The sequence below is a fragment of the Curtobacterium sp. UNCCL20 genome, from assembly GCF_900101675.1.
In the GTDB taxonomy this organism is placed as follows: Bacteria; Actinomycetota; Actinomycetes; order Actinomycetales; family Microbacteriaceae; genus Curtobacterium.
Genome location: NZ_FNKG01000002.1, coordinates 187,692 through 243,423, shown reverse-complemented (window position 1 = coordinate 243,423; position 55,732 = coordinate 187,692). Strand labels below are relative to the sequence as shown.

The window sequence follows — 55,732 nt, the reverse complement described above, 5'->3', positions numbered from 1 at the left end:
GGCGCCGCCAAGGTCTACGCGACCGCCCGCACCCCGCGCACCTGGGACGACGAGCGCATCGTGCCGCTCGTCCTCGACGTCACGAACCAGCAGAGCGTCGACGCCGCTGCCCGCGCCGCATCCGACGTCACCATCGTCGTGAACAACGCCGGCGTCGGCGGGTCCGCGCCGCTCCTCGAGGCCTCCGTCGAAGAGGTCGAGCGTGTCTTCGCGACGAACGTCTTCGGGGCGCTGCGCGTCGCGAAGTCCTTCGCCGGGTCCCTCCGCGGCGGCGCCCTCGTCGACGTGCACTCCGTACTGAGCTGGATCGCCATCGGCGCCGGCTACTCCGCATCGAAGGCCGCGTTCTGGTCCCTCACGAACTCGCTCCGCCTCGAGCTCGCACCCCAGGGCACCCAGGTCGTCGGCGCCCACCTCGGCTACACGGACACCGGCATGACCTCCGGGCTCGACGTCGAGAAGGCCGACCCGGCCGACATCGTCGCCGCGATCTGGGACGCCGTCGAGGCCGGTGAGCACGAGGTCCTCGCCGACCAGATCAGCCGCGACGTGCGGGCCGGGCTGAGCGCCCCGCTCGAGGCGCTGTACCCGGGGCTCGCTGCGGCGGTCTGACGCCCGTCGGCGGCGCCGTCGGCGGGGCGTGCGAGGATCGGTCAGTGCAACACACTCCTCCGATCGCGGTCGTCATCGCCGCCATGAGCGAAGAGGTCTCCGCGTTCGCGGGGCTCCTCGGCGGCGTCCCGATCCTCGACGGTCCGGTCGGCGGCCACGACGAGCACCACCTGCTCGACGTCGGCGGCGCGACGGTCGCGGTCCGCCGCAGCGGCATCGGCTTCACGAACGCGACCGCCGCCGTGGCCCACGCGTTCCACGACTTCGGGTCCGGCATCCCGGTGATCAGCGTCGGCACAGCTGGTGGCCTGATGCACGGCGTGGCGATCGGCGACGTCGTCGTCGGCGATCAGTACGTGAACCTCAACGCCGACGCCACGGCGTTCGGCTACGCGCTCGGCCAGGTCCCGGGGATGCCGGCGGGCTACACGGCCGACGCGCGGCTCGCGGAACTGGCGCTCGCCTCGGACGCCGGCTACCCCATCCGGGCGGCGACGATCGGTTCGAGCGAGGTGTTCGTCACCGAGGGACGGGCGCGGACGCTCCGAGCAGCGTTCCCCTCGGTCGCGGCGGTCGACATGGAGTCGGCGGCGGTCGCGCAGTTCGCCCACGTCCACGACATGCCGTTCGTCTCGGTGCGGTGCATCAGCGATCTGTGCGCGCCCGACGGCGACGAGTTCAAGGAGCACCTCGACGATGCGGCAGCCCGTGCCGCGCGCGTGGTGCACGACATCGTCACCGGGCTGGCCGAGGGGGCCTGACCGTCGTCCTGGCGGAGGGTGTGGGATTCGAACCCACGAGACATCTCTGCCCACCTGTTTTCAAGACAGGCTCCATCGGCCGCTCGGACAACCCTCCAGTGACGCGACCACGTGGCGAGACGTGATCGCGTCCCGGGAAGTCTAACGGGCCTCCAGGCCGGCGACGGTGAGCGGGGCGATTCCGCACCGTGCGGGGTTGCCGACGTGGTGCGGCGCTACAGTCCCGCACCGCGCGATCAACCCCGCACCAAGCCGGGTACCGCGCCCGCGCGGCGCGCGTCAGCGCGGCAGCGAGTCGAGCGCCGCGGCCAACCCGTCGTCGTCGACGCCACCGGTGAGCTCGTTGCCCGCGTCGATGACGTCCTCGGGCGCCTGCCCCATCACGATGCCGCGCCCCGAGGTGGACGCCCACCGCAGCATGTCGATGTCGTTCCGCCCGTCACCCGCGGCGAAGACCCGGGAGCGCGGGATGTCGAGCCACTCGCGGACCCGTTCCATCGCGGTGGCCTTCGTCACGCCTTCGGGAGCGATGTCGAGCCACGCGGTCCAACCGACCGTGTACGAGACCTTGTGGAGGCCCATGTCCTCGACGATCTGCAGGAACTCCTCGAGTCCGTGCTCCGGCGAGATGACGACGACGCGGGTGGCCTCGACGTCGAGCAGTCGGTCGAAGGCCACGTGCTCGCCGGCGGTGGTCATGGCGTCGTCGGGGAAGTTTGCGGAGAGCAGGAAGTGTCCGGTCTCGTCCTCGACGCCGAACGCGGCCTGCGCGAGGGCGCCGTGCACGGTCTGCAGCACCTCGGACGGGTTGAACGTCTCGACGTGCACGCGCTCGTACGACCCGTCCCCGCGGCGGGCGAGGGTGAGGGCGCCGTTCGCGCAGACGAGGTACTTCGGCCGGATCCCGAGCCTGGCGAGGAGCGGGACGGTCATCCCCTCGCTCCGACCGGTGGAGAGCATGACCTCGTGCCCGGCGGCCTCGGCGTCGCGCAGGGCTGCGATCACGGTCTCGGTGACGACGCCGTCCTCGCGCATCGTGGTGCCGTCGATGTCCAGGGCCACGAGCCAGCGCTTCGTGCGGACCGGGCCGCCGGCGCCACCCGTCGGTCCGTCGACGAACCGCTCCTTGGTGCTCATCGGGGCTCGATCACCTCGACGCCGCCGAGGTACGGGCGGAGGACCTCGGGCACGACGACGGAGCCGTCGGCCTGCTGGTGGGTCTCGAGGATCGCGACGATCCAGCGGGTGGTCGCGAGCGTGCCGTTGAGCGTGGCGACCGGGGCCGTCTTGCCGCTGTCGGTGCGGTAGCGGATGTCGAGGCGACGGGCCTGGAACGTGGTGCAGTTCGACGTCGACGTGAGCTCGCGGAAGGTGCCCTGCGTGGGGACCCAGGCCTCGATGTCGTACTTCCGTGCGGCACTCGTGCCGAGGTCACCGCCGGCGACGTCGATGACCCGGTAGTGCAGCCCGAGGTCCTGCAGCATCTGCTCCTGGTAGCCGACGAGCTTGGCGTGCTCCGCTTCGGCCTGGTCCGGGTGCACGTACGCGAACATCTCGAGCTTGTTGAACTGGTGCACGCGCAGGATGCCGCGGTTGTCCTTGCCCGCCGACCCGGCCTCGCGCCGGTAGCAGGTCGACCAGCCGGCGTAGCGGAACCCGTCCGACGACTCGTCGAGGGACAGGATCTCGTCGGCGTGGAACCCGGCGAGGGCGACCTCGCTGGTGCCGGTCAGGTAGAGGTCGTCGGCCTCGAGCCGGTACACCTCGGCCGCGTGCTCGCCGAGGAAGCCGGTGCCGGCCATCGTCTCGGGGCGCACGAGCGTCGGCGTGATGAGCGGCTCGAACCCGGCGGCGATCGCACGGTCGAGACCGAGGGACATCAGCGCGATCTCGAGCCGGGCGCCGAGGCCGCGGAGGAAGTAGAACCGCGAGCCGGAGACCTTCACGCCGCGCGGGATGTCGATGATGCCGAGGTGCTCACCGAGGTCGGCGTGGTCCTTCGGTTCGAAGTCGAACTCGGGCTTGGTGCCGACGGTGCGGAGCGTGACGAAGTCGTCCTCGCCGCCCTTGGGCACGTCCGGCAGCACCACGTTCGGGATCGCGCGGACGACGGAGTTGAACGTCTCTTCGGCGGCGGTGACCTCGGCCTGGGCCTCCTTCACCTTCGCGGCGAGGGCCTGGGCCTGCTGCACGAGCGCGGCCTTCTCGTCCTTCGGCGCCTTGGCGACGGTCTTGCCGAAGGCGTTCTGCTCCGCCCGGAGGGACTCGAAGGCGGTGATCGCGCCGCGCCGTGCCGCGTCGGCGGCGACGGCCTCGTCGACGACGGCGACGGAGGCGCCGCGCGCCTCCTGCGAGGCCTTGATGACGTCCGGGTTGTCACGCAGCAGCTGGGGATCGATCACCGCATCATCCTAACCAGCGCCGGTTGCGGGCCGGGTCCGAGACGGCCTGGAGGCGCGTGGCCACGCCGACACGCGCCTCCAGGCCGATCGCTGGTCACGTCGGCCACCCTTCGCAGCGTCGGATCGGTAGCGTTGTGGGCATGTCGACCCCCTCGGAGAACGCCCCTGCGCAGCAGGACGCCCTCCAGACCGAGCAACGGACGGCCGCGGTGGTCTACAACCCGGTCAAGGTCCACCTGCCGACCCTCAAGCGCACCGTGGCCAAGCACCAGCAGGACGCCGGCTGGGCCGAGACCCTGTGGTTCGAGACGACGGAGGAGGACCCGGGCGGCGGCATGGCCCGCGCGGCACTCGAAGCCGGAGCCGACGTCGTCGCCGCAGCCGGCGGGGACGGCACCGTCCGTGCCGTCGCCGAGGTGGTGCACGGTTCCGGCGCGTCACTCGCGCTGCTGCCGAGCGGCACCGGCAACCTGCTGGCGCGCAACATCCCGGCGCCCATCGACGACCTCGGCGCGAGCGCGCACACGATCTTCCACGGCGACGACCGCCCGATCGACTTCGGCATGCTCGAGATCGAGCGTCCGGACGGCGACCGCGAACGGTTCGGGTTCCTGGTGATGGCCGGTCTCGGGTTGGACGCCCGGATGCTCGCGAACACGAAGCCCGAGTTGAAGAAGAAGGTCGGCTGGCTCGCCTACGTCGACTCGCTGTTCCGCTCGGTGCGCGACGCCGATGCGTTCGAGTTCCGGTACCGACTCGACGACGACGGCACCCACTCGTTGCGCGCGCACTCGCTGATCGTGGGCAACTGCGGGATGCTGCAGGCCGGCGCGACCCTGCTGCCCGACGCCGAGATCGACGACGGAGTGTTCGACATCGTCGTGATGCGCCCGCGCGGCTTCTTCGGGTGGATGCGCATCGGCGCGCGGGTCTTCTGGGAGAACGCCATCCTCCGCTCGTTCCGCCGCTCCGCACTCGGGCGCACGGGGGTGGGCAAGCGCATCGTCACGAAGGTCCGCGAGGAACGCCCGCTGCGGTACCTACGCGGCGAGGAGTTCGTCACGCGGCTCGAGAAGCCCGACGAGTTCGAGGTCGACGGCGACCCGGTGGGCGAGGTCGTCGCGTTCCGGGCCAAGATCGACGCGGGCGGACTCACGGTGCGCGTCGCCGGCCCCGAGGACCAGACACGGGCGGCCCGTCGGCACGGCAGGTGACGAGACGGCCCCCGGCCGAGCGCGCCGCGCCGGCGTGCGCGGTCGGCAGGGTCAGTCCGGGTCGGGTTCGCCGGACACGATCGCGCGGAGCCAGTCACGCGCCTCGACGAACGCTGCGTCCGAGTACCGTGTGGGCACCTCGGGGCGGACGCCGTCGGCCCGCGGGTACGACCCGAGGAACGTCACGCGCGGGCTGAACCGACGCAGGCCGAGCAGCGCGTCGGCCACGCGCTCGTCCCGCACGTGCCCGTCAAGGTCGATGACGAACCGGTACCGGCCGAGCTCGTCGCCGATCGGGCGCGAGGACAGCAGCCCCATGTTGATGCCCCGCGTCGCGAACTGCTCGAGCATGTCGACCAGGGCGCCGGGGTGGTCGGCGGGGAGCTCGACGATGACGCTCGTCTTGTCGGCGCCGGTCGGCTCCGGGAGCGCCAGGGTCTTCGACACCAGGACGAACCGGGTGACGGCCGAGGCGTTGTCCCCGATCGCACTGGCGAGCACGGTGAGGTCGTAGTGGTCGGTGATCCCCGGGGGTGCGACGGCGGCGTCGGCGGTGGGGTGTTCGTCGAGCAGGGCGGCCGCGGCGGCGACGTTGGAGGACGCCGGGATGTGTCCGTGCCCGCGGACGTTCGCCTCGAGCCAGTTGTGCGTCTGCGCGTACGCGACCGGGTGGGCGTTCACGGTGCGGACGTCGGCCAAGGTGGTGCCGGGCCGGGCGACGAGCACGAACTCGACGGGGACGAGGTACTCCCCCACGATCCGCACGCCCGGGATCCGGGCGAGGGCGTCCTGCGTCGCACTCACACCGCCGTCGACGCTGTTCTCGATCGCGATGACGGCGCCGACCGAGCGGCCGGTGACGACGTCGTCGAGGGCTTCACCGACGTTGTTCACGCTCCGCCAGGGCTTGCCGGCCGCGGCGTCGACCAGCTTGAGGGCCGCCTCGGTGAACGTGCCGGCGGGTCCGAGGTAGGAGTACGTGTCGGACGGCGCGGCGGGGTCGGTCATGCGGCGAGCCTATTGCAGGGACGCGGACGGCCCCGCGCGTGTGACGGGGCGCCGGGACCACGAGCCGACGGGTGCCGGCGCTGCGGGCTGACGGGCGCCGGCGCCGCGGGCTGACGGGCGCCGGCGCCGCGGGCTGACGGGCGCCGGCGCCGCGGGCTGACGGGCGCCGGCGCCGCGGGCTGACGGGCGCCGGCGCCGCGGGCCGGGTCGGCTCAGTCGGTCGCGGTGCCGGTGAGCCGGGCTTCGCAGATCGCGGTGTCGTCGTCGTCCCGCGGGTAGGTCAGCGCGGCGAACCGGCCGTCCGGGTCGAGGCGGGTGAGGAGCGCCGCGGCGATGCCGTCGAGCTGCCCCACCTGCTCGTCGCTCAGGGCGTCGATGACCACGCGGCGGGCGGTGCGGACGTGGTCGGGCGCCGCCTCGACGATGGTGGCGTACCCGGCGTCGGTCAGTCGGACGTCGGTCGCGCGGCGGTCGTCGATCGACGGGCAGCGGGAGACGAGACCGCGCTTCTCGAGCCGGGACACCACGTGCGACAGCCGGGGCAGTGACGCGTTCGTGGCCGACGCCAGCGCGGACATCCGGAGCGTGCGGGAGTCGGTCTCGGACAGCATGGCGATGACCATGTAGTCGAAGTGGGTCAGGTCGGCGTCCCGCTGGAGCTGCTGGTCGAGCGCCGCGGGCAGGAGTTCCATGACGGCGACGAGCTTCATCCAGGCACGCAGCTGCTCGCGCGTCAGCCAGGGGGTCTCGTCGGTCATGGACACATCCTACCGATTGGTTGTCGGTTCAACCAGTGTCGATCCGACCGGCATCCGGCGAGCGCAGACCGCCGCGATGGCGAGCACCGCGACGACGACGAGCAGCAGGACGCCCTCGACGACGAGCAGCCGTGCGCCGTAGTCGAACGGCAGCACGGTGGGGTTCTTCTGCCCGTGGTGCTTCGCCGCGATCTCCGGCAGGACCACCAGGGCGAGCACGCTGCCGAGCACGATCGCAGCCTGCACGACGACGAGCGCCCAGGCCCGCAGCGACCGTCCGGTCCGGCGGAGCAGCAGCCCGACCCCGACGACGAACGGCGACAGGATCGCGTCGTGCAGGATCACTGCGCCGAGGAGCCACGTCGCGAGCCCCCAGATCCGGTTCGGTCGCACCGTCGTCACGAGGACGTACGCCCCGAACGCGATGACCAGCACGCCGATCACGACGAGCACGATGCGTGCGGCCCTCATGCGATCACCTCGATCTTCTCGATCCACTTCGTCTGCAGCACCCCGGGGCGACCGGGGGCGATGATGCGCGCCGGGAACCCGTGGTCGAGGTCGAGCTTCTCGCCGTTGAGCTCGAGCGCCAGCAGGGTCGTCGGGTCCTCGGCGTACTCGGGCCCCATGTCCATGACGCGGTAGCCGCCGTGCCGCTCGAGGCTCGTCACCCGGACGTGCGAGCCCGGTACAGCGCGCACCGACCCGAGGAGGTCGCGCATCCGCACGCCCTTCCAGGTCGCCACCTGGCTCCAACCCTCGACGCACGAGATCGGCAGCTCGGCCTCGGTCGTGCCGAGCGCGACGAGTTCGGCGCGCGAGAAGGTGCGGGTCACGTCGGGGCCGACCACCGTGAGGACCCAGTCGGCTGCGGTCGCTGTCGCGAGTACGCCGGCGGCGCGGGCGGTGCGGTTCACCGGGAGGTCGTTCGGGCCGCGGTGCCGCTGCCGTGCGCCGAACACGTTGAACGGTTCGGCGAGCTTGCTGGACTGCCCGGCGGTGAGGACGACGACGCCGACGGTCGCCGCCGTGACGCCGGCGAGGAAGCCGCGTCGGGCGACCCGCTCACGTCGTCCTGCGGTCGCCTCGGGTGTCGGCCTGGAGGCGCGGCTCGGCTCCGGCGCGTCGGTGTCCGGTGCGGTGGACCGGGAGTCGGATGCGGGCGCGCCGTCGACCCAGCGGAGGACGCGGCCGGTGACGCCGCGGGGGTAGGAGGTGACCGTCTGCGCGACCGCAGCGTCCGGAGCGGAGTCACTGCCCTCGCTCGCCAGGGCCGGTGGCAGCAGCTCGCTGCCCACCGCAGCGTCCGCGATGAACCGGCCGTGCTCGTCGTAGGAGTCCCGCGCACGCCAGTAGCGGCCGATCACCCGGAGCTTCACGCCGATGTGGAGGATCAGCGACCCGATGATCACGTAGGCCAGGGCGTTGTGGACCTGCTTGAAGGGGAACGGCCACGGGTACCACTGGTACGTGTTCAGCAGCCCGGTGACCACCTGCACGATCGCCGACGCGACCAGGACCGCGATCGAGAGCCGCTCGAGCAGGTGCAGCACGCCGCGCACGGGCGGGGTCTGCACGAGTGCCGGCATGACCGCGTTGAGCTTGGCCAGGAGCAGCGGGATGATCGCGATGCCCGCGGTGATGTGCACGCCCTGCGTGAACTGGTAGAGCTGTGCCGGCTGGGTGGGGAACCGCATGCCGGGCAACGGCTGCTGCAGGAAGTAGCTGTACAGCCCGGTGCCGAAGCAGATCACGAACGCGACGCCGAGCAGCCGCCCGAAGACGACCGCCGAGCGCGCGTTCCGGTTCGGCGAGGCCATCGCGGATCGTGCATCCAGGAGCAGCGTCCGGACCGCCGGTAGCCTCAGCGGACCATGAGCGAACGACTTCGACCCGGCCGACTGCTGCCGACCGTGCTGGCCGTCGTCGGCGTACTGGCCCTGGCGGGCGTCATCGCCTTCGGCGTCACGCATCTGGGGTTCCTCCGGTCCGGTCATCGTTCCCCATTCGTTGCGTGGACCCTGATCGCTTGGACAGTGTTCGCCGCGGCCGTGCTGGCCCTGCGGTTCGTACCGGCGAAGTGGGTGACCGGGATCGTGCTCGGTGGTGCCGTGGTGGTCGGCGTCGCAGCCCTGTTCGGGCCGCCGAACACCAGCACCGACTCTGCTCGCTACGCCTGGGACGGGATCGTGCAGCGCTCCGGGGTGTCCCCGTACGCGCACACGCCGCAGTCGAACGCGCTGGCCGGTCTCCGCCCGGACTGGCTGTTCCCGGACAAGGTCGACGGGACGTGCAAGAACCTCCTGCCCCGGTACCGCGGCCTCGGGGACGGCGCCGAGGGGCACTGCACCGCGATCAACCGTCCGGACGTCGTGACGATCTACCCGCCGATGGCCCAGCTCTGGTTCGCCGGGGTACGCCTGTTCGTGCCGGCCTCGGCGCAGTACATGCCGTTCCAGGTCGCGGGGCTGCTCGTCTCGCTCGGCGTGACGATCGGGCTCGTCCTGGTGCTCCGCCGCGTCGGGCGACCGACGTGGTGGGCGGCGCTGTGGGCGTGGTCGCCGCTCGTCGCCTCCGAGGCGGTGACGAACTCGCACGTCGACGTCGTCGGGGCCGCCCTCGCCACGGCGGGTGTCGTGCTCGTCGCGTTCGGGCGGCCGATCTGGGGCGGGATCGCACTCGGCGCCGCGACCGCCACGAAGCTCATCCCCGCGATCGTGTACCCACCGCTGCTCGGACGGTGGCGGAACTGGTGGGCGATCCCGGTCGGCATCGCGGTGTTCGGGCTGCTCTACGTGCCGTACGTGCTGACCACCGGGCTCGACGTCCTCGGCTACCTGCCCGGGTACCTCTCCGAGGAGGGCTACGAGGACGGCTCCCGGTTCGCCCTGGTGTCGCTGCTCGTCAAGGGTGACGCCGGCACGATCGTCGTGGGGCTCGCGGTGCTCCTCGCCGCGTTCGTGGCCTGGCGCCTGTCCGACCCGTCCCGACCCTGGTCCGGCGAGGTCCTGGTGATCGGCGTGACCTTCCTCGCCGTGAGCCCGCGCTACCCCTGGTACGCACTGCTGCTCATCCCGTTCGTGGTGCTCTCCGGACGGTGGGAATGGCTGTCGATCGGACTCGCCATCGCGCTGCGCGGCGTGTGGCCGTCGGTCGACGCCTACCGGTGGTGGCTGGCGGCGGCGGTGCTCGTCATCGTGGTCGTCACGCTGCTGCGCACCCGCCGGTCGCAGTGGGTCCGCTGGGGGCGGCTGCTGTCATCCCGTCGGCTGGACCCCGTACGCTGACGCCCATGGCACCCGCGACCCTGCTCGGCTCGACCGGCGGCACCGGACCCGACGACGCTCGGGCGGACGGCGCCGGGCTCGTCGACCGGTTCGGGCGTCGCGCGGTCGACCTGCGGGTGTCCCTGACCGAGCGCTGCAACCTCCGCTGCACCTACTGCATGCCGGCCGCCGGGCTGCCCTTCGCCCCGGACGACGCCCTGATGACCGCGTCCGAGATCGAGCGGCTCGTCCGGATCGGGTCGGAGCGGTACGGCGTCCGCAAGGTGCGCTTCACCGGCGGCGAACCGATGCTCCGCCACGACCTCGTCGACGTGATCGCCCGCTGCGCGGCACTGCCCGACGCCCCGGAGCTCTCCCTCACCACGAACGCGATCGGCCTGGCACACCGTGCGCAGGCACTGTTCGACGCCGGACTCCGACGGGTGAACGTGTCGCTCGACACCGTCGACCCGGACGTCTTCACCACCGTCACCCGGCGGCCGTTCCTCGACAAGGTCATCGCGGGACTGCAGGCGGCCGCCGACGCCGGACTCGCGATCAAGGTGAACGCCGTGCTGCTCCGCGGGGTGAACGACACCCTCGCACCCGACCTGATGCGCTGGTGCCTCGACCGCGGCTACGAGCTCCGCTTCATCGAGCAGATGCCGCTCGACCCCGACCACGCCTGGGACCGCACCTCGATGATCACCGCCGCCGAGACGCGCGCGATGCTCTCGGAGTCCTTCGCCCTCGCGCCGGACGAGGCCCCGCGCGACGGTGCCCCCGCCGAGCGGTTCCGGGTGCTCGCACGCACGACCGACGGCGGTGTCGGCGCCGAGCTCGGCACGATCGGGATCATCGCGAGCATCACCGAGTCCTTCTGCGCCGACTGCACCCGCACCCGGCTCACCGCCGACGGCCACGTCCGGAGCTGCCTGTTCTCGGACGACGAGACGGACGTGCTCGGCCCGATGCGCGCCGGCGCCGACGACGACCAGGTCGCCGAGCTCTGGCGGCGGGCGATGTGGGCGAAGCCGCGCGACCACGGCGACGACACCGACGACCTCGTGCACCCGACGCGGGGCATGAGCGCGATCGGCGGGTGAATCGGCGGTGACGGTCCTGCGGTTCTTCGCTGCGGCGCGCGCGGCGGTCGGTGTGGACGAGGTGACGGTGGACGGCACGGACGCCCCGTCGCTCGATGCGGCGCTGCGCTCGGTCGACGCTGCCGATCCGGCACGGTGGACGGCGCTGCAGGAGCGGTGCTCGTACCTGGTCGACGGGGTGACCACCCGCGACCGCTCGACGTCGCTCGACGGGGTCGCCGTCGTCGACGTCATGCCGCCCTTCGCCGGCGGCTGAGCGGCCTCCGTCGCCCGCGCCGCCGAGGCTGGTCCTACCGGGCGTACCGTGCGGAAACGTCCGACCAGGGACGCCCGATTCGACCAGGGACGCCCGGTTCGACCGGCTCGCCCCGATGACCGGCGTGGACAGGGATGCGGGTCACCCGCCGGTCCTCGCGTCGGCGGGCTGGTAGACCGTCACCTCGGACGCGGGCACGGCGATCCGCACGGCCTCTCCGATCTCGAGGCCGAGCCCCGCCGCGACCGCGACGGTGACGTCGGCGACGAGGTCGCCGGTACGCACCCGGACGAGGCCGTCGCGCGGTTCGAGTGCGGTCACGGAGCGCTCCGGTCCGGCGCCCGCACGGGTGACGACGGCGGCCGTCGGGTGGTAGGCGGCGAGGCTCCGCCGGCCGGGAGGGACGGTGCCGGTCACGGACGCCAGCTCGCCCCCGCCGTCGAGTGCGATCCCACCCTGCACGGCGGTTCCGCGGACGAGCGTCAGTCCGGAAAAGGACGCGGCGAACGTGCTCGTCGGACGGCCGAGGACCTGGGAGGTGGTCCCCACCTCGACGACCCGGCCCGCCTCGAGGACGACGATGCGGTCGGCGAGGGAGACGGCCTCGAGCGGGTTGTGCGTGACGAGGAGGGTGGGGCGACCGGTGCGTGCGGTCGCGAGGGCCGCGCGGACCTCGGCGCGGGCGTCGACGTCGAGCGCCGAGGTGGGCTCGTCGAGGAGCAGCAGCGCGGGGTCGGTGGCGAGGGCCCGGGCGATCGCGACGCGCTGCGCCTGCCCGCCCGACAGGGTCCCCGGTGCCCGGTCGGCCAGACCGGCCACCCCGACGGCGGCGAGGGCCGCGTCGGACCGGTGTCGCGCCTCCCGGCTGCCCGATCCGGAGGCCCGCGGACCGTAGGCGACGTTGCGGGCGACCGAGAGGTGCGGGAACAGGTCGGCGCGCTGCGCGACCAGGCCGACCCCGCGGCGGTGCGCCGGGACGGACGCACCCGGTCCGTCGAGGACGCGTCCGTCGAGCACGACCTCGCCGCCGTGCACCCGGGTGAGCCCGGCGAGCGCCTCGACGACCGTGGACTTGCCGGCGCCGTTCGGCCCGACCAGCGCGACGCACTCGTCCGCCCCGATCTCGAGCAGGACGTCGACGTCCCGCGCCGGGACGACGACGTGCGCGCGGAGGCCGCCGGTCACGTGGCGACCGTCCGGGTACGGACGGCCGACGCACCGATGACCACCAGGGCGACGACCACGAGCACCAGTGCGAGCGCGACCGCGGTGTCCGGGTCGATCTCGCGCTGGAGGTAGATCTCCAGGGGCAGCGTCCGCGTGACGCCCTGCAGGCTGCCGGCGAAGGTGAGCGTGGCACCGAACTCGCCGAGTGCGCGGGCGAAGCAGAGCACCAGGCCGGACAGGATCCCGGGCAGCGCGCGCGGGGTGGTCACCGTCAGGAACGTCCGGGTCGGGCCGGCACCGAGGGTCGCCGCGACCCGCTCGAACCGGTCACCGCCCACCCGCAGGGCCCCCTCGATGGAGGACACCAGGAACGGCATCGCGACGAAGGTCTGCGCGATCACGACGGCGGTCGTGGTGAACGCGATGCGCAGGCCGTGGTCGTCGAGGAACGCTCCCACGACACCGAGCCGGCCGAACGCGGCGAGGAGGGCCAGGCCGCCGACGACGGGCGGGAGCACGAGGGGCAGCAGGACGAGGGCTCGTGCGACTCCCACCCACCGCGAGGCCGACCGCGAGAACAGGACGGCCAGCGGGTAGCCGAGGACGAACGCGACGCCGGTCGCGGCGGCCGCGGTGCCGAGGCTGAGCCCCAGGGCGCTGAGCGAGGCGGGCGAGGTGACGAGGGCGCCGAACGACGACCAGTCGACGCGGCCGACCATCGCCAGGACGGGGACCACGACGAACAGCCCACCGAGGACCGCTGGAACCGGGAGCCACCACGGCACCGGGGTGCGGGCGGCTCGGGCCGCTTGGCCCGCTCGGCCGGGTAGCGTCTCGCGGTCTCGTGGAGGCATGGGGTCAGGGTGCCCCGAAGCCGGCGTCCGCAAGCACCTTCTCGCCCGCGTCCGACCGCACGTACGCGGTGAAGGCCGTCGCCAGGGCCGGGTTCGCCGCGTCCCGCAGCACACCGATCGGGTAGGTGTTGACGGCCTTGGCGGACGCCGCGAAGGGCACACCGTCGACCTTGCCGTCCGCGCCCTCCACGTCGGTGACGTAGACCAGCCCGGCGTCCGCCTGGCCGGATTCGACCTTGCCGAGGACGTCCGTGACGGACTGCTCCTCGCTGACCGGGTGCAGGTCGGTGCCGGTCGCCTGCTCGACCTTCGCGGTCGCGGCACCGCACGGCACCGGCGCCGCGCACGTCACGACCTGCACGCCCGACGACGTCAGGTCGTCGAGGTCCCTGATGCCCTTCGGGTTCCCCGGGGCGACGGCGATCTCGAGGACGTTCGTGGCGAAGTCCCGCGGCGACCCCGCGGCGAGGTCGGTCGCCCCGAGCTTGGCCATGTTCGCCTCGTCGGCGGAGGCGAACACGTCGGCGGGCGCACCGTTCTGGATCTGCGTCACGAGGTCGCTCGAGCCGGCGAACGAGAACGTGATCGTCGTGCCGGGGTGGGCGTCCTCGTAGCGCTTGCCGAGGGTCGTGAAGGTCTGCTGGAGCGATGCGGCCGCGAAGACGGTGATCTTCCCGGTGGGTCCGTCGCTGCTCGCGCTGCCCGAGGCACGGCCGACGCTGCTGCCGGTGCCGCCCGGCGATGCGGTCGAACACCCGGCCACGCTGAGGACGGCGACGGCGGTTGCGGCGATCAGGACCAGTGCGTTCCGCCGATGCGTCGTCATCCCGCGATCGTATCCGCATCTGCGGAGATTGACGCCATCGGGTGGCCTTCTCGGCGCCAGGCTTCGATGCCGCCGTCGAGCACGGTCGCCGAGCGTCCGGCGGCGCGGGCGGTGCGCGCCCACGCCGTGGCACGGACGCCGCTGGCGCAGATCACCACGACCGCGGTGGTCGCGTCGGCGACCGGGTCCAGGTCGTCGGGCCGGATGCTGCCCGGGATGACGCCGGTGGCGAGCTCCACAGGGGTGCGGACGTCGACGAGGAGTCGGTCGCCCGGCGCGGGTTGCGCGGCGAGCTCGGCCCGCTCGGCCCGCCGGGCCAGCTCGGCGGCCAGCGCTGCCGGGGCGATCACGGGCGGGGCGTCCTCGACGAGCGGATCCGGGCGGCGGGAACCGGGGCCGCGTCGCAGCACGCTCTCGGTCCAGCGCCACCGACGAGCGTCCACCGTGAGCACCCGGCCGAGCAGCGGCTCACCGATCCCGGCGACCAGGGCGGTCACCTGGGCGGCCATCACCGAGCCGATCGCGCCGCACAGCGCCGGCAGGACACCGTCCAGCGCGCAGGACCCTTCGTCGGGCAGTGCGTCGGGGTGGAGGTCGTGGAAGTCGATCGGCTCCGAATGACCGTCGTGGAACACCGAGACCTGGCCGTCGAGCCCGAGCACCGTCCCCCAGACGAACGGGACGCCTGCCGCCGCGCACGCGTCCGAGATCGCCCGGGTGACCGCGACGCTGTCCGCGGCGTCGACGACGACGTCGTGTCCGGCGACGTGCTCGGGGCGGAAGGACTCGGTCAGCGCCACGACCTCGAGCTCGGGGTCGACGCCGCGCACCCGGTCGGCCGCGCACTCGGCCTTCGACCTGCCGATGTCGGCAGTCGCGAACAGGGTCTGCCGGGCGAGGTTCGAGGCGTCGACGACGTCGTGGTCGACGATCGTGACGCGCCCGAGGCCCGAACCAGCCAGGTAGGTCAGCACCGGCGCGCCGAGGCCACCGGCACCGACGACCAGCACGCTCGCCCGCCCGAGGGCCCGGACGGCTCGCTCCCCGGCGCCGGCGAGCGCTGCCGTGCGGGAGGTCAGCCGTCGTCGGGCGTCCGACACCTCGCCGGTCACTCGGCCTGCTCCGCCGCGACCTCGACGGACACCATCGTGGCCTTCACCGAGGCGACCGCCACCGACCCGACCTCGAGCTCGAGGTCCCGCGCGGCCTCGGCGCTCATCAGCGAGACGATGCGGTGCGGGCCGCTCTGCAGCTCCACCTGCGCCATCACGCCGTCCACGACGAGGTCGGTGACGATGCCCACGAACCGGTTCCGTGCCGAGCTCTTCGTGTCGGACGGGTCGTCGAGCTGTGCGCCACGACCGCGGATGTGCGCGGCGAGTTCGCGTCCGTCCACGACGGTCCGTCCGGAGGCGTCGGTGGACCGGGTGAACGTGCCGGCGTCGAGCAGCCGGCGGACGGTGTCGTCGCTGACGCCGAGGTACCGCGCAGCGTCACGGATACGGAGCTTCGTCATGGTGTTCGCACGATACCGGTCTGTGGAACTCTCAGTCTGGGGAGCGCGGACGCCGGGGGGCCGTCCAGCCGGTGCGGCTACCGTCCTGATCGTGACTGCACCCCCGACCGGCACCATCCGCGTCCCCCGCACGACGGGGCTCGCGCCGGTCCGTTCGCGTGCCCGCGGTCTCGCGTCGAGCATCGGGCTCGCCGTCGTCCGCACCCCGGAACTCACCATCGGGGCCCTCGGGGTCCTGATCGCGGCGGCGTTCGCCTGGGTGCCGTCGCTCTGGTACGACGAGGCAGCCACCGTCACGAGTGCGCAGCGGAGCTGGCCGCAGCTGTGGGCCGAGCTCCACAACGTCGACGCCGTGCACGGGCTCTACTACTCGCTCATGCACGTGTGGTTCTGGCTCGTCGGTTACACGCCCTTCACCCTGCGCTTCCCGAGCGCCCTCGCCATCGGTGTGGCCGCGGGACTCGTCGTTGCCCTCGGTCGACGGCTCGGTGGCCGACGCCTCGGCATCACCGCGGGTCTCGTGTTCCTCGCGCTGCCCCGCGTGCAGTGGGCCGGTTCCGAGGGGCGCCCCTACGCCACGATCACGACGCTCGCGGTGTGCCTGACCCTCGTCGGGCTCACCGCCGTCCGGCGCACCCGCACGGGTCGGAGCCTGCACTGGTGGGTGGCGTACGGCCTCCTCGCGCTCGTCGCCGTGACGTTCAACGTGTACCTGTCCCTGGCGGTCGTCGCGCACGCCGTGACGCTGCTGTGGACGCTCGTCGTCCAGCGGGTCGCCGTCCGCCGCGCCCTGGTGTCCCGCACCGCACCGTTCCCCGGGGCGCCGCTCGTCACCGGCGGAGCCGTCCTCCGCTGGGCGGTCGCCGCCGGCATCGCCGCGGTGGCGGTCTCGCCCGTCGTGGTGGAGATCGCGTCGCAGTCGAAGCAGGTCGCGTGGATCGCCGGCATCGGGCAGCGCACCGGCGACCAGGTGTTCGCGACCGCGTGGTTCGGCAGCGTCGACTGGTACGCCGCAGTCGCCTGGTCGCTGATGGTGGTCGGGGTCGCCGCCACGCTGTTCACGGCGCACCGCCGCTCGGCGACCGTGCGAGCGCTCGTCCGCGCCCAGGCCGTCCGGGTCGCGGTCCCGCTCGTCGTGATCCCGACCGCGGCCCTCGTGCTCGCGACCGCGATGGGCAAGCACCTCTACTCGCCGAAGTACGCGACGCTGAGCCTGCCGTTCGTGGCGATCCTGATCGCGCTCGCGCTGACGTTCGTCCGGCCGAAGGCGCTCCTCGCCGTGGCCGTGGCAGCCGTCCTCGTGCTGTCCGTGCCGATGGCGGTCGCCGTCAAGCAGCCCCTGGCGAAGCAGGACTCGACGTGGTCCCGCGCGGCCTCGATCATCTCGGCTGAACGGAGCAGCAACCGCGCCGACGCGGACGAGGGCGTCGTCTTCGGCAGCGTCTACGGGCACCCCGGCACGACGGCCGACATCATCCGGGTGTCGTACCCGACGGCGTTCACGGGGTTGACCGACCTCGGCGTGCGCAAGGTCGGGGCCGACACGGGTGTCCTCTGGAACCAGACGGGGGACCTCGCGTCCACGATCCCGAGCCGGCTCGACGACATCGACACGGTGTGGTTCGTCGGCGGCACGGTGAAGGCGCGGGACATCGAACCGGAGACGGCCTCGATCCTCGCCGCACACGGGTTCACCGCGAAGGAGCACTGGAAGACCGGCACCGTGGTGATCACGGAGTTCGTCAAGCGCTAGTGCAGCAGGCGGGCGCCGTGCACCGGACCCGCGGCACGCACGGCCACCAGGCCCGCGGCGCTCAGCTCCACCTGGACCTCGAGCGCGGTGTCGCGGTCGGCGACCAGGAACGCCACCGTGGGGCCGCTGCCGGAGACCAGCCCGGCGAGCGCTCCGGCCTTCTCACCGATCTCGAGCGTCGACGCCAGGGACGGCTGCAGCCGCATCGCCGGAGCCTGCAGGTCGTTGTGGAGGCAGTCGGCGAGCAGGTCGGGGTCGCCGGCGCGGAGGGCCTGCAGCACGTTCGCCTCGACCACCGGGGTCGTCGGCGCGGGTGCGATGTCGGCGCGGTACCGCTCTCGGTGTTCGTCGAGCGCACGGTAGACCGCAGGGGTCGACAGCCCGTCGTCGCTCAGCGCGAGCACCCAGTGGAACTCGCCCTTCGCCAGGGCCGGGCTGAGCTCGTCGCCGCGTCCGGTCCCGACGGCGGTGCCGCCGGCGAACGCGAAGGGCACGTCGGCGCCGAGCTGCGCCGCGAGCCGGAGCAGTTCCTCACGACCGAGCGCCGTCCCCCACAGGGTGTCCACCGCGAGGAGGGTCGCGGCCGCGTCGGCCGATCCCCCGCCCATGCCGCCCGCGACGGGGACCTGCTTGTCGATCGTCAGCCGGACGCCGCCGCGGTAGCCCGAGGCGTCGGCCACGAGTCGAGCCGCCCGGATCGCCAGGTTCGACTCGTCGACCGGCACCCGGGTCGTGTCGATCGGCCCGGTGAACGACACCGAGAAGTCGTCGGCGAGCTCGGCGGAGACGTCCTCGTACAGCGAGACCGCCTGGTAGGCCGTCGCGACGTCGTGGTAGCCGTCGTCCTGCAGCGTGCCGACCGACAGGTACACGTTGATCTTACCGGGGGCGCGCGTCCGCACGCGGGTCGGTGCGGCCAACGTGGTCATGCCCCCAACCTATCCCGCTGCGGCTGCGGTGAAGCCCCTGGCCAGGTCAGCCGTGATGTCGTCGATGTGCTCCAGACCGATCGACAGGCGGATCAGCCCGTCCCCGACCCCGGCCGCAGCACGCTCCGACGAGGTCATCTGCACGTGCGTGGTCGATGCCGGGTGCACGACGAGCGAGCGGACGTCGCCGATGTTCGACACGTGGTCGAACAGCTCGAGCGCCGCGACGAACCGACGCCCCGCCTCGATGCCGCCGTCCAGGTCGAACGCGAGCACCGCCGACGGACCCTTCGGCACGTAGCGCTGCTGCAGGTGGTGCCACGGCGACGAGGGCAGGCCGGCGTAGTGCACGCCGAGCACCTGGTCGTGTGCGTCGAGCCACGAGGCCACCGCGGCCGCGTTCGACACGTGCCGCTCCATCCGCAGCGAGAGCGTCTGGATGCCCTGCAGCACGAGGAAGGCGTTGAACGGCGCGATCGCGGGGCCGAGGTCGGCGGACAGCTTCGAGCGGGTGCGCTGGATGAACGCACGACGTCCGAACTTCTCGGCGAAGTTCGTGTTCGCGAACCCGGACTGCTCCGTCGTCGCGAGCTGCGGGTACGCCTCGGCGTGCGCGGCCCAGTCGAAGTTCCCGCTGTCCACGACGAGCCCGGCGATGGCGCTGCCGTGGCCGGCGAGGTACTTCGTCGCCGAGTGCACGACGATGTCGGCACCGTGCTCGATCGGCCGGACGAGGTACGGCGTGGCGATCGTGTTGTCGACGATCAGCGGGACCCCGGCGTCGTGCGCGACACCGGCCACCCCGACGAAGTCGAGGACGTCGCCGCGCGGGTTCGGGATCGACTCCCCGAAGAACGCCTTCGTCTCCGGTCGGACGGCCGCGGCCCACTCGTCGAGGTCGGTGGGGTCCTGCACGAAGGTGAACGCGATGCCGAGGTCGCGCAGGGTCGACGCGAACAGCGTGTACGTCGCGCCGTACAGGGACGCGCTCGACACGACGTGGTCACCGGCGCGGGCGAGTCCGAGCACCGCCAACGTCGTCGCGGCCTGGCCGGACGCCAACGCGAGCGCACCGACCCCACCCTCGAGGTCCGCGATGCGCCGCTCGAGCGCCGCAGCGGACGGGTTGTTCACCCGCGAGTACGTGTGCCCGGGTGCGTTGAGCATGAACCGGTCGGCGGCGTCCTCCCCCGACGGGTAGACGAACGCCGCGGTCTGCGCGATCGGTGGGACGTTGCCGCCGAATCCCGGGTCGGCCTTGAAACCGGCCCGGATCTGCCGCGTCTCGAACGCCCAGTCGTCCTCGGTCGCCATCAGGAGGCCGGCACCGGCTCGGCGGACACCGACGGTCGGACGAGCGGGATGACCTGCTCGCCGAACCGGTCCATCTCCTCGAGCTGCGGGGAGAACTGCAGCAGGAGCGTGTCCACCCCGGCGTCCTCGAACTCCCGGATGCGGTCGGCCACCTGCGACGGCGTCCCCACGAAACCGGGGCGCAGGCCGCGGTTCGACACGGAGTAGTCCTCGAGCGAGGGCACGTGCTCGAGCTGCGACTTCGAGATGAAGTCCTGGTAGGACTCGTAGGCCTTCCCGTGCTGCACGTCGGTGATCCGTGCGAGCTCGGCCTGCGCTTCTGCTTCGGTCTCGCGGACGATGACGTACGCGGCCATGCCGAACGCCTCGAACGGCGGCAGACCGGCGTCGACTCGGCGCTGCTTCATCTCGTCGATCTTCGCGCGGAGCTCCTCGACCGTGCCGCCGTGCGTCACGTAGGCGTCGGCGTACCCGGTGATCGCGGCCTTGCCGGCCTCGCTCTCACCACCGGCGTAGATGCGCGGCGTCACGCGGGGCTTCGGCTCGAGGTGCGCGTTCTCGATGTCGTAGTACTCGCCGTGGAATGAGTACGGCGTCTCCCGCCACATCCCCTTCATGACGTCGACGAACTCCGCGGTGCGCTTGTAGCGGTCGTCGTGCTCGGAGAAGATGCCGCCGTACTGCTTCGCCTCTTCCGCCCACCAGGCGCTCACCACGTTGAACGTGAACCGGCCGCCGGAGATGTCGTCGATCGTCGCGGCCTGCTTCGCCGTCACGGCCGGCAGGTGGTAGCCCGGGCGCATCGCCGCCATGATCTCGAGGCGCTCGGTCGTCGCCGCGATCGCGGCCGCCAGCGACCAGGCCTCGAGCGAGGGCGCCGCCGTGCCCTTGATGTCGTTGAGGTTGAGCTCCGGCACGAGCGTCAGGTCGAAGCCGATGCGCTCGGCGCGCTGCGCCAGGCGCTTCACGTAGTCGAAGGTGACCGGCATGTTCTCGTTGTCGACGTTGCGCAGCCAGCCGCCGAAGAGCGGGGTCCAGTATCCGAATCGCACGGGGTGAGTTTCCTTGGGGAGGTGGGGAGTGCCCTGGAAGGGGCCGGTCACGGCCTGGAGGCGCGGGGCGGGCCCGCACCGCGCCTCCAGGCCGGTGGTTCTCGTGTTCTCAGGCCGTCAGTTGCGCCGCGTACTGCGTCTCCAGCAGGCCACCGAGGTAGCGCGCGATCGAGCGCGGGCCGGAGGCCGGCGCGGTCTCCTCGACGGCGGGGTTGTAGTTCGTGTTCGTGTTGATGTCGTAGACCACCGTGCGGCCGTCCGTCGTCTCCATGAACTCGACGCCCGCGATCTGGATGCGCTGGTCGGCGAGGAACGTGCGGAGCTGCTGGACCAGCGGGTGCTCGGCGGTGATCTCGGTCCGGACGGCGAACGCCGGGGGCGCGCCGACGGTCTCGGTGCCGGGGACGTCGCAGACGGCACCCGCGATGACCTGCGGCACCTCGCACGCGTCGGCGGGGCAGAGCTCGAAGCTGCCCGCGCTGGTGTCGACGCGGACGGCGTAGACGAACTCGCCGCCGACGAACTCGACGCGGGTGATGAAGGGTTCGCGCGCCGTCAGGTACTCCTGCAGCAGGGTGATGCCGTCGACCGGCGCCTCGAACTCGGGGCTGTCGACGTAGGCGTCGAACTCGGCGAGCGAGTCGAAACGACGGACGCCGAGGCCCTTGCCGCCCTGGTTGTGCTTCGTGATGAACGGGACGTCCTGCCCGCCCGTGAAGGTGTGGGCCGCGTCCTTGAGCGTCGTCGTGCCGAACACGGCGGTGGTGCGGGGGACGTCGAAGCCGGCCCGCTGCAGCAGCCCGTGCTGGGCGACCTTCGACACCTCGAGCTCGAGGACGTGGCTGCCGCCGACGACCTGGCGACCCGCTCGCTCGAGCCAGCCGAGGATCGCGCGGGTGTACTCCTTCGAGTGCTCGTGGCCGCGCGTGTGGGAACTCGCCGACATCCGTGACCAGTAGACGCCGGGCTCGGGCGCGGCCGCGAGGTCGATCTGCCCCTCGGTGAGGAGGATCTCCTCGACCGGGACGCCCTCGGCCTCGAAGGCGGCGGCGAGCGGCGGGAACCACTCGGGGTTCTCGTGGATGACGTACACGCGGGGAGTGCTCACCCGCCCACCATAGGCACGGTATACCGCACGTGCCCAAGTGTGTGACGCGGCGCTACCTCGCGGCGGGTCGCACGGTGCGAGCTTGTTCGGCCGGGCGCGGGTCGCACGGTGCGAGCGCGTTCCGCCGGTGCGAGGTTGCTCGCTCGGTGGTGGCCTGTAGGGCGGCACCGCGCGGTCAACGGCGCACGGGATGGTCGACCTCGCACCGTGCGGGTTCGACCGAGCACGCACGGGATGGTCGACCTCGCACCGTGCGGCCCGTCAGCCGGCGAAGGTCTGCTGTCCGAGGACACCGAGGAGCTCGAGCTTCTGCGCGTCCTCGGAACCGGGCGGCGCCGTGAAGAGCAGGAGCGCCTGCGCCTGGTCGTCGGCGTGCAGCACCTGGCAGTCGACGGTGATCCGCCCCAGCTCGGGTTGCACGATCGTCTTGTTGTCCGACCACCGCGTCGCGACCTCGTGCCGAGCCCACAGGTCGCGGAACCCGGGACTGCGCTGCTCGAGCTCGGTGACGAGCGCGGCAGCCCGACGGTCCCCCGGCCCGGCGAGCCCGACTGCTGCGCGGAGGGACGCCACCACCACGCGAGCGAGCCGGTCGTGCTGCTCCGGGGCGTACTTCGCGAGCTCGTCGCCGGTCACGAACCACCGCCACGCCTGGTACCGGTCGTTGCCGGACAGCCCGACGGAACTGCCGAGGAGCGCGACCGCCAATCGGTTCTCGACGAGTGTCTCGCCCAGGTGGCTGACCACGATCGCCGGGGTGTCCTCGAGTCGGTCGAGCACCCGGAGGATCGCCGGGTCCACGTGGTCGGAGCGGTGCAGGCGGACCGGGGCATTCTGGCCGGCGAGGTGGAACAGGTGATCACGCTCGTCGAGGCTGCACCGCAGCGCCCGTGCGATCGCCGCGACCATCTGCTCCGACGGCTGCGGGCCGCGCTGCTGTTCGAGGCGCGTGTAGTAGTCGACGCTCATCCCCGCGAGTGCGGCCACTTCCTCACGGCGGAGGCCGGGCGTCCGACGACGCGGACCGGTGCCGAGCCCGACGTCCTCCGGGCGCAGCAACTCGCGGCGACGGCGGAGGAAGTCGGCGAGCGCAGCACGGTCCATGCACACGATCTTGCCCCGCCCCGGCCCTCGCAGCCAGGGATCGCCGGTCCCCCGATGACCGGGCTCTGGATGGGTCCCGGCCACACCGGGATCGTGGTCGTCATGGACATCACCACCAGCACCGTCTTCATCCCCGGCGCCACCTCCGGCCTCGGACTCGCCCTCGCCCAGCGCCTGCAGGCCGCCGGGAGCACCGTCGTCATCGGTGGCCGCCGCGCATCCCGCCTGGCGTCGCTCCGTGAGGCGTTCGGATTCGGCACCGTCGAGGTCGACGTCAGCGACGCCGACTCGATCGCCGCTGCCGCCACCACCGTGCTCGCCGAGTACCCGGCGCTCGACACCCTCGTGACGATGTCGGGCATCATGCGGAACGAGGACCTCCGCTCCCCCGACCACATCGACGACGCGCTCGACACGATCCAGACGAACCTGGTCGGCACGATCCGGCTCATCGACGCGTTCCTGCCGCACCTCCTCACCCGGCCGTCCGCCACCGTGATCACCGTGTCCTCCGGGCTGGCGTTCGTCCCGCTCACCGCGACACCGACGTACAGCGCCACGAAGGCCGGCGTGCACGCCTACACCGAGGCACTCCGTCAGCAGCTCGTCGGGACGCCGGTGTCCGTGCTGGAGCTCGTGCCGCCGGCCGTCCAGACCGACCTGATGGGCGGGGCGGACTTCGGCGGGATGCCCCTCGACGCGTTCACCGACGAGGTCGTCGGTCTGCTGCGGTCCGGCGCCGCGCCGGAGATCCTCGTCGAGAACGTGCAGGGGTTCCGGTGGTCGGAGCGTGACGGGACGCACCAGCAGCTGGTCGAGATGCTGGCATCGCGCGGGCACTGAGGATCGGCCTGGGGCGCGTGGTGCGCCCCGGCACACCTCGCACAACCGGAGTGCTGTCGAACCGTGCGCATCCGTGGTTCGGGAGCACCTTGGTTGTGCGGGAGCGATCCGAACCGGTCAGTCCGCGGCGGCCGCAGGTCCGGCAGCGCCGCCGCCGTCGGCCTCGCGCCGGGCGATGCGCCGGTCGAGGGCGTGGTTCACGATGCTCCAGATCGGGACGCCGAGCGCTCCGACGAGTGCGGTGTCGATCGGCCGTCCGAGCAGCCGGATGACGACGTACGCTCCGACGCCCGCGATGGCGAGCGACAGTGCGCGCGTGGTCCGGAGCGACCGTTCGTCGGGTTCGGCGTCGTCGCCGGCACCGTCACCCTCGGCGCCGCCGCCGTCGCCGTCGCCCTCGCCGGCACCGTCGCCGTCGCCCTCGCCGTCGAGACGGAGGAACGCGAGTGACCAGACGACGAGGAGCGCTGCGAGCAGGAGTGACACCCAGGCCACGTCGCTCCCCTGGCCACGCCCGATGGCGAGACCCGCGAACCCGCCGATCACCACGCCGCCGAGGACGACGATGAGGGCTCCGACGAGACCGACCCGGGAGCGCGGAGCAGGCATGCCCGCGAGCCTAGTGGTCAGAGGGACGCGAGCAGTGCCCCCAGTTCGGCCTTCGCGTCGGGCATCCGTTCCGGCCCGGTCAGGCGCTCCCGCTGGACGGCGATCCGCACCGTGTCGTCCCGAGGACCGTCCTCGGTGGTCACCAGCACCGTCTCACGATCGGGGAAGGTCCAGCGCGCCGACGGGCGCTTGCCCCCACGGCGCCCGGCGGTCGGAGCGAACCCGAACGCTCTCTCGAACACGGGCACGACCAGGTCGAGCACGGCCTCACGCTCCCCCGGCACCTGCCGCGAGGCCGACACCGCGAACGTGCCGTCCGACCGCTGCCCCGGGATCCGGAGTCCCCGCGACTGCTCGTACCCGATCGTGACCCCCTGCGCCCACCACGGGTCCACGCCCTGCTCGACCAACCAGGCGGCGATCGCGGTGTGCCCGATCGTCCGTCCGTCCGCGGCGTCGATCACCACGTACCAGTCGTCGGGCGTCCGTCCGGTGGCGGCGAGCACGTTGTCGGCGGCCATCCCCTGCGCGTGCGATCGCACCGTCCCGTCCATCATGCCGCCATCGTAGGGGCGGTGCGATCGCATCACGCTCGCGATCGATTCAGGTGACCGAGCGTCCGTACGACCGCCGACGAGCCCGCGTGCCCCGCACGAACTGTGCTGGCGTGAACACCGGGAGCAACGAGGGGTCGACGGCACCGAACGCCTGGTCGATAGTCGCGATGCCGTCAGCGTCCGACGCCATGACCATCGCAGCGTGGAGCGAGTCGGCCGCCGGCAGGCCGAACCGCTCCTGGTAGTACATGCTGTCCTCGAGCAGCGGGGGGAGCTCGACGTACACGGCTTCGGAGGACTCGATCAACTTCTGCCAGCGCCCCAGCAGCGCCCGCGCCAGGATTGACACCTGGTCCTTCGAGCGCATGCCAGCCGCGTGGACCTCGCGCTGTGCGAGGTCGAACGCAGCGTCTTGCAGCTGCAGTTCGAGCAGGTCGTTGAAGAACATCGTGGTGCCGCTGTGGACCATTCGTTCGAGGAAGCCGGCGGCGGCATCGTGGCCCGGTGCTGACGACTCCAGGGCGCCGACCACGAAGCTCTGGTCGAGGACGATCGACGTCGGCATCGTCGAGACCTGCTCGATCGCGAACACGCCGAGCGGTTCGTCGATGGGCTCGCACCGGAACGAGGACACGCTCAGACCCCGCGCCAGGGGCGTCGTACCTGGCGTGGGGCGACGGTGAACGTCGAAGCGTCCAGGATCTGGCGGACGCGGTCCGCACGCTCCGCGACGGTCCCGCGCGGTCGGAGCCGGCGTGCCTCGATCTCTTCTGGCGTCATCGTCCAGTGGGTGAACGCTTCCGAGGACTGCGTGGTCGATCGGCGTCGAGGAACCCCGACGAACTGGCGAGGTGTGTCGAGCATGGTGCCTCCTTGGTCGAGGCTGCCGACGATACGGCGCGGGGGTCGCCATCCGCGAACATGTTGGATTTCGGTGATCTCGTTCCGCGGCTGCAAGACGATGGGGATCGATGGCAGCGACCTCCGTGCGGAGCCGGACGTCCACCCAGGCGGTATCGTCGTGCTGCTCTCCGACAGGGCCGGGCAGGTGGGGCGACGACCCGAACGGGAGCACGATGACGCGCACGCGAGTGGCACTCGGCCGACGCGAGGACCTCGGCGCCGACTGCGCGAACTGCTTCGGCCTCTGCTGCGTCGCCCTGGCGTTCGCGAAGTCAGCCGACTTCCCGTTCGACAAGGACGCCGGCGACCCGTGCACGAACCTCGACGACGCGGACGGTTGCCGGATCCACCCGCACCTGCGCGAGCGGGGCTTCTCCGGGTGCACGGTCTTCGACTGCTCCGGCGCGGGGCAGAAGGTGTCGCAGCACACCTTCGCCGGCCGGTCGTGGCGGGACGATGCCGAGACGCAGCGGTCGATGTTCGCGACGTTCCCGATCGTCCGACGACTCCACGACCTGCTGCGGTACCTCGACGAGGCGATCACCCTCGTGCGACCGACACACGACGAGACTCCCTGGGTCGCGGCCTTCGAGCACCTCCGCCTGCTGAGCGACGGGACGCCGGAGGACCTCGCCACCCTCGACGTCGACGCGGAGTACGACCGTGCCCGCCCGCTCCTGCTCGAGGCGAGTGCGATCGCACGAGGGCGGGGCCCCGTCGGTGCCCACGGCCAGCGGGTCGGTCCGGGGACGGACCTGGTCGGCGCGGACCTGCGCGGTGCCGATCTGCGCGGGGCGACGCTGCGGGGGGCGCTCGCCATCGCGGCAGACCTCCGGGGTGCCCGGTTGGACCGTTGCGACCTGCTCGGCGTGGACCTCCGCGACGCGGACCTGCGCGGTACCGATCTCCGTGGTGCGGTGTTCCTCACCCAGATGCAAGTCAACGCGGCACGGGGCGACGCCGTCACGGTCCTGCCGGAGGGGTTCCAGCGCCCCGGGCACTGGAACTCGGCGGCCGACGTGGCCGCAGGGGTCACTCCGCCGCGGCGAGGACCGTCCGGCCGAGGCGCACGAAGTCGTCGGCGCTGAGCATCTCCCCCCGAGCCGTCGGGTCGACCCCGGCGGCGGTGAGCAGCTCCGACGCGCGATCGCTGCTGCCGAGGACCCCGGACAGGCTCTGCCGGAGCATCTTCCGACGCTGCTGGAACGCGCCATCGACGAGCGCGAACACCTGCGCGCGCAGCTGGTCGTCGCCGGGGGGCTCGTGCCGGTCGAACCCGACGAGCACACTGTCGACGTTCGGCACCGGCCAGAACACCTGCCGGCTGACCTGCCCGGCGGTCGACCACGAGCCGTACCAGGCGGCCTTGACGCTCGGGGCGCCGTAGACCTTGCTGCCCGGTCCGGCGGCGATCCGGTACCCGACCTCGGCCTGCACCATCACGAGCGCGCGCTCGATGGTCGGGAAGGTGGCGAGCAGGTGCAGCAGGACGGGTACGGACACGTTGTACGGCAGGTTCGCGACGACGTGGGTCGGTGCCTCGGGGAGGTCGTCCGCGGTGAGGGCGAGGGCGTCCTGGTGGACGACCCGGAGTCGCGCGTCGGGCTGCAACGTCGACACGGTCGTCGGGAGCTGGGCCGCGAGCCGACCGTCGATCTCGACCGCGGTCACCGAGGCTCCGGTCTCGGTGAGCCCGAGTGTCAGCGAGCCGAGACCGGGGCCGATCTCGAGCACCTTCGAGTCGGCGGTGACCCGACCGGACGCGACGATGCGGCGCACGGTGTTGGCGTCGTGCACGAAGTTCTGGCCGAGCTTCTTCGTCGGGGTGACGTCGAGCGTGGCCGCGAGGTCCCGGATCTCGGCCGGGCCGAGCAGGGTCGCCACTACTCGTCCACCGTGACGGGCTCGGCGTCCCACGCACCGTAGACGAGCTCGGTGTTCGAGGCGATCTGCGCGGCGAGCATCGAGGCGTCGGTGCCGAGGGTCTCGGCCATCGACCTGAGGGTGAGCGGGATGAGGTACGGCGCGTTCGGCCGACCGCGGTACGGCGTCGGCGTGAGGAACGGTGCGTCCGTCTCGACCATGACGAGGTGCCGTGGAGCGATCTCGAGCGCGGCACGCAGGGGTGCCGCGTTCTTGAAGGTCACGGTGCCGGCGAACGACATGTACCAGCCGCGCTCGGCGCAGAGCCGGGCGAGGTCGGGACCGCCGGAGAAGCAGTGGAACACCGTCTTCTCGGGAGCGCCGACGCGGTCGAGGACCTCGACGACGGCGTCGTGCGCGTCGCGGTCGTGGATGGTCAGCGCGAGGTCGTGCTCCTTCGCGATGCGGATGTGCTCCTCGAAGGACCGGATCTGCGCGTCACGGCCCTCTTCGCCGGTGCGGAAGAAGTCGAGGCCGGTCTCACCGATCGCGCGCACCCTCGGGAGCGCCGCCAGCCGTTCGATCCCGGCGAGGTGCTCGTCGAGCAGCCCCTGCTCCTCGAGCGCGGGCGCCTCGTTCGGGTGCAGCGCGACGGCAGCCAGCACTCGGGGTTCACGCGCGGCGATCGACGCGGACCACTCCGAGGTCGCCAGGTCGGTGCCGACCTGCACGACACCGCGGACGCCGACGCTCGAGGCGCGGTCGAGGTGCTCGCGGTACTCGAGCGGACCGTCACCGCCGTCACCGACCCCGTCGGCGATCTCCATGTGCGTGTGGTTGTCGTACACCGGCACCACGAGCGCCTGCGGGAGCGGCGGGTAGGACAGGTCCCGCTTGGACCCGCCGGACGAACCGTCGCCGCGGGACCGGACGTGTGCGCCCGCGTCGGTCACGCGGCGCCCTGCTCCGCCTGCTCGATGCGCGGGAACAGCCCGCTCTCGAGCGGCACGACGGTCACGGCGCCCTGCCATTCCCAGGCGCGGTCGACGCGCTGCTCGGCGATGGAACCGCCGGCACCGATCGACGCCCAGAGCTTCTCGGTCGCCTTCGGCATCACCGGGGAGACGAGGACCGCGACGGTCCCGAGGCCGCGCAGGGCGGTGACGAGCACGGTCCCGAGACGCTCGCGCTTCGTGTCGTCCTTCGCGAGGGCCCACGGCTCCTGCTCGGTGATGTACCCGTTGAGGGCGTCGACGAGTTCCCACACCGTGGCGAGGGCGTCGTGCGGCGCGAATTCCTGGATGGAGGCGTCAGCTCGCTCCGTCACGGACTGCGCGAGCGCGTCGATCGCCGCGTCGGCGTCGGTCAGCTCGCCACGGGTCGGGACGGCACCGTCGAAGTACCGGTTCACCATCGCGACGATGCGGGACGCGAGGTTGCCGAAGCCGTTCGCGAGCTCGGCCTGGTACCGGGCGGAGATGTCCTCCCAGCTGAAGTTGCCGTCCTGTCCGAACGTGATCGCGCGGAGGAAGTAGTAGCGGAAGGCGTCCGAACCGAACGTGTCGGTGATCTCGGACGGGGCGATGCCGGTCAGCTTCGACTTGGACATCTTCTCGCCGCCGACGAGGAGCCAGCCGTGACCGAAGACGCGCTTCGGGACGGGCAGACCCGCGGCCATGAGCATGGCGGGCCAGATCACGGCGTGGAACCGGGCGATGTCCTTGCCGACGATGTGGACGCTCGGCCAGAGGCGCTGGAACGCCTCGTCGTCGTCGCTGCCGTAGCCGAGGGCCGTGACGTAGTTGAGCAGGGCGTCGAACCACACGTAGAGCACGTGGTCGCTGTCCCACGGGATCGTGATGCCCCAGTCGAAGCTCGACCGCGAGATCGACAGGTCACGGAGCCCCTGCTTCACGAACGAGATGATCTCGTTGCGGACGCTCTCCGGCTGGATGAACTGCGGGTTCGACTCGTACAGGTCGAGCAGCCGCTGCTCGAAGTCGGACATGCGGAAGAAGTAGTTGCGCTCGGAGAGCACCTCGACCGGGATCGAGTGGATCGCGCAGACCTGCTGCCCCTCGTACACACCGGTGCCGGGGACGAGGTCGCTCGGCTGCTTGTACTCCTCGCAGCCCACACAGTAGAAGCCCTCGAACTCGCCGGCGTAGATGTACCCGTCGTCGTAGAGCTTCTGCAGGAACGCGGTGACGCCGCGCTCGTGGCGCTCGTCCGTGGTGCGGATGAAGTCGTCGTTCGCGACGTCCACGGTGTCGAGGAGCGGCTTCCACGCCTCGGTCACGAGTCGGTCCGCCCACTCCTTCGGGGTGACCTCGTTCGCGCTGGCCGTGCGCAGGATCTTCTGCCCGTGCTCGTCGGTGCCGGTGAGGAGCCAGGTGTCGTCGCCGCGCTGGCGGTGCCAGCGCGCGAGGACGTCCGCGGCGACCTCGGTGTAGGCGTGCCCGATGTGGGGCACGTCGTTCACGTAGAAGATCGGCGTGGTGATGCTGAACGAGGAGCCGTCGGACATGCGGACCATCCTACGGGCGCGCCGGGGCCGCATGACGCGCCCCGCGCGCAGCCTGTGGACAACCGGCCTGGAGGCGCGTGGCGGCGCCGTCCCGCGCCTCCAGGCCGACGATCGCGAACGTGACGGACGCGACGGGCGCGACCACGGCGACTGCGGTCAGCGTGCCGCGAGCGCACCCTCGTACAGGTCGCGCTTGGACAGCCCGGTCGCGTCCGCCACCGCGGCCGCGGCCTCCTTCATGCGCGAGCCGGCGGCGACGCGCTCCTGGACGAGCCGCACACCGTCCTCGAGCGACACCTCGTCACCAGCGCCGGACGATCCCTCGACGACGATGCAGATCTCGCCCTTCACCCCGTCCGCCGCCCACGCGGCGAGCTCGGAGAGCGACCCGCGACGGACCTCCTCGTAGAGCTTCGTCAGCTCCCGGCAGACGACCCCGCGTCGCTCGTCACCGAACCCCGCGGCCATGTCCGTGAGCGTGTCCGCCAACCGGTGCGGCGACTCGAAGAACACCATCGTGCGCTGCTCCCCCGCCAGCGACGCGAACAACCGCCGACGCTCCCCGGCCTTGCGCGTCGGGAACCCCTCGAAGCTGAAACGGTCCGTCGGCAACCCGGACACGGCGAGCGCCATGACCACGGCGGACGGCCCGGGCAGCGCCGTGACGGTCACCCCGGCGGCTGCGGCGGCCTCGACGAGGGGGAACCCGGGGTCGCTGATCGCGGGCATGCCGGCGTCGGTGAGGACCACCACGTCCTCGTCGCGCGCGAGCTCGACCACCTCGGCCGCCCGCGCCCGCTCGTTGTGCTCGTGCAGCGCGATGAGCCGGGGACGGTTCTCGATGCCGAGCGCGCGCATGAGGTGGATCGCGGTCCGCGTGTCCTCCGCGGCGACGACGGTCGCGTTCGAGAGCGTCTCGACCAGACGCCGCGAGGCGTCGCCGAGGTTGCCGATGGGTGTTGCTGCGAGGACGATCACCACCCCATTGTGGTCGCAGCGCGGTCGTGGCGCTGATCCGTAGGATGCTGCCGATGACCACCGAGCTGACCGACGACCGCACCGCCGTCCCCGACGGGCCGGTCGGCTCCCGTCTCGACGACTGGTGGGGCCGCGTGCTCTCGGTCGGTTGGCGGGTCGCCGCGTGGCGCTGGGCCGGGCCACTCGCGGTCACGCTGCTCGCCGCGGTGCTGCGTCTGGTGGACCTCGGGCATCCGCACTCGCTCGTGTTCGACGAGACCTACTACGTCAAGGACGGCTGGTCGATCGTGCACCTCGGGTACGAGGGCACGTGGCCGGGCAACCCGAACGACGACTCCCTGCCGACGACGGACCAGCGGTTCGCGGACGGGCAGACGGACATCTTCACGAGTGCCGCCGAGTTCATCGCGCACCCCCCGCTCGGCAAGTACCTGATCGGCCTCGGGATGCTGCTCTTCGGTGCGGACGACTCGTTCGGCTGGCGCTTCGCGGTCGCCGTGCTCGGCATCGCCACCGTCTTCCTCACCGCGGTGATCGCCCGGTCGCTGTTCCGCTCGACGCTCATCGGCACGCTCGCCGGGTTCTTCCTCGCCGTCGACGGCCAGGCGATCGTGATGTCCCGCGTCACGCTGCTCGACGGGATCCTGACGTTCTTCGTGGTCCTCGGGTTCGGCGCGCTGCTGCTCGACCGGCGGTGGACCTCGCGGCGGCTGGACCGGTGGGTCGAGCGCCGGACGGCCGAGGACCGCCCCACCCTGTGGGGACCGGTGCTCTGGTGGCGACCGTGGCTGATCGCGATGGGGTTCGCACTCGGGCTCGCGACCGCCACGAAGTGGTCCGGGATGTACTTCCTGGCGTTCTTCGCCGTGTACTGCGTGCTGACCGACATGATGCTGCGGAAGCGCGCCGGCATCGAGTTCTGGTCGTCGAGCGCGTGGCTGCAGCAGGGACCGGTCTCGTTCCTGCTGACGGTCCCGATCGCCGCCGTGACGTACCTGGCGTCGTGGGCCGGGTGGTTCGCCTCGAAGGACGGCTGGGACCGGAACTGGATCGCGTCAGGCGGGCAGCGGTGGACCGGGCTGCTGTCCTGGGTGCCGGACAGCGTGCAGAACTGGTGGCACTACCAGTCCGAGATCTACGGCTTCAACATCGGCCTGCACACCCCGCACTCGTACCAGGCGAACCCCCTGCTCTGGCTCGTCATGCAGCGTCCGACGTCGATGTACTACGTCGGCACGAACGCCGGCCAGGACGGCTGCACCGCGACCCGCTGCGGCGAGGCGATCACCGGCATCGCGAACCCGTTCGTCTGGTACGCGGCGGTCATCGCGACCGTGGCGCTGCTCGTGCTCTGGGTGATGCGCCGCCGGTGGGAGTACGCCCTCGTCCTGATGGGCGTCGCGGCGGGGTACCTGCCGTGGCTGCTCTACGTGAACCGGACGGTGTTCCAGTTCTACACGATCGCGTTCGAGCCCTTCATGGTGATGGCCCTCGCCGCCGCGATCGGGCTGGTGCTCGGGAAGCGGACGGATCCACGGCCCCGACGGACCCGCGCGATCGTGTGGGTCGGCGTGTACCTCGGCGTCGTGGTGCTCGCCTCCGCGTACTGGTACCCGATGTGGACCGGGCTGCAGATGCCGTGGGACTTCATCCGGTCGCACTACTGGGTTCCGAGCTGGCTGTAGCCGCGGGCAGGACGCGGAGGGCGGGTCGCGCTCGGCGCACGGTCCAGGTCGGCCTGGAGGCGCGGTGCGGCTCCGACACGCCGGTGCGGCCGGACGAACGGTGGCGTGCAGGGCGCGGCAGGACTGCGCGTGTGGCGCGCGTCAGGACTGCGCGTGCAGCGCCCGTTCGATGGACTCGCGGTCGAGCGGCTCGCCGAGCATCGACGCGTCCGAGCGGCCCGGGAGGAGACCCTCGATGAGGAGCTCGGCGTACCGACGCCACGCGTTCGGGTCGTGCGCGCGGGTGGCGTCCGCGACGGCACCCACCATCGTCGTGAGCATCGGCAGGTCGCGGTAGTCGAACCCGACGCGGACGACCCCGGCGGAACGGGCGCGGCCGATGATCTCGGTCACCTGCTGCTCGAGGCGGTCGCGCTCGTGCACGATCGACGGACGAGCACGGCCCGCGCGGACGATCGCGTCGGCGAGCGCCCGGTCACGCGCACGGAACTCGAACACGCCCATCAGGTACACCCGGAGGGACTCGCGCGGATCGGTCTCGTCCGCGGCGCGGGCGGCGGCGTCGTTCATGGCCTCGAACTTGGTGGCGAGGAGCGCCTCGATCAGGGAGTCCTTGTCGGCGAACCGGCGGTAGACGGTGCCCACGCCGACGCCGGCCTCGTGCGCGATGTCGTTCAGCGTCACCGACAGGCCGCGCTCCGCGAAGCACTTGCGTGCCGTCTGCAGGATGAGTTCGCGGTTGCGCGCGGCGTCGGCGCGGAGAGGGCGCTCGAGTTCGGGCGCGGGTTCGGTGGTGCTCACGCTCCGAACCTAGTTGAACTTTCTGGGAATAAGTGGATGCGGACCTTCCGTTTCGGTCTACACTGATCACAACCGGATGCGAGGCATCCGTTTTCGGTTCTCGTCAGCAGAGCCCTCCTCCCTGCGGAACACCCGACGGCGCGTGTTCCCTCCTCTCCCACCTTCTCGAAGGAGGCTGCCGTGACGGCAGAACAGACCGTGCCGACCCCCACCGGGGCAGCACCCACGACCTCGGGCACCACCCCTGCCAAGCCCAACCACCGCTGGATCGCCCTGGCGGTCATCGCCCTCGCACAGCTGATGGTCGTGCTCGACGCCACCATCGTGAACATCGCGCTCCCCTCCGCCCAGGCGGACCTCGGGTTCGGCACCGACCAGCGCCAGTGGATCGTCACGGCGTACTCGCTCGCGTTCGGCTCCCTGCTCTTGCTCGGCGGCCGGCTCGGTGACCTCTTCGGCCGCAAGAACACCTTCATCATCGGGCTCGTCGGCTTCGCGATCGCGTCCGTCCTCGGCGGTCTGGCTGACTCGTTCGGTCTGCTCGTCGCCGCCCGCGCACTGCAGGGAGCGTTCGGCGCACTGCTCGCCCCGTCTGCGCTCGGCATGCTGACCACGACCTTCCGCGACCCGAAGGAGCGCGGTCGTGCGTTCGGCATCTTCGGGTCCATCGCCGGCTCCGGTGCGGCCATCGGCCTGCTGCTCGGTGGCGTCCTCACCGAGTACGCCTCGTGGCGCTGGTGCCTCTACGTGAACGTCGTGTTCGCGGTGCTCGGCGTGATCGGCGCCCTGGTGTTCATGGAGAAGCCGCCGAAGGTCGAGCGTCCGCGCATCGACATCGCCGGCGTCATCACGATCACCGCGGGCCTCGTCGGCGTGGTCTACGGCTTCTCGAACGCCGAGACCAACGGCTGGGACGCCCCGCTGACGATCGTCATGCTCGCCGCCGGTGTCGTCCTCATCGCCGCCTTCGTGTTCATCGAGACGCGCGTCGCGCACCCGCTGCTCCCGCTCCGGGTCGTCCTCGACCGTGACCGCGGTGGCTCGTTCATCGCGATCGGCCTCGTCGCGATCGGCATGTTCGGCATCTTCCTGTTCCTGACCTACTACCTCGAGCAGACCCTCGGGTTCAGCTCGCTGCAGACCGGTCTGGCCTTCCTCCCGATGCCGCTGTCGATCATGATCTCGGCGACGCAGATCGGTGGCCGCCTGCTCCCCCGCGTCGGACCGAAGGTGCTCATCTTCGCCGGTGGCCTCGTCGCAGCGACCGGACTGCTGCTGCTCCTCCGCACCGACCTCGACAGCTCGTACGCCGGCACCGTCCTGCCCGCGCTTGTCGTCATCGGCCTCGGCATGGGCACGATCTTCTCGTCGGCCATGAACACGGCGACGACCGGTGTCGCCCGCGCCGACGCCGGCGTGGCCTCGGCGACGGTCAACACGATGCAGCAGATCGGCGGCTCGATCGGCACCGCACTGCTGTCGACGATCTTCGCCGACGTCGTGAAGAACAGCCTCTCCGGGCTGTCGGCGGCGCCCACGAAGCTGCAGCAGGCGCAGGCCACGCTCGACGGCTACCACGTGGCGTTCGGCATCTCGGCGGGCGTGCTCGTCCTGGTCGCCCTGGCCGGCGGGCTGCTGATCAACCGCCAGTCGGTGCGGCTCGACAAGCTGGCACACGCCGGCTCCGCGACGACCGGGAGCATCCCCACCGCCGCGCACTGACGCACCCGCACGAACGAACGGCCCGTCCCGGATCCCCGGGGCGGGCCGGTCCGCGTGCGGGGGGTGCGGGGTGCGGCGTGCGGGGTCTGTGGCGCACCGACCCCGAACGACATCACCGATGTCGTACGACAGCGACGATGTCGTTCCATGCGCACGCGGGCAGTTGCCGCCGCGCTCGTGCGACGATTCCGATGTCGTACGACAGCGACGATGTCGTTCCGAGTCGACACGGCCGCGCGCGACGCCCCGTTGCGCAGTGTGTCCGTTTCCCTCGCGGTCGTCAGGGGTCCCGTTTACCCTGAGCGGCATGGCCCCCGTCCTGACCTCGCCGCTCGTGTCGACGCAGTGGCTCGCAGACCACCTCGGTGCTGACGAGCTCGTCGTGCTCGACGCGTCCGTGCACGCGGAGGGGACCGGGCTCGAGACGACGTGGCGCACCGCCGAGGTCACCTACGAGCAGCAGGGGCACGTCCCCGGTGCCCGGTACGCGGACCTCGTCACGGCCTTCTCCACGCCCGACGCGGACGTGCCCTTCACCCGTCCCGGCGCCGAGCGGTTCGAAGCCGCGGCGCGGGAGCTCGGCGTGACGAACACGTCCACCGTGGTGGTCTACGACGACAGCGTCGGCGAGTGGTCGGCGCGCCTCTGGTGGATCTTCCGGTCGTTCGGCTTCGACTCGGTCGCGGTCCTCGACGGCGGGTTCACGAAGTGGCGCGACGAGGGCCGACCGGTCCGCATCGGTGCGCTCCGCACGCCGTCGAAGCGGGCGGCTGCCGTTCCGCCGCCCGAGGTGTTCCTCGCGGGTGAGGAGCGTCCGCTCTGGGCAGACCGAGACCGCGTCGTCCGCGCGGTGACCGGTGAGCAGCCGGCCTCGCTGGTGTTCGCCGCGCCGGACGCTGCGCTCGGGGACGAGCACCCGCCGATCGTCCCCGGCAGCACCCCGATCTCGGTCGACTCGATCGTCGACCCGACCACGAACGCGTACCTGCGCGGAGCCGACCTGGCCGAGGCCTTCGCCGCGGTGATCGACTCCGAGGAGATCGTCACCTACTGCGGTGTGGGCAGCGCTGCGTGCGTCGACGCCCTCGCCCTGACCGTCCTCGGTCACGAGCGGGTCCGCGTGTACGACGGCTCGCTCGCCGACTGGTGGCGTCGCGAGCCCGAGCCCGTCGCGTCCTGACCGGTCGCGCGCCCGTCGCGTCCTGACCGGTCGCGAGCCCGTCGCCTCCTGACCCGCCGCCCCACGACCTCCCGGAACCGCGCGGACGACGAGCCCGCACCCGCGCCGACTACCGTTGACGCATGAGCACCAGACGCGCGGTCGTCCTCGGCGGTACCGGCGGGATCGGTTCGGCCGTCGCGCGCGAACTCCTCGACGCCTCGGGCCGGGGCGGTGACGACTGGCAGGTGGACGTCGTCGCCCGCCGGGGCGGACCGGCGGCCGATGCGCTGACGGCAGCCGGAGCCTCCTTCGTCCCCGGGGACCGTCGCGACACGACCGTGCTCCGCGACCTCCTCCGCCCGGGAGCCGACCTCCTCGTCGACACCGTCGGCTTGACCCGCGACGACGCACTGCAGCTCCGGCCGTTCCTCGACGACGTCGGCTCGACGGTGTTCGTGTCCTCGAAGGCCGTCTACGCCGACGAGCAGGGGCGACACGCCAACTCCTCCGAGAAGCCGGTGTTCGGCGGCGCCGTCACCGAGCTGCAGCCGACGGTCCCCGCGGCGGACGGCGACCCCACCAGCCGCGACGGCTACGGTGCCGCGAAGGTCGCCGCCGAGCAGGTCCTCCTCGACCACGGCGCCCCGGTCACGGTGCTCCGTCCGTCGAAGGTGTACGGCACGGGCATCGGCCGCCCGCGAGAGTGGTTCGTGGTCCGCCGGGCACTCGACGGCCGTGAGCGCATCCTCCTCGCCGACCACGGCCGCGGTGTCGACCACACGACGGCGGCGAGCGGCGTCGCGTCCCTCGTCCGGCTCGTCGCGGACGCTCCCGACCGTCGCATCCTCAACGTCGCCGACGAGTCCGCACCGTCGGTCCTCGAGATCGTCCGGACCATCGCGGGGCACCTGGACCACCCGTTCGACGAGGTCCTCCTCGACGAGAACGCCCCGGCCTTCGTGGGCACCACGCCCTGGTCGTCCCCGACACCGTTCGTCCTCGACACCACGGCCGCGCGGGCGCTCGGCTGGCAGCCGCCGACCTTCCGGACGGCGGTCGTCCCGGAACTCGACTGGCTCGTCGAGACCGCGCGCGCCGTCCCGGCGGACGGTGACGTGCCGTGGGCGGCCGACCCGTTCTGGGACCGGATGTTCGACTACGGCCCCGAGGACGCGGCCCTGGCGCTGCTCTCCCTCGGCCAGGCCTGACGCCCGACAGCCGAACGACAGCCGACAGCCGACACCGTGACGACAGCCGACACCGTGCCCCGCTCCGAGGTCCTCTTCATCGGCGGACGCTCCGGCGTCGGCAAGTCGACCGCCGCCGAGGCCCTGCACGACCTGCTCGTCGCGGCGGACGTCCGGCACGCGGTGATCGAGGGCGACACGCTCGACCTCGCCCACCCCGCACCCCACGTCGAGCATCCCGAGGCGCACCTCGCCGAGCGGAACCTCCGCGCGGTGTGGGCGAACTACCGCGAGCTCGGTCACCACCGCCTCGTCTACACGAACACCGTCTCGGTGCTGGAACACGAACACCTCGCCGCTGCCATGGGCGACGATCCCGTGGTCACCGCCGTGCTGCTCCGGGCAGGCGACGACACGACGTCGGCACGCCTGGCACGACGTGCGGGCGGCACGGTCCCGGAGGCGCAGCTCGCGCACAGCACCAGGACCGCCTGGAGGCTCGACCAGACCACCGCGGACACCGTCACCCGAGTGGACACCGACGACCAGAGCCCCGCCCAGGTCGCCCGACGGCTCGCGTTCCTGACGGGGTGGATCCCGGCGGAGGGCACGCTGGGGGCATGAACGACAACCGCCTCGGCGCCTCGGTCAGCCCATACCTGCGTCTGCACGCCGACAACCCGGTGGACTGGCGCGAGTGGGGACCGGAAGCGTTCGCCGAGGCACGCGAGCGGGACGTGCCCGTCCTCGTGTCGGTCGGCTACGCCACGTGCCACTGGTGCCACGTCATGGCCCGCGAGAGCTTCGCCGACCCCGAGGTCGGTGCACTGCTCCGTCGGGACTTCGTCGCGGTGAAGGTCGACCGCGAGGAACGGCCGGACGTGGACGCCAGCCTGATGGCCTCGGCGAGCGCCTTCACGCAGCAGCTCGGCTGGCCGCTGACGACCTTCCTCACGCCGGACGGCCACGTGTTCTTCGCGGGGACGTACTTCCCGCCCTCCCCGGTCGGGCAGGTGCCCGCGTTCCGGCAGATCCTCGCGGCGGTCCTCGACGCCTGGACGGAGCGCCGGCACGAGGTGGACGCGAACGCGAACGCCATCCAGGCAGCGATCCGGCAGGGCGCAGTAGCGGACCGGGCCGCCCGCTCGGGCGAGGGGGACGCCGGAGCCGAGCCGCGCCTCCCGGCAGTCGACAGCATCCGGGCGGTCACCGACCAGCTCGCGCAGGCCGAGGACACCACGTACGGCGGTCTCGGCGGCGCCCCGAAGTTCCCGAGCGCGCCGCTGCTCGAGTTCCTCGCGGACGTCGCCGGCGACGGCGACGAGGCGGCGGCTGGTCTCCTCGACCGGTCCCTCGACGCGATCCGACGCTCGGAACTGACCGACGCCGACGGCGGCGTCTTCCGGTACGCGACCCAGCGCGACTGGAGCGTGCCGCACTACGAGCGGATGCTCTACGACAACGCCGGGCTCCTCGCCGTCGCCGGTGCGGAGCAGGCGCGGGGCATCGCGGACTTCCTGCGCGACACGCTCCGCCGGGGTGACGGTGCGTTCGTCGCCGCGCAGGACAGCGAGTCGACCATCGACGGCCGACGGGTGGAGGGCGAGTGGTACCGGCTGCCACTCGACGAGCGCAGCCGGCTCGATCCCCCGCCGCTGGACGACCAGGTGCTGACGGGCTGGAACGGCCTGGCGATCCGGGGACTGGCGATCGCCGGCGGCCGACACGGCGACGACGAGATCCTCGCCCTCGCCCGCGGTGCCGCCGATGCCCTGCTCGCCGCGCACGTCACGGACGGGCACGTGACCGTTCGGTCGAGCACCCCGCGCGGTGTCTCCGCGGCGGCACCCACCGTCGAGGACGTCGGCCTGTTCGCCGAGGGACTCCTCGAACTCGCCCTGGCCACCGGCGAGGTCCGGTACGCCGAGGCCGCGCGGTCGCTGGTCGACGACGGCCTGGCCGAGCGGTTCGACGTCGACCCGGTGCTCGCCGCGGCCGGCACGGCCACGGGTGAGCAGCCACAGACCGCGCTCCGCTCCGGAACGGTCGCACTCGCGTCCGCTGCGGCGGTGCTCACGGCGCTGACGGGTGACGCGGCCTACCGGTCGGCCTCGGTCCGGCTCGTCGCGGACCGGGCGACGACCGGCACGGAGCGCCCGCTCGGGCACGCCGACGCGCTCGGAGTGGCGCTCGCCCTGCAGCGGCCGTCACGCGAGGTCGTGGTGGTCGCAGCCGACCGCGCCGACCCGATCCGGGCCGCGGCACGCGCTGCCCGGCGCCCCGGGACGGTCGTCGCGGTCGTCACGCCGACGCAGGCGTCGGCGTGGGAGGCCGCCGGCTTCGAGCTCTTCGCGTCGCGCGCCGGACTCGACCCCGCAGCGTACGTCTGCCACGACCGCGTGTGCGCCCTACCCGCCCGGTCCGCGCCGGAGCTCGCAACGCAGCTCGAGCGCGCCGCCCGACCGGACTGAGACCGCCCGCGCCACGCGCGGCACGCGCCGCTGTAAGCTGGAATGCTCATGTCGACCACGCCTGTCATCACGTACCCGCCCGAACTGCCGGTGTCGCAGCGGCGGGACGACATCGCGGCCGCCATCCGCGACAACCAGGTCGTCATCGTCGCCGGCGCCACCGGTTCCGGCAAGACGACGCAGCTGCCGAAGATCTGCCTCGAGCTCGGGCGGGAGCACATCGGCCACACCCAACCCCGGCGCATCGCTGCGCGCACCATCGCGGAACGCGTCGCTGAAGAACTCGGCGGCGGCGAGCTCGGCGGACTCGTCGGCTACCAGGTCCGCTTCACCGACAAGGTCAGTTCTGAGACCCGCGTGAAGCTGATGACCGACGGCATCCTGCTCAACGAGATCCACTTCGACCGCGACCTGAAGCGGTACGACACGATCATCATCGACGAGGCACACGAGCGGTCCCTGACGATCGACTTCCTGCTCGGGTACCTCAAGCGGCTCCTGCCCCGCCGGCCCGACCTCAAGCTCATCATCACGAGTGCGACCATCGACCCGGAGTCGTTCTCGAAGCACTTCGGCGGCGCACCGATCATCGAGGTCTCCGGCCGCACCTACCCGGTCGAGATCCGGTACCGGCCGCTCGTCGCCGAGGACGCGGGCGACGACGACGCCGACGACTCCGATCCGCGCACCGACGAGAGCGGCAGCGCGAACGCCGCCGACGACCGCGACACCATGCAGGGCATCACCGATGCCCTCGACGAACTCGCGCGCGAAGACCCGGGCGACGTCCTCGTGTTCCTCTCCGGCGAGAACGAGATCCGCGACGCGCAGGACGCCATCGAGGGCAAGCGCTACCCGGGCACCGAGGTCCTCCCGCTGTACGGCCGCCTGTCCGCCGCCGACCAGCACCGCGTGTTCGAGCGGCGCAGCACCCCGGGCATCCGACGCCGTGTCGTGCTCGCCACGAACGTCGCCGAGACCTCCCTGACCGTCCCCGGCATCAAGTACGTCATCGACACCGGCACCGCCCGCATCTCGCGGTACTCGCCGCGCGCGAAGGTCCAACGCCTGCCGATCGAGGCGATCTCGCAGGCCAGCGCGAACCAGCGCTCCGGTCGTGCCGGGCGCACGAGCGCCGGCATCGCGATCCGGCTCTACTCGGAGGAGGACTTCGGCCGCCGTCCGGAGTACACCGACCCCGAGATCCTCCGCACGAACCTCGCCGCCGTCATCCTGCAGATGATCTCCCTCGGGTTCGGCGACATCGAGTCGTTCCCGTTCCTGCAGCCGCCGGACTCCCGGGGCGTCAAGGACGGCCTCGACCTGCTCCGCGAACTCCGCGCCGTCGACACGGTCGGGCAGATCACGAAGACCGGCAAGCAGCTCACCCGTTTGCCGATCGACCCGCGACTCGGCCGGATGGTGCTCGAGGCCGGACGGCAGGGCGTCGGGCGCGAGGTCGTCGCGATCGTCAGTGCCCTGAGCATCCAGGACCCTCGCGAGCGGCCGCTCGAGAAGCGTGCGCAGGCGGACCAGATGCACGCCCGGTTCGCCGATCCGACGAGTGACTTCCTGACCCTGCTCGGACTGTGGAACTACATCGAGGAGCAGCAGGAGGCGATGTCCTCCAGCGCGTTCCGGCGCCTGTGCAAGGCCGAGTTCCTGAACTACCTCCGCATCCGCGAGTGGCAGGACCTGTACCGGCAGCTCACCCGCGCCGCGAAGCAGGTCGACGTCCGTGTCGGCCAGGCCCGCACCGACGACGGCGACGCCGTGCACCGCTCGCTGCTCGCCGGGCTCCTCAGCCAGATCGGGCTCCGCGACCGCGAGAAGCGCGACTACCTCGGCTCCCGCAACACCCGGTTCATCCTGTTCCCCGGCAGCGTCCTCGCGAAGAAGCAGCCCGACGCCGTGATGGCCGCCGAGCTCGTCGAGACCAGTCGGCTCTTCGCGCGCACCGTGGGCCGGATCGACCCGACCTGGGTGGAGCCGCTCGCCGGCGACCTCCTCAAGCGCACGTACGGCGAGCCGCACTGGGAGAAGAAGCAGGGCGCCGTGGTGGCGTACGAGCGGGTCACGCTGTTCGGGGTGCCGATCGTGCAGCGCCGCCGGGTGCAGTACGCCCGCATCGACCCGGAGCACTCCCGCGAACTGTTCATCCGGCACGCGCTGGTCGAGGGCGAGTGGGAGTCGCAGCAGGCGTTCGACCGCGCGAACCGGAAGCTCCGCAAGGAACTCGAGCAGCTCGAGGAGCGCACCCGGCGCCGGGACATCCTGCTCGACGACGAGAACGTCTACGAGTTCTACGACGCCCGCATCCCCGCCGAGATCGCGACGACCCGCGACTTCGAGGGCTGGTGGCGACGGACCCGGCGCGACCAGCCGGACCTCCTGACGATGCGCCGGACGGACCTGCTCGACGAGTCCGCTGCCGAGGCGGCCGAGGACGACGTCGAGTACCCCACCCAGTGGCGGAGCGGCGACCAGCGGCTGGCGATCAAGTACCGCTTCGAACCCGGTGCCCAGGACGACGGCGTCAGCGTGCAGGTCCCGCTCGCGCTCCTCCCCCGGATGCGCGAGGAGGGCTTCGACTGGCAGGTGCGCGGCCTGCGCAAGGAGCTCGTCACCGCGCTCATCAAGTCGCTGCCGAAGCAGATCCGCAAGAACGTCGTCCCCGCTGCGGACTGGGCCGAGAAGATCGTCGCCGAGCTGCCGGACGACGCCCCGACCGAGCCGACCGAGTCGTTCCGTGCGACGCTCGCCACGGCCATCCAGCGGATGACGTACGTGCCGGTCTCGGAGTCCGACTTCGACCTGTCCCGCGTCCCCGCACACCTGCTGCCCACGTGGGCGGTCGTCGACGAGCGCGGCCGTCGGGTCGAGGCCGGCAAGGACCTGTCGGCCCTGCAGTCCAAGCTGAAGGACCGGACCCAGCAGAGCGTCGCCTCCGCCACGGTGCGGGCTGCTGGTCGGCCTGGAGGCGCGGCTCGCGTCGCGTCGGCGGGTTCCGGCCGTCCGGTGGAACAGTCGGGCCTGACCGCCTGGCCGTCCGACGACCTGCCGCAGGTGCTCGACACCAAGCAGGCGGGCGGCGTGATCCGCGCCTACCCCTCGCTCGTCGAGGAGGGCGACGGCCCGAAGGCCACCGTCGGCGTCCAGCTGCTCGCGACCCCGTCCGACCGCGCCGTGCGGATGCCCGCCGGGGTGCGTCGCCTCGTGATGCACGCGGTGCCGTCGCCGGTGTCGTACATCCAGTCGCACCTCACCGCGCAGGAGAAGCTCGCGCTCGCCGCCAGCCCCTACCCCTCGACCGCGGCACTGTTCGACGACGTGCTCGCCGCCGTGGTCGACGCCGGGATCAGCCGTGCCCACCCGGACGGGATGGTCTTCACGAAGGCCGAGTTCGAGGCGGTCCGTGACACCGTCTCCTCGACGGTCGTCGACACGATGTTCACGGCCGTGTCCGAGGTCGCCGCCGTCCTCGCCGCGCACCGGGCCGCCGAGCGTGCCCTCAAGCAGGCGAACTCGATGGCCCTGCTGCCCGCGCTGACCGACATGCGGCAGCAGATGGAACGGCTCGTCTTCCCGGGGTTCGTCTCGGTGGCCGGACTGGGCCGGCTCCGGCGCATCCGGGTGTACCTGCAGGGGGTCGAGGCCCGCGTGCAGAAGCTCCTGCAGAACCCCGGACGCGACGCCACCTGGATGCGCGAGGTCACCGTCGCGACCGACCGGTACACGGACGCGGGCGGGACCTTCCCGCCCGCGGTCGGCGCGCACGCGGAGCTCGTGCACGCCCGGTGGATGCTCGAGGAGTTCCGTCTCAGCCTGTTCGCGCAGGAACTCGGTACCGCCGAGACGGTGTCGCTGCAGCGGATCACGAAGGCCCTGGCGGCCGCGCGCTGATCGGTCTACCGTGTCGGCCATGATCGGCACACTCGACGTCGTCGTCCTGGACTGCCCGGACCCACGCGCCCTCGCCCGTTTCTACGTCGAGCTGCTCGGCGGGGAGATCGTCGGGTTCGACGAGGACTGGGCGGAGCTCGCGCTCCCCTTCACCGACCACCGCCCGATCCTGGCGTTCCAGCAGGTCGCCGACTACCGCGCGCCGGAGTGGCCCGGGCAGGACGTCCCGCAGCAGAGCCACCTCGACGTGAAGGTCGACGACCTCGACGCGGGCGAGACCGCCGTCCTGGCGATCGGCGCCACTGCGACCGGATCGGGCACGGACACCTTCCGGGTCTACCTCGACCCGGCCGGGCACCCGTTCTGCCTCATCCGCCCGAACGACTGACCCGGTGAACCGGGTTCCTCGCTGAGAGCGGTGTGCTCTGACTCAGTCGACGGGATCGGTGGCGAGGCCGCCGACGACCGTCACGTTGGGCAGGGCACCGAGGACCGCGCCGGGGAGGAAGACCTTGGCAGCACGGCGGCCGGCGCCGATGACGACGTCCGGTGCGTGCAGCACCCGCTCGTCCACGTACACGGGCCACGACGACGGCAGGCCGATCGGGGTGATCCCGCCGTACTCCATGCCGGTCAGCTCCACCGCCTCGTCCATCGGGGCGAAGCTCGCCTTGCGGACGTCGAGGAGCTTCCGCACGACGCGGTTGACGTCGAGCTTGGTGGAGGCGAGCACGACGCACGCCGCGTACCGGACCTCGTCGCCACGCTTGCCCGACACGATGATGCAGTTCGCGCCACCCTCGAGCGGGAAGCCGTAGGCCTCCGAGAAGGCGGCGGTGTCGGCGAGGTCGGGGTCGATCGGCGCGGCCTCGATCCTCGTGAGCATCTCGCTCGGCAGCGCGACGAGTGCTTCGGCGACGGGGATCGCCAGGAATCCGGTGGCGACCAGGGCAGGGACTCGATCGAGCGTCGGCATGGCTCCACCCTAGGGACGACGTCCTCGGGCGACACTGAGGCCATGACGGAGCTCCGGGCGATCGACGTGGACCAGTGGCCGAGGCGGGAGCACTTCGCGCACTACCGGGAGCGGGTGCAGTGCACGTTCGAGGTGACCGTGGACCTCGACGTGACGGCGTTCGTCGCGGCCGTCCGTGCGAGCGACGCGAAGACGTACGCCTCGCAGATCTGGGCGATCGCCACCGTGGTGAACCGTCACCCCGAGTTCCGGATGCAGCTCCGGGGCGACGGCTCCCCCGCGGTGTGGGACGTGGTGCACCCGATGGTGACGGTGTTCCACCCGGAGACCGAGACGTTCTCGGCGCTCGTGCTGCCGTTCGACGAGGACTTCCGGTGGTTCCACGACGCGGCACTCGCCACGATGGAGCAGTACCGCGACGACGTCCGGATGTTCCCGCAGGACGACCGCCCGCGGAACGTGTTCGACGTGTCGACCCTGCCGCGGACGTCGTTCACGGGGTTCGCGCTGCACGTCCGCGACGGGTACGACCACCTCATGCCGATCATCACGCTCGGCGGGTACCGGACCGTCGGGGACCGGACGGTGGTGCCGGTGGCGATGCAGGTCAACCACGCGGCCGCCGACGGGTTCCACGCCTCGCGGCTCCTCGACGAGCTCGAGGCCCTGTTCGCGGAGCCGACGTGGCTGCGGTGACGGTCCGCGGTGCACGGGTGGGCGACGCGGCGGCGATGGCGCGCGTCCACGTGGCGTCCTGGAGGTCGACGTACCGCGGGCTGATGCCGGACGCGGTGCTGGACGACCCCGGCTTCGTCGGACGCCGCGAGGACTTCTGGACCGCCGCGCTCACGGACGAACGGTTCGCCCGGAACCGGTGCGCCGTCGCCGAGCACGAGGGCGAGGTCGTCGGGATCGCGATGTCCGGCCCCGCCGTGGACGACGACGCCGAGGGTGTGCAGGTGTACGTCCTCTACCTGCTCGACGGGCACCACGGCTCCGGCGGAGGCAGCGCGCTGCTCGACGCCGTGATCGATCCCGACGCGCGCGCCGTGCTCTGGGTCGCCGACCCGAACCCCCGCGCCCAGGCGTTCTACCGGAAGCACGGGTTCGCCTTCGACGGCGCCGAGCAGCTCGACGGCGGCGTGCGGGAGCGCCGCATGGTCCGGCAGGCCGGGCGCTGTGCTTCCGTTCCGCAGATGGCGGATCCGGCCGGGCCGGCCGCGTCGTCTCCTACGCTGGACCCATGACGCCGCAGTCGACGCCCACGCCCCGCAGACGCATCGGCCTCGTCGGCGCCGGCGGCATCGCGGTCGCCCACGTTCCGGGTCTCCTCCGCCTCGGGGACGTGGTGGTGCACTCGCAGGACGGTGCGCGTGCCCTCGCGGAGACGTTCGCGGACGAAGCGGCGGCGGTCGGCAGCACGATCACGGTCGCCGACTCCCTCGACGAACTGCTCCGAGAGGTCGACGTCGTCGACGTGGTCGTCCCGACCCCCGTGCACGCCGAGGTGGTCCGGGCAGCGCTCGCGGCCGGGAAGCACGTCGTGTCCGAGAAGCCGCTCGCCCGGACCGATGCGGATGCCGCGGACCTCGTCGCCCGTGCGGCGGACGCGGGCCTGCAGCTCTACCCTGCCCACGTGGTGCGCTGGTTCCCCGCGTACGCACGCCTGCACGATGCCGTGACCACGGGCCTCCTGGGCGACCTGGCGGTCCTGCGGTTCTCGCGTTCGGGCGCGTTCCCCACGCGTGTGGCGTGGTTCGGCGACCGGACGCAGTCCGGGGGCATCGTGATGGACCAGATGATCCACGACCTCGACATCGCCCGGTGGGTGGCGGGCGAGGTCGTCCGCGTCTCCGCGGTGACGGTGCGCACCGGCGACGACGAGCACCCGGTCGAGGCCGCGCACGTGCTCCTGACCCACGCGTCGGGGGCGATCAGCCACGTCGCCGGGCTCTGGGGGCCGCAGCACCTGGCGTTCACGACGGAGTACTCGGTGACCGGGACGCTCGGCAGTCTGTCGCACTCGTCCGCGGCCGAGGAACCGGTGCGCAGCGACCTCGCCTCCCCCGCCGAAGTGGACGGGTTCCTCCCCGCGGTCGACCCGGCGGAGGACCCGTACGCGATGGAGCTCGCGGACTTCGTCGCCGCGTTCGACGGCGGCCCGCTCCCCCGCGTGACGGCCGCGGACGGTGCCGTCGCGGTGCGGATCGCCAACGCGGCGCTGGCGTCCATCGAGTCCGGCCAGCCCGTGGAGGTGTCGCTGTGACGATCAAGGTCGGAGTGCTGTCGTTCGCCCACACGCACGCGATCGGGTACCTGGCCGCCCTCGCGGCGATGCCCGACGTCGAGGTACGCGGCGCCGACCCGGACGGGACCTCGACCGGCACGGCCGTCGGGGAGCTGCGGGGCGCGGACCTCGCCGCGGCGCTCGGCGTCGAGTACGCCGACTCGTACGAGGCCCTGCTCGCCTGGGGTCCCGACGCCGTCGTGGTGACGAGCGAGAACGCCCGGCACCGCGAACTCGTCGAGCTCGCGGCCGCAGCCGGGGCGCACGTGCTCTGCGAGAAGCCGCTCGCCACGTCGTGGCAGGACGGCCTCGCCATCCGCGACGCCGTCGCGCGCGCCGGGGTCCTGCTCATGATGGCGTTCCCGGTGCGCTTCGCCTCGGCGTTCGAGCGGCTGCGCGCCACCCACGACTCCGGAGCGCTCGGCACGGTGTTCGCGGTGCGCGGCGCGAACAACGGCATGCTGCCGCTCACGCGCGACTGGTTCACCGACCCGGCACTGAGCGGCGGCGGCGCCCTCGTCGATCACGTGGTGCACATCGCGGACCTGCTCGACGGGCTGACCGGGGCGACACCGACCTCCGTCACCGCGGTCACGAACCGGGTCCTGCACGCCGACCGCGCCTGCGCCGAGACCGCGGGACTCGTGACGGTGACCTACGACACGGGGATGATCGCGGCGATCGACTGCTCGTGGAGCCGGCCGGACACCTCGCCGGTCTGGGGCGGCCTGACGCTCGACGTCGCGGGGACCGGCGGCACCGTGTCCGCCGACTTCTTCGGGGCTGCCGCCCGTGGTCTCGACGCGGTGGGCGGCCGACCGATCGAACTCCGGTACGGCGCCGACCCCGACGTCGCGATGCTCCGCACCTTCCTCGACGCGGTCCGGTCCGGCGAGCAGCCCCAGCCGGACGTGGGCGTCGGGCTGCGGACGCTGTCGATCGTGCTCGCCGCGCAGGAGTCGGTGCGGACCGGTCTGACGGTGCCCGTCACGCGGGCGTGATGTCCGGGGTCGGCCCCGCCGTGCTCGTCACCACGGGTCGGCCTGGAGGCGCGTCCCGGCGCCGCCACGCGCCTCCAGGCCGACGCGTGACCGGTCGGTGCATGCTGGGCGCATGACGTTCGATCAGCACGCGCAGTCCTTCGGAGCGGCGGCCGACGCCTACGAGCGTGGTCGCCCCGGCTACCCGGACGAGGTCGCCGCGTGGCTGGTCCCGGACGGGACGCAGCGCGTCGTCGACGTCGGTGCCGGCACCGGGAAGTTCACCCGGACCCTCGTCGGACGTGCGACCGAGGTCGTCGCCGTCGAACCGGACGCCGCGATGCGCGACCGACTGACGACGGTGCTGCCGGACGTGCGGGCACTCGACGGCACCGGTGAGGCGATCCCCCTCGCGGACGGCTCCGCCGACGTGGTGACGTTCGCGCAGGCCTGGCACTGGGTCGACCCCCGACGCGGCGCCACCGAGGTCGCGCGCGTCCTGCGGCCCGGCGGCGTGCTCGGTCTGGTCTGGAACGTCCGCGACGAGAGCCTGCCGTGGGCGAAGCGCCTCGGCGAGGTCGTCAAGCGCCCGGAGTCCCTCGTTATGGACTACGCGGCGCCCGTGGTCGGCGCACCGTTCGACGACGGCGGCACGTACGAGCAGTTCCGCTGGGTGCACGAGCAGTCCCGATCGGACCTGCTCGACATGATCGCCTCCCGCAGCTACGTCATCGTCCGACCCGAGGCCGAGCGCGCCGCCGTGCTCCGTGACGTGGCCGACCTGCTCGACTCCGACCCCGCGACCGCCGGGGCGACGGTGTCGGTGCCGTACATCACGCACGTGCACCGGTACCTGCGCCCCTGAGCGCTCCTGAGCGCTCCTGGCCCGCGCTACGCTCGTGCCGATGCGTGCAACCGTGCGGGACGTCGCGGCCCTCGCCGGGGTGTCGCCGAAGACCGTCTCCAACGTCGTCAACGGTGGCGTGGTCGTGCGCCCCGAGACCCGGTCCCGTGTCGAACACGCGCTCGCGCAACTCGACTACGTGCCGAACCTGTCCGCCCGCGGACTGCGGAACGGCCGGTCCGGCGCGATCGCGTTGACGCTCCCGGAGATGGCGAGCGCGTACTCCGCCGAACTCGCGCAGTGGTTCGTCGAACTCGCCCGTGAGCGCGGGTGGACCGTGCAGCTCGACCAGACCGGCAGCGACCCCGCGCGCGAGCAGGAACTGGTCTCCCGCGCCCGCGCCCACCTCGTCGACGGACTGGTGCTCAACCCGACCTCGCTCAGCGGGAGCGTCCTCGCGTCCGCCGAGGGGCTGCCCCCGACCGTCGTGATCGGCGAGGTCGAACCCGAGCACGTCGACCAGGTGCACGTCGACAGCCGCGCCGCGGCCGAGCAGGTCACCGCGCACCTGGTGTCGCTCGGGCACCGGCGGATCGCGATCGTCGGCGCCGCCCTGGCCGAGGGAGCCACGGCGACGAGCGAGCTCCGGGAAGCCGGGTACGCCGCGGGGCTCGCAGCGGCCGGCATCGAGCGGGACCCGTCGCTCCGGGTGCCGCTGCCCGCGTGGACGACGCGTGCGGCGGCCACGGGGTTCGCGGCGTGGCTCGACGCGCACCCGCTGCCCGACGCCGTGTTCGCGTTCACGGACTCGATCGCGTTCGGGGTCCTGCACGTCCTCGCCTCCCGGGGTGTCCGGGTGCCCGAGCAGGTGAGCGTCATCGGGTTCGACGACGTGGACGGTGCGGCGTACGCGATCCCGGCGCTCAGCACGGTGTCGTTCGACCGGCGGGCGTTCGCGACAGCGGCGCTCGACCTGCTCACCCGGCGCATCGAGGACCGGGAGGCGCTGCCGGAGACGGTCGTGATCCCGCACCGGATCGTCTCGCGGGCCAGTACCGCCCGGCGCTGAGCCGGCCCGCGGGCCCTGCCCCCCGGGCCGGCCCCGGGACCCGTGCCCGAGTCTCGCGCTGGGCGACAGTTCTCGGGCCGTTCGGCGCGGATTCTGTCGCTCAGGCCGAGTCTCGCCCCGCGCCGCGGCCGCCGGCCGACGCGTCGGCGGCGGCCAGCACCGCGGCCCGGGTCCGCGCGTCGCCGAGGATCCGGAAGTGCCCACCGACGGGCAGCCGCACGTTCGTGGCCCCGGCGAGCGCACTGCCCTCCGGGATGAGCGTGTCGAACACCCCGTACACCGACGTGATCCGGGCGTTGGCGTCGAGCTCCCGGGCCAGCCCGGCCAGCACCGGGTCACTCGCCCGGAACACCCGCAGGTGCCGCACCGGCGCGAGGCGCGCGTACCCGGAGCCGGCGAACGGGGTCGAGACCGCCACCATCCGGTCGATCCGGTCGTGGTCGTCGAGCCGGGTCATCGCGTACTTGCCGATCAGCCCGCCCTTGCTGTGCGCCACGACGAGGACGTCGTGCAGGTCGTGCTCCCGGAGGTACCCGAGCACGTTCTCCGCCGACTCGGGCACCGGCCGGAGGTTGTGACGCAGGGACGCGAGCACGTGGACCGGGTGTCCACGGTCGTGGAGGGCGTCCATCAACGGCCGCATGAAGTGCCACGTCTCGTAGACGCCGGGGATGACGACGACGGGTTGGCCCTCGCCGCTCCGGTAGTCGTCGGCTGTGGTCGGGCCGAGGCTCCGCAGCTGCCACCTGGCCGCGTACCACCAGTCGAGTGCGGCCCACCACGCGCGTCGGGACAGGGAGATCCGGACGGGAGGCGCGGTGCGGTCCGCGCGCATCGGCCCGGTCTCCGACGCGGTCGCGTCCGTCATCGCCGGGCCTCCGGGACCGTGCCCTCCAGCGTCTGGACGCGGCGGAGCTCGCCGACGAGCTGGGCGAACGCCACCGGTTGGCGCTCCTGGACGTGGTGCGGTCCGGGGAGCTCGACGAAGGCGCCCCGGGGAGCGACGCTCGCGAGTCGAGCGCACCAGTCGTGCCGGGCGATCGGGTCCTGCGTGCCGCGGACGACCAGGACCGGCTGGGCGACGTGCGGGAGGGTGGCCTCGAGCCGGTGCCGGAGCATCGGTCGGAGCTCACGCACGTACTGGGGGACGCTCCGCAGGTAGTCGGTCGTGAGGACGGCGTTCATCCGGGTCCCCTCCACCAGGCAGTCCCGCGCGAGGTCGGTGGCCTGCAGCAGCAGGGAACGTCGGCGCTGGGCGACCACGGGGCCGATGAGGACGACGGAGTCGACCACGTCCGGGTGTCGTCGGGCGGCTTCGGCGACCACCTGGGTGCCCATCGACTGCCCGACCAGGACGAGGTCCCCGGCGCCGCGGGACCGCACGGCCTCGACGACGAGGTCACCGAGCTCCTCCATCGACAGCCGGCGTCCGGCGACCGGCAGCCCGCCGAACCCGGGGAGGTCGACGCTCACGGTGCGGTGGGACGCGGCGAGCACCCGCTGCGACCGGTGGAACGAGCGGTGCGACATCCCGATGCCGTGCACGAGGACGATCGTCGGCGCGAGCCCGTCGTGGACCCGGCCGGCTGGCGCGAGTGTGTGCAGCCGGACGGGCAGCCCCTGGACTCGGACGGTCTCGACCTTGGCGCGCACACCGTGAGGCTACGCGGGACGCCCTGCACGCCGCCGCCTGCACAGTCACGCGTCAGCGTCGTCATCGTGGGCACATAGGGAAGCGGTGTGCACTCGTGCCATGACCGACAGCACCCCCACGAACCCCTCGGACCGCCCGGAGCGCTCCGAACAGCACGCCCCCGCCGGCTGGGGAGCGGCACCGACGCCGACCTCCACCGCGACCCTCGACACCCCGGCACCCCCGGCGGCACCGGTCTGGAACAGTTGGCAGCCGGGCCAGCCGAACGGAGCCACACCCTGGTACGGCGCGGCGGCCACCGCGAAGCGCCGGGGTCCGAAGCCGCCGTGGTTCTGGCCGGTGGTCCTGGTGTCCGTCGGCCTGGCGGCGCTGCTCGCGGGCGGGGGCATCGGGTTCGCGGTCGGCCACGCGATCGGTGGCGCGAGCCAGTCGACGACCCAGCTGCCCGGCACGGGCGGCGGCACGAACCGGTTCCCCGGCGGCGGGACCGGGCAGTTCCCGGGCAGCGGCACCCAGGGCGGCACCGGCACCGGGACCGGCACGGGCTCCGGAACCGGATCCGACTCGAGCGGTTCCTCCTCGAACAGCTGAGCGCTACGCTCCGACCATGCGCAAGGTGACGGCAGGGCTGTTCGCGTCGTTCGACGGCGTCGTGCAGGACCCGTACAACTTCCAGTACGACTCCTTCGACGACGAACTCGGAGCCGGCATGGGTGCCTTCATGGCCCGCACCGACACCGTCCTCCTCGGGAAGAACAGCTACCTCGAGTGGGCCGAGTGGTGGCCCGCCCACCCCGAGGACGGCTTCGGCCAGTGGATCAACCCGCTTCCGAAGTACGTCGCCTCCACCACCCTCGGTGACGACCTCGCGTGGGAGAACAGCACGCGCATCACCGGCGACCTCGACACGTTCGTGCGCGAGCTGCAGGCAGGCGAGGGCGCGGACATCGCCGTGTGCGGCAGCATCACCGTCGTCCGCCACCTGCTGTTCGCCGGACTCCTCGACGAGCTGCAGCTCATGGTGCACCCCGCGATCGCCGGTGCCGGACGCAAGCTGTTCGAGCCCACCGACCCGCCCACGCGCCTCCGTCTGGTCGACAGCATGGTGACGAGCAAGGGGAACGTCGTGAGCACCTACGCGAGGCTCGACGCCTGACGGAGCCCAGCCGCGCCTCCAGGCCAGGCCTGTGAACCAGGCGTGGGCGAACCGCGCGTACCCTCTGAGGTGACCATCTCAGCACCAGAGGAAGCCGGAGTCAGCATGCCCCAGGACACCCGCCCGCACGTCGTCATCGTCGGCGGTGGATTCGCCGGTGTCGCCGCGATGCGCGAACTCGCCGACGCGCCGGTCCGGGTGACCCTGGTCGACCGCCACGTCTACAACATGTTCCAGCCGCTCATGTACCAGGTGGCGACGGGCGGCCTGAACGCCGGCGACGTGACGTACTTCCTCCGCAGCCTCCGCGCGAAGCAGAGCAACGCCGAGTTCCGGCACGGCCTGCTCACCGGCATCAAGACCGACGAGCGGATCGCCGAGATGTCCGACGGTGAGCACCTGCACTACGACTACCTGATCCTCGCCAACGGCGTGAACACGAGCTACTTCGGGACCCCCGGGGCGTACGAGTACGCGTACTCGATGTACTCCCGCTCCCAGGCGCTCCGCATCCGTGACGAGCTGTTCACCCGGCTCGAGGAAGCAGCGGCGAACCAGGGCCCGGACGAGATCAAGATCGTCATCGTCGGCGGCGGCGCGACGGGCGTGGAGATGGCCGGCGCACTCGCCGAGCTCCGCGACCAGGCGCTCGTCGGCGCCTACCCGGAGATCGAGCGCGGCAACATCTCGATCACCCTCGTGCACCGCAGCGGCGAGCTGCTCAAGCCGTTCGCCCCGCGCCTGCGGCGGTACGCGGCCAAGATCCTCCGGAAGCGCGGCGTCGTGCTGCGACTCAACACCGGTGTCTCCGAGGTGAAGCGCGACGGCGTGATGACCGCCGAGGGCGAGTTCATCCCCGCGTCGCAGGTCATCTGGGCGACCGGCGTCGCCGCCCACAAGGAGGTCGCGGGCTGGGGCCTGCCGCAGACCCACGGCGGACGCATCCAGGTGAACGACGACCTCAGCGTGAAGGGTGTCGAGCGGATCTTCTCCGCGGGCGACATCGCGGCGCAGGACGACGCGCTCGCCCAGCTCGCGCAGCCGGCGCTGCAGGGCGGACGCCACTCGGCGCGGCAGGTCGTACGGCTGATCGAGGGCAAGCCGACCGAGCTCTTCAAGTACTTCGACAAGGGCACGATGGCGACGATCGGCACGAACGCGGCGGTCGCGCAGCTCCGGGGCGGCATCACACTCGTCGGGCCGATCGCGTGGCTGGCCTGGGTCGGCGTGCACATCGCCTCGCTGCTCGGCAACGGGAACCGGCTGTCGACGCTGTCGCACTTCTTCGTGCGCTACCTGTGGTTCATGCGGAAGCGGTCGATCCCGATCGTGGGCGACGTCCGGCCGGTGCGGCCGAACGGGGACCGCGAGCCCGACCCCTGGCAGCTGCAGAAGGCGGAGTAGGGCGCGGTCGCTCGGGCGTTCGCTCGGGGGCGTTCGTGTTGGGGGCGTTCGCGACGGGGGCGCTCGTGTCGGGGTGGTCCGGACCGGCGCAGCTCGCGCGTGCTGACGCGGAACGACATCGTCGCTGTCGTTCGACAGCGACGATGTCGTTCGTTCCTGGGCGCGGCTTCCGGCGCACGCAACGAACGACACGACCGATGTCGTACGACGTCGGTCGTGTCGTTCCGGGTCGGCGCCGCGGCAGCCGTCGTCGTCGCGGCAGCCGCCGGCGCCGCGCCTGCCTCGCTAGGCGACGCGGACGTCGAAGTACGCGCCGGCGGCGATGTCCTCGAGGAGACCGGGGCCGGTGGGCTCCCAGCCGAGCAGTTTGCGGGTCTCGTCCGAGGTCGCCGACATCTCCATGCCGAAGAACTGCCCGATGAAGCCGAAGTGCGCCACCGCGTCGGCCGGGTCGATCGAGGTCACGGGCAGCCCGAGGCCCTCGCCGATGGCCTCGGCGATCGCCCGCGTCGGGATCGCGGTCTCGGCGACGGCGTGCAGGCGTGAACCCGCGGGGGCCTGCTCGAGTCCGAGCCGCACGAGTCGTGCGGCGTCCGTGACGTGCACGGCGGCCCAGCTGTTGGTGCCCTCGCCGACGTAGCCGGAGACGCCCCGCTCCCGAGCCGCGTCGGCGATGACCTTGATGAAACCGTGGTCGCCGATGCCGTGGGTGGTCGGGCTGAACCGGGCGGCGATGGTCCGGACGCCCTGGTCGACGAAGTCGAAGCCGCGGTTCTCGCTGCCACCGCGCATGCTGTCCGGGCCGACGAAGGGGTTCGGGTCCGACTCGTTCGACGGACGGCCCTGGGCGAGGCCGGCGACGCCCGAGGCCAGGACGAACGGCCGATCGGAGCCGACGAGCGCCTCGGCGATGGCCTCGACGGCGCCGCGCTCACTCGCGTTGGTGGCCGCGGCGTTCGCCCAGTCGTGCTTGTTGGCGAGGTGCAGGACGCCCTCGGCCTCGGCGGCACCGCGGCGGATGGTGTCGAGGTCGTCGAGGTCCCCGCGGAGGACGGCGGCGCCCTTCGCCTGCAGCGCTGCGGCCGAGGCGTCGGAACGGGCGAGGCCGGTGACGGTGTGCCCGGCGGCGAGGAGGTCGTCGACGG

55 protein-coding genes and 1 tRNA gene (2 of these 56 only partly in view) are annotated in these 55,732 nt (G+C 72.2%); 26 read left to right on the top strand and 30 right to left on the bottom strand.

Features of this window, described 5'->3' with window-relative positions:
- A protein-coding gene (locus BLT36_RS10490; RefSeq protein WP_092094973.1) for an SDR family oxidoreductase crosses the window boundary here: on the top strand, window positions 1-612 show its 3' portion. Its footprint begins 87 nt before the window's first position; the window shows 612 of its 699 coding nt (coding positions 88-699); its start codon lies beyond the left edge, outside the window; the stop codon is at window positions 610-612.
- A 44-nt stretch (window positions 613-656) separates the two neighbouring features.
- Entirely contained in the window at window positions 657-1,373 is a 717-nt protein-coding gene (mtnN, locus tag BLT36_RS10485) for a 5'-methylthioadenosine/S-adenosylhomocysteine nucleosidase (RefSeq protein ID WP_092094971.1), read from the top strand.
- Window positions 1,374-1,382: 9 nt separating this feature from the next.
- Here the strand turns inward: mtnN and BLT36_RS10480 are convergent.
- The 3 genes from BLT36_RS10480 to serS form a co-directional block, all read right to left on the bottom strand.
- Window positions 1,383-1,470 (bottom strand) — tRNA-Ser (locus BLT36_RS10480).
- A gap of 182 nt (window positions 1,471-1,652) precedes the next feature.
- On the bottom strand, window positions 1,653-2,510 hold the full coding sequence (locus BLT36_RS10475) for an HAD family hydrolase (RefSeq protein WP_092094969.1): 858 nt from the start codon (window positions 2,508-2,510) through the stop codon (window positions 1,653-1,655).
- Window positions 2,507-3,775 (bottom strand): serine--tRNA ligase, encoded by a 1,269-nt coding sequence (gene serS, locus BLT36_RS10470; protein WP_092094967.1) that lies wholly within the window; start codon window positions 3,773-3,775, stop codon window positions 2,507-2,509. Before serS ends, BLT36_RS10475 begins: the two co-directional genes overlap by 4 nt.
- A gap of 140 nt (window positions 3,776-3,915) precedes the next feature.
- Between serS and BLT36_RS10465 the strand changes: the two genes are divergently transcribed.
- The gene (locus tag BLT36_RS10465) at window positions 3,916-4,989 is read left to right on the top strand and encodes a diacylglycerol/lipid kinase family protein (protein ID WP_092095769.1); all 1,074 of its coding nucleotides are present in this window, start codon (window positions 3,916-3,918) and stop codon (window positions 4,987-4,989) included.
- A gap of 51 nt (window positions 4,990-5,040) precedes the next feature.
- Here BLT36_RS10465 and pheA read toward each other — a convergent pair whose 3' ends face one another.
- The 4 genes from pheA to BLT36_RS10445 all read right to left on the bottom strand — a co-directional run bounded on the left by pheA (window position 5,041) and on the right by BLT36_RS10445 (window position 8,728).
- Complete coding sequence (pheA, locus tag BLT36_RS10460) at window positions 5,041-5,997, bottom strand: prephenate dehydratase (protein WP_092094965.1); 957 nt, start codon at window positions 5,995-5,997, stop codon at window positions 5,041-5,043.
- A 212-nt stretch (window positions 5,998-6,209) separates the two neighbouring features.
- Window positions 6,210-6,755 (bottom strand): MarR family winged helix-turn-helix transcriptional regulator, encoded by a 546-nt coding sequence (locus tag BLT36_RS10455; RefSeq protein ID WP_092094963.1) that lies wholly within the window; start codon window positions 6,753-6,755, stop codon window positions 6,210-6,212.
- 9 nt (window positions 6,756-6,764) lie between these two features.
- Window positions 6,765-7,226, bottom strand: a complete 462-nt coding sequence (locus tag BLT36_RS10450; RefSeq protein ID WP_092094961.1) for a hypothetical protein — start codon at window positions 7,224-7,226, stop codon at window positions 6,765-6,767.
- Window positions 7,223-8,728 carry a molybdopterin-dependent oxidoreductase gene (locus BLT36_RS10445; RefSeq protein WP_175529601.1) on the bottom strand — a complete coding sequence of 502 codons (1,506 nt, stop codon included), beginning with the start codon at window positions 8,726-8,728 and terminating at the stop codon, window positions 7,223-7,225. Before BLT36_RS10445 ends, BLT36_RS10450 begins: the two co-directional genes overlap by 4 nt.
- A gap of 63 nt (window positions 8,729-8,791) precedes the next feature.
- Here BLT36_RS10445 and BLT36_RS10440 point away from each other — a divergent pair, with 63 nt between their 5' ends.
- The 3 genes from BLT36_RS10440 to BLT36_RS10430 are packed head-to-tail and all read left to right on the top strand — an operon-like array spanning window position 8,792 to window position 11,383.
- Window positions 8,792-10,042 carry a glycosyltransferase family 87 protein gene (locus BLT36_RS10440; RefSeq protein ID WP_175529600.1) on the top strand — a complete coding sequence of 417 codons (1,251 nt, stop codon included), beginning with the start codon at window positions 8,792-8,794 and terminating at the stop codon, window positions 10,040-10,042.
- Window positions 10,043-10,047: 5 nt separating this feature from the next.
- The gene (moaA, locus tag BLT36_RS10435; RefSeq protein WP_092094957.1) at window positions 10,048-11,127 is read left to right on the top strand and encodes a GTP 3',8-cyclase MoaA; all 1,080 of its coding nucleotides are present in this window, start codon (window positions 10,048-10,050) and stop codon (window positions 11,125-11,127) included.
- 7 nt (window positions 11,128-11,134) lie between these two features.
- Window positions 11,135-11,383 (top strand): MoaD/ThiS family protein, encoded by a 249-nt coding sequence (locus BLT36_RS10430; protein WP_092094955.1) that lies wholly within the window; start codon window positions 11,135-11,137, stop codon window positions 11,381-11,383.
- Between the two features lie 141 nt (window positions 11,384-11,524).
- Here BLT36_RS10430 and BLT36_RS10425 read toward each other — a convergent pair whose 3' ends face one another.
- Genes BLT36_RS10425 through BLT36_RS10405 form a run of 5 tightly spaced genes read right to left on the bottom strand, consistent with a single transcriptional unit; the run spans window position 11,525 to window position 15,746 of the window.
- Complete coding sequence (locus BLT36_RS10425) at window positions 11,525-12,568, bottom strand: ABC transporter ATP-binding protein (RefSeq protein WP_092094953.1); 1,044 nt, start codon at window positions 12,566-12,568, stop codon at window positions 11,525-11,527.
- Entirely contained in the window at window positions 12,565-13,404 is an 840-nt protein-coding gene (locus BLT36_RS10420; RefSeq protein ID WP_254787555.1) for an ABC transporter permease, read from the bottom strand. The genes BLT36_RS10425 and BLT36_RS10420 overlap by 4 nt, the downstream gene beginning before the upstream one ends.
- Window positions 13,405-13,408: 4 nt before the next feature.
- Complete coding sequence (modA, locus tag BLT36_RS10415) at window positions 13,409-14,230, bottom strand: molybdate ABC transporter substrate-binding protein (RefSeq protein WP_092094949.1); 822 nt, start codon at window positions 14,228-14,230, stop codon at window positions 13,409-13,411.
- On the bottom strand, window positions 14,227-15,342 hold the full coding sequence (locus BLT36_RS10410; protein ID WP_092094947.1) for a ThiF family adenylyltransferase: 1,116 nt from the start codon (window positions 15,340-15,342) through the stop codon (window positions 14,227-14,229). Before BLT36_RS10410 ends, modA begins: the two co-directional genes overlap by 4 nt.
- The gene (locus BLT36_RS10405; RefSeq protein WP_092094945.1) at window positions 15,339-15,746 is read right to left on the bottom strand and encodes a TOBE domain-containing protein; all 408 of its coding nucleotides are present in this window, start codon (window positions 15,744-15,746) and stop codon (window positions 15,339-15,341) included. The genes BLT36_RS10410 and BLT36_RS10405 overlap by 4 nt, the downstream gene beginning before the upstream one ends.
- A 91-nt stretch (window positions 15,747-15,837) precedes the next feature.
- Between BLT36_RS10405 and BLT36_RS10400 the strand changes: the two genes are divergently transcribed.
- On the top strand, window positions 15,838-17,499 hold the full coding sequence (locus BLT36_RS10400; RefSeq protein WP_092094943.1) for a glycosyltransferase family 39 protein: 1,662 nt from the start codon (window positions 15,838-15,840) through the stop codon (window positions 17,497-17,499).
- Here BLT36_RS10400 and BLT36_RS10395 read toward each other — a convergent pair.
- The 5 genes from BLT36_RS10395 to BLT36_RS10375 all read right to left on the bottom strand — a co-directional run bounded on the left by BLT36_RS10395 (window position 17,496) and on the right by BLT36_RS10375 (window position 23,006).
- On the bottom strand, window positions 17,496-18,428 hold the full coding sequence (locus tag BLT36_RS10395; protein WP_092094941.1) for a 4-(cytidine 5'-diphospho)-2-C-methyl-D-erythritol kinase: 933 nt from the start codon (window positions 18,426-18,428) through the stop codon (window positions 17,496-17,498). The genes BLT36_RS10400 and BLT36_RS10395 overlap by 4 nt on opposite strands.
- A 9-nt stretch (window positions 18,429-18,437) precedes the next feature.
- Window positions 18,438-19,742 (bottom strand): O-acetylhomoserine aminocarboxypropyltransferase/cysteine synthase family protein, encoded by a 1,305-nt coding sequence (locus BLT36_RS10390; protein ID WP_092094939.1) that lies wholly within the window; start codon window positions 19,740-19,742, stop codon window positions 18,438-18,440.
- A complete protein-coding gene (locus tag BLT36_RS10385; protein WP_092094937.1) occupies window positions 19,742-20,794 on the bottom strand; it encodes an LLM class flavin-dependent oxidoreductase in 1,053 nt (350 codons plus the stop codon). Before BLT36_RS10385 ends, BLT36_RS10390 begins: the two co-directional genes overlap by 1 nt.
- Before the next feature lie 109 nt (window positions 20,795-20,903).
- Window positions 20,904-21,902, bottom strand: coding sequence for an ATP-grasp domain-containing protein (locus tag BLT36_RS10380; RefSeq protein ID WP_092094935.1), 999 nt, complete (start codon window positions 21,900-21,902; stop codon window positions 20,904-20,906).
- Window positions 21,903-22,163: 261 nt separating this feature from the next.
- The gene (locus tag BLT36_RS10375) at window positions 22,164-23,006 is read right to left on the bottom strand and encodes a helix-turn-helix transcriptional regulator (protein WP_092094933.1); all 843 of its coding nucleotides are present in this window, start codon (window positions 23,004-23,006) and stop codon (window positions 22,164-22,166) included.
- Window positions 23,007-23,060: 54 nt separating this feature from the next.
- On the opposite strand from BLT36_RS10375, the gene BLT36_RS10370 reads away from it, so the two are divergent.
- Window positions 23,061-23,849, top strand: a complete 789-nt coding sequence (locus BLT36_RS10370) for an SDR family oxidoreductase (protein ID WP_368086373.1) — start codon at window positions 23,061-23,063, stop codon at window positions 23,847-23,849.
- 117 nt (window positions 23,850-23,966) lie between these two features.
- On the opposite strand, the gene BLT36_RS10365 is transcribed toward BLT36_RS10370, so the two are convergent.
- The 4 genes from BLT36_RS10365 to BLT36_RS10350 are packed head-to-tail and all read right to left on the bottom strand — an operon-like array spanning window position 23,967 to window position 25,879.
- Complete coding sequence (locus tag BLT36_RS10365; protein WP_092094931.1) at window positions 23,967-24,458, bottom strand: hypothetical protein; 492 nt, start codon at window positions 24,456-24,458, stop codon at window positions 23,967-23,969.
- 17 nt (window positions 24,459-24,475) lie between these two features.
- Window positions 24,476-25,015: a hypothetical protein gene (locus tag BLT36_RS10360; RefSeq protein WP_092094929.1), complete on the bottom strand. Its 540-nt coding sequence runs from the start codon at window positions 25,013-25,015 to the stop codon at window positions 24,476-24,478.
- Between the two features lie 46 nt (window positions 25,016-25,061).
- The gene (locus BLT36_RS10355; protein WP_092094927.1) at window positions 25,062-25,649 is read right to left on the bottom strand and encodes a type II toxin-antitoxin system VapC family toxin; all 588 of its coding nucleotides are present in this window, start codon (window positions 25,647-25,649) and stop codon (window positions 25,062-25,064) included.
- A gap of 2 nt (window positions 25,650-25,651) precedes the next feature.
- A complete protein-coding gene (locus BLT36_RS10350; RefSeq protein WP_092094925.1) occupies window positions 25,652-25,879 on the bottom strand; it encodes a hypothetical protein in 228 nt (75 codons plus the stop codon).
- A 212-nt stretch (window positions 25,880-26,091) separates the two neighbouring features.
- Here BLT36_RS10350 and BLT36_RS10345 point away from each other — a divergent pair, with 212 nt between their 5' ends.
- The gene (locus BLT36_RS10345) at window positions 26,092-27,006 is read left to right on the top strand and encodes a pentapeptide repeat-containing protein (protein WP_092094923.1); all 915 of its coding nucleotides are present in this window, start codon (window positions 26,092-26,094) and stop codon (window positions 27,004-27,006) included.
- Here BLT36_RS10345 and rsmA read toward each other — a convergent pair.
- The 4 genes from rsmA to rsmI all read right to left on the bottom strand — a co-directional run bounded on the left by rsmA (window position 26,951) and on the right by rsmI (window position 31,286).
- Window positions 26,951-27,802 (bottom strand): 16S rRNA (adenine(1518)-N(6)/adenine(1519)-N(6))-dimethyltransferase RsmA, encoded by an 852-nt coding sequence (gene rsmA, locus BLT36_RS10340; protein ID WP_092094921.1) that lies wholly within the window; start codon window positions 27,800-27,802, stop codon window positions 26,951-26,953. The genes BLT36_RS10345 and rsmA overlap by 56 nt on opposite strands.
- Complete coding sequence (locus BLT36_RS10335) at window positions 27,802-28,734, bottom strand: TatD family hydrolase (protein ID WP_092094919.1); 933 nt, start codon at window positions 28,732-28,734, stop codon at window positions 27,802-27,804. The genes rsmA and BLT36_RS10335 overlap by 1 nt, the downstream gene beginning before the upstream one ends.
- A complete protein-coding gene (gene metG / locus BLT36_RS10330; RefSeq protein WP_092094917.1) occupies window positions 28,731-30,308 on the bottom strand; it encodes a methionine--tRNA ligase in 1,578 nt (525 codons plus the stop codon). Before metG ends, BLT36_RS10335 begins: the two co-directional genes overlap by 4 nt.
- Before the next feature lie 156 nt (window positions 30,309-30,464).
- Window positions 30,465-31,286 (bottom strand): 16S rRNA (cytidine(1402)-2'-O)-methyltransferase, encoded by an 822-nt coding sequence (gene rsmI, locus BLT36_RS10325; protein WP_092095764.1) that lies wholly within the window; start codon window positions 31,284-31,286, stop codon window positions 30,465-30,467.
- Between the two features lie 53 nt (window positions 31,287-31,339).
- On the opposite strand from rsmI, the gene BLT36_RS10320 reads away from it, so the two are divergent.
- Window positions 31,340-32,971, top strand: a complete 1,632-nt coding sequence (locus BLT36_RS10320; RefSeq protein ID WP_092094915.1) for a dolichyl-phosphate-mannose--protein mannosyltransferase — start codon at window positions 31,340-31,342, stop codon at window positions 32,969-32,971.
- Window positions 32,972-33,112: 141 nt separating this feature from the next.
- Here BLT36_RS10320 and BLT36_RS10315 read toward each other — a convergent pair whose 3' ends face one another.
- On the bottom strand, window positions 33,113-33,772 hold the full coding sequence (locus BLT36_RS10315) for a TetR/AcrR family transcriptional regulator (protein ID WP_092094913.1): 660 nt from the start codon (window positions 33,770-33,772) through the stop codon (window positions 33,113-33,115).
- Between the two features lie 180 nt (window positions 33,773-33,952).
- Here BLT36_RS10315 and BLT36_RS10310 point away from each other — a divergent pair, with 180 nt between their 5' ends.
- The 7 genes from BLT36_RS10310 to BLT36_RS10280 all read left to right on the top strand — a co-directional run bounded on the left by BLT36_RS10310 (window position 33,953) and on the right by BLT36_RS10280 (window position 44,605).
- On the top strand, window positions 33,953-35,494 hold the full coding sequence (locus BLT36_RS10310) for an MFS transporter (protein ID WP_092094911.1): 1,542 nt from the start codon (window positions 33,953-33,955) through the stop codon (window positions 35,492-35,494).
- Window positions 35,495-35,801: 307 nt separating this feature from the next.
- Complete coding sequence (locus BLT36_RS10305; protein WP_175529599.1) at window positions 35,802-36,674, top strand: sulfurtransferase; 873 nt, start codon at window positions 35,802-35,804, stop codon at window positions 36,672-36,674.
- Between the two features lie 122 nt (window positions 36,675-36,796).
- Entirely contained in the window at window positions 36,797-37,864 is a 1,068-nt protein-coding gene (locus BLT36_RS10300) for an NAD-dependent epimerase/dehydratase family protein (RefSeq protein WP_092094907.1), read from the top strand.
- Window positions 37,865-37,900: 36 nt separating this feature from the next.
- Entirely contained in the window at window positions 37,901-38,467 is a 567-nt protein-coding gene (locus tag BLT36_RS10295) for a P-loop NTPase family protein (protein WP_254787553.1), read from the top strand.
- Window positions 38,464-40,314 carry a thioredoxin domain-containing protein gene (locus BLT36_RS10290; protein ID WP_092094905.1) on the top strand — a complete coding sequence of 617 codons (1,851 nt, stop codon included), beginning with the start codon at window positions 38,464-38,466 and terminating at the stop codon, window positions 40,312-40,314. The genes BLT36_RS10295 and BLT36_RS10290 overlap by 4 nt, the downstream gene beginning before the upstream one ends.
- A gap of 48 nt (window positions 40,315-40,362) precedes the next feature.
- Complete coding sequence (hrpA, locus tag BLT36_RS10285; RefSeq protein WP_092094903.1) at window positions 40,363-44,217, top strand: ATP-dependent RNA helicase HrpA; 3,855 nt, start codon at window positions 40,363-40,365, stop codon at window positions 44,215-44,217.
- 19 nt (window positions 44,218-44,236) lie between these two features.
- Complete coding sequence (locus BLT36_RS10280; protein WP_175529598.1) at window positions 44,237-44,605, top strand: VOC family protein; 369 nt, start codon at window positions 44,237-44,239, stop codon at window positions 44,603-44,605.
- Window positions 44,606-44,647: 42 nt separating this feature from the next.
- Here the strand turns inward: BLT36_RS10280 and BLT36_RS10275 are convergent, their stop codons facing one another.
- A complete protein-coding gene (locus BLT36_RS10275) occupies window positions 44,648-45,193 on the bottom strand; it encodes a YbaK/EbsC family protein (protein ID WP_092094900.1) in 546 nt (181 codons plus the stop codon).
- A 42-nt stretch (window positions 45,194-45,235) separates the two neighbouring features.
- Between BLT36_RS10275 and BLT36_RS10270 the strand changes: the two genes are divergently transcribed.
- The 6 genes from BLT36_RS10270 to BLT36_RS10245 all read left to right on the top strand — a co-directional run bounded on the left by BLT36_RS10270 (window position 45,236) and on the right by BLT36_RS10245 (window position 50,373).
- Entirely contained in the window at window positions 45,236-45,889 is a 654-nt protein-coding gene (locus tag BLT36_RS10270) for a CatA-like O-acetyltransferase (protein WP_092094898.1), read from the top strand.
- A complete protein-coding gene (locus BLT36_RS10265; RefSeq protein WP_254787551.1) occupies window positions 45,877-46,440 on the top strand; it encodes a GNAT family N-acetyltransferase in 564 nt (187 codons plus the stop codon). Before BLT36_RS10270 ends, BLT36_RS10265 begins: the two co-directional genes overlap by 13 nt.
- Window positions 46,437-47,459, top strand: coding sequence for a Gfo/Idh/MocA family protein (locus BLT36_RS10260; protein WP_092094896.1), 1,023 nt, complete (start codon window positions 46,437-46,439; stop codon window positions 47,457-47,459). The genes BLT36_RS10265 and BLT36_RS10260 overlap by 4 nt, the downstream gene beginning before the upstream one ends.
- Window positions 47,456-48,481, top strand: a complete 1,026-nt coding sequence (locus BLT36_RS10255; protein ID WP_092094894.1) for a Gfo/Idh/MocA family protein — start codon at window positions 47,456-47,458, stop codon at window positions 48,479-48,481. The genes BLT36_RS10260 and BLT36_RS10255 overlap by 4 nt, the downstream gene beginning before the upstream one ends.
- 112 nt (window positions 48,482-48,593) lie before the next feature.
- Window positions 48,594-49,325, top strand: coding sequence for a class I SAM-dependent methyltransferase (locus BLT36_RS10250; RefSeq protein ID WP_092094892.1), 732 nt, complete (start codon window positions 48,594-48,596; stop codon window positions 49,323-49,325).
- Window positions 49,326-49,365: 40 nt separating this feature from the next.
- On the top strand, window positions 49,366-50,373 hold the full coding sequence (locus BLT36_RS10245) for a LacI family DNA-binding transcriptional regulator (RefSeq protein WP_092094890.1): 1,008 nt from the start codon (window positions 49,366-49,368) through the stop codon (window positions 50,371-50,373).
- A gap of 100 nt (window positions 50,374-50,473) precedes the next feature.
- Here BLT36_RS10245 and BLT36_RS10240 read toward each other — a convergent pair whose 3' ends face one another.
- Both BLT36_RS10240 and BLT36_RS10235 read right to left on the bottom strand, forming a co-directional pair.
- Complete coding sequence (locus BLT36_RS10240; protein ID WP_368086372.1) at window positions 50,474-51,241, bottom strand: esterase/lipase family protein; 768 nt, start codon at window positions 51,239-51,241, stop codon at window positions 50,474-50,476.
- Entirely contained in the window at window positions 51,238-52,026 is a 789-nt protein-coding gene (locus tag BLT36_RS10235) for an alpha/beta fold hydrolase (protein WP_092094888.1), read from the bottom strand. Before BLT36_RS10235 ends, BLT36_RS10240 begins: the two co-directional genes overlap by 4 nt.
- 100 nt (window positions 52,027-52,126) lie before the next feature.
- Between BLT36_RS10235 and BLT36_RS10230 the strand changes: the two genes are divergently transcribed.
- From BLT36_RS10230 to BLT36_RS10220, 3 genes are all read left to right on the top strand, one after another.
- The gene (locus BLT36_RS10230) at window positions 52,127-52,618 is read left to right on the top strand and encodes a hypothetical protein (protein WP_092094886.1); all 492 of its coding nucleotides are present in this window, start codon (window positions 52,127-52,129) and stop codon (window positions 52,616-52,618) included.
- Window positions 52,619-52,634: 16 nt separating this feature from the next.
- Complete coding sequence (locus BLT36_RS10225; RefSeq protein WP_092094884.1) at window positions 52,635-53,183, top strand: dihydrofolate reductase family protein; 549 nt, start codon at window positions 52,635-52,637, stop codon at window positions 53,181-53,183.
- A gap of 105 nt (window positions 53,184-53,288) precedes the next feature.
- Window positions 53,289-54,587, top strand: coding sequence for an NAD(P)/FAD-dependent oxidoreductase (locus BLT36_RS10220; RefSeq protein ID WP_092094882.1), 1,299 nt, complete (start codon window positions 53,289-53,291; stop codon window positions 54,585-54,587).
- A gap of 285 nt (window positions 54,588-54,872) precedes the next feature.
- Here BLT36_RS10220 and BLT36_RS10215 read toward each other — a convergent pair whose 3' ends face one another.
- Window positions 54,873-55,732, bottom strand: partial view of an SDR family oxidoreductase gene (locus tag BLT36_RS10215; protein ID WP_092094880.1) — the 3' portion only. Its footprint extends 46 nt past the window's final position; only the last 860 of its 906 coding nucleotides appear in the window; its start codon lies off the right edge, out of view; its stop codon occupies window positions 54,873-54,875.

Excerpts from the sequence above, each read along its gene's own strand:
- BLT36_RS10360 (WP_092094929.1), bottom strand. The coding sequence starts at position 25,015 with ATGATGGACGGGACGGTGCGATCGCACGCGCAGGGGATGGCCGCCGAC.
- BLT36_RS10405 (WP_092094945.1), bottom strand. The coding sequence starts at position 15,746 with ATGACGAAGCTCCGTATCCGTGACGCTGCGCGGTACCTCGGCGTCAGC.
- BLT36_RS10320 (WP_092094915.1), top strand. The coding sequence starts at position 31,340 with ATGACCACCGAGCTGACCGACGACCGCACCGCCGTCCCCGACGGGCCG.
- BLT36_RS10370 (WP_368086373.1), top strand. The coding sequence starts at position 23,061 with ATGACCGGGCTCTGGATGGGTCCCGGCCACACCGGGATCGTGGTCGTC.
- BLT36_RS10290 (WP_092094905.1), top strand. The coding sequence starts at position 38,464 with ATGAACGACAACCGCCTCGGCGCCTCGGTCAGCCCATACCTGCGTCTG.
- BLT36_RS10375 (WP_092094933.1), bottom strand. The coding sequence starts at position 23,006 with ATGGACCGTGCTGCGCTCGCCGACTTCCTCCGCCGTCGCCGCGAGTTG.
- metG (WP_092094917.1), bottom strand. The coding sequence starts at position 30,308 with ATGTCCGACGGCTCCTCGTTCAGCATCACCACGCCGATCTTCTACGTG.
- BLT36_RS10445 (WP_175529601.1), bottom strand. The coding sequence starts at position 8,728 with ATGCGTGACGCCGAAGGCGATGACGCCCGCCAGGGCCAGTACGCCGAC.
- BLT36_RS10275 (WP_092094900.1), bottom strand. The coding sequence starts at position 45,193 with ATGCCGACGCTCGATCGAGTCCCTGCCCTGGTCGCCACCGGATTCCTG.
- BLT36_RS10280 (WP_175529598.1), top strand. The coding sequence starts at position 44,237 with ATGATCGGCACACTCGACGTCGTCGTCCTGGACTGCCCGGACCCACGC.
- BLT36_RS10390 (WP_092094939.1), bottom strand. The coding sequence starts at position 19,742 with ATGGCGACCGAGGACGACTGGGCGTTCGAGACGCGGCAGATCCGGGCC.
- BLT36_RS10250 (WP_092094892.1), top strand. The coding sequence starts at position 48,594 with ATGACGTTCGATCAGCACGCGCAGTCCTTCGGAGCGGCGGCCGACGCC.
- modA (WP_092094949.1), bottom strand. The coding sequence starts at position 14,230 with ATGACGACGCATCGGCGGAACGCACTGGTCCTGATCGCCGCAACCGCC.
- BLT36_RS10365 (WP_092094931.1), bottom strand. The coding sequence starts at position 24,458 with ATGCCTGCTCCGCGCTCCCGGGTCGGTCTCGTCGGAGCCCTCATCGTC.
- BLT36_RS10270 (WP_092094898.1), top strand. The coding sequence starts at position 45,236 with ATGACGGAGCTCCGGGCGATCGACGTGGACCAGTGGCCGAGGCGGGAG.
- moaA (WP_092094957.1), top strand. The coding sequence starts at position 10,048 with ATGGCACCCGCGACCCTGCTCGGCTCGACCGGCGGCACCGGACCCGAC.
- BLT36_RS10465 (WP_092095769.1), top strand. The coding sequence starts at position 3,916 with ATGTCGACCCCCTCGGAGAACGCCCCTGCGCAGCAGGACGCCCTCCAG.
- BLT36_RS10240 (WP_368086372.1), bottom strand. The coding sequence starts at position 51,241 with ATGACGGACGCGACCGCGTCGGAGACCGGGCCGATGCGCGCGGACCGC.
- BLT36_RS10345 (WP_092094923.1), top strand. The coding sequence starts at position 26,092 with ATGACGCGCACGCGAGTGGCACTCGGCCGACGCGAGGACCTCGGCGCC.
- BLT36_RS10300 (WP_092094907.1), top strand. The coding sequence starts at position 36,797 with ATGAGCACCAGACGCGCGGTCGTCCTCGGCGGTACCGGCGGGATCGGT.
- BLT36_RS10475 (WP_092094969.1), bottom strand. The coding sequence starts at position 2,510 with ATGAGCACCAAGGAGCGGTTCGTCGACGGACCGACGGGTGGCGCCGGC.
- BLT36_RS10260 (WP_092094896.1), top strand. The coding sequence starts at position 46,437 with ATGACGCCGCAGTCGACGCCCACGCCCCGCAGACGCATCGGCCTCGTC.
- hrpA (WP_092094903.1), top strand. The coding sequence starts at position 40,363 with ATGTCGACCACGCCTGTCATCACGTACCCGCCCGAACTGCCGGTGTCG.
- BLT36_RS10450 (WP_092094961.1), bottom strand. The coding sequence starts at position 7,226 with ATGAGGGCCGCACGCATCGTGCTCGTCGTGATCGGCGTGCTGGTCATC.
- BLT36_RS10420 (WP_254787555.1), bottom strand. The coding sequence starts at position 13,404 with ATGCCTCCACGAGACCGCGAGACGCTACCCGGCCGAGCGGGCCAAGCG.
- BLT36_RS10220 (WP_092094882.1), top strand. The coding sequence starts at position 53,289 with ATGCCCCAGGACACCCGCCCGCACGTCGTCATCGTCGGCGGTGGATTC.
- BLT36_RS10350 (WP_092094925.1), bottom strand. The coding sequence starts at position 25,879 with ATGCTCGACACACCTCGCCAGTTCGTCGGGGTTCCTCGACGCCGATCG.
- BLT36_RS10225 (WP_092094884.1), top strand. The coding sequence starts at position 52,635 with ATGCGCAAGGTGACGGCAGGGCTGTTCGCGTCGTTCGACGGCGTCGTG.
- BLT36_RS10395 (WP_092094941.1), bottom strand. The coding sequence starts at position 18,428 with ATGACCACGTTGGCCGCACCGACCCGCGTGCGGACGCGCGCCCCCGGT.
- BLT36_RS10455 (WP_092094963.1), bottom strand. The coding sequence starts at position 6,755 with ATGACCGACGAGACCCCCTGGCTGACGCGCGAGCAGCTGCGTGCCTGG.
- BLT36_RS10305 (WP_175529599.1), top strand. The coding sequence starts at position 35,802 with ATGGCCCCCGTCCTGACCTCGCCGCTCGTGTCGACGCAGTGGCTCGCA.
- BLT36_RS10245 (WP_092094890.1), top strand. The coding sequence starts at position 49,366 with ATGCGTGCAACCGTGCGGGACGTCGCGGCCCTCGCCGGGGTGTCGCCG.
- pheA (WP_092094965.1), bottom strand. The coding sequence starts at position 5,997 with ATGACCGACCCCGCCGCGCCGTCCGACACGTACTCCTACCTCGGACCC.
- BLT36_RS10230 (WP_092094886.1), top strand. The coding sequence starts at position 52,127 with ATGACCGACAGCACCCCCACGAACCCCTCGGACCGCCCGGAGCGCTCC.